Annotated in this window: 53 protein-coding genes, 1 tRNA gene and 4 pseudogenes (2 of these 58 running past the window's edge); 36 read left to right on the top strand and 22 right to left on the bottom strand. The window is 70.2% G+C overall.

Annotated features, from left to right (window positions below; translation table 11 throughout):
- The 3 genes from AC0VY3_RS34895 to AC0VY3_RS34885 form a co-directional block, all read left to right on the top strand.
- Nucleotides 1-892: the 3' portion of a ferredoxin reductase gene (locus AC0VY3_RS34895; RefSeq protein WP_475551514.1), read on the top strand. It extends 164 nt beyond the left edge of the window; only the last 892 of its 1,056 coding nucleotides appear in the window; its start codon lies beyond the left edge, outside the window; it ends in the stop codon at nt 890-892.
- A gap of 7 nt (nt 893-899) precedes the next feature.
- Nucleotides 900-2,018, top strand: a complete 1,119-nt coding sequence (locus AC0VY3_RS34890) for a fatty acid desaturase family protein (protein WP_475551513.1) — start codon at nt 900-902, stop codon at nt 2,016-2,018.
- Nucleotides 2,019-2,501: 483 nt separating this feature from the next.
- Nucleotides 2,502-2,681 (top strand): alpha/beta fold hydrolase, encoded by a 180-nt coding sequence (locus AC0VY3_RS34885; RefSeq protein ID WP_475551512.1) that lies wholly within the window; start codon nt 2,502-2,504, stop codon nt 2,679-2,681.
- Between the two features lie 220 nt (nt 2,682-2,901).
- On the opposite strand, the gene AC0VY3_RS34880 is transcribed toward AC0VY3_RS34885, so the two are convergent.
- Nucleotides 2,902-3,573 carry a nucleotidyl transferase AbiEii/AbiGii toxin family protein gene (locus AC0VY3_RS34880; RefSeq protein WP_475551511.1) on the bottom strand — a complete coding sequence of 224 codons (672 nt, stop codon included), beginning with the start codon at nt 3,571-3,573 and terminating at the stop codon, nt 2,902-2,904.
- Entirely contained in the window at nt 3,570-3,917 is a 348-nt protein-coding gene (locus AC0VY3_RS34875) for a transcriptional regulator (RefSeq protein ID WP_103510609.1), read from the bottom strand. Before AC0VY3_RS34875 ends, AC0VY3_RS34880 begins: the two co-directional genes overlap by 4 nt.
- 522 nt (nt 3,918-4,439) lie before the next feature.
- Between AC0VY3_RS34875 and AC0VY3_RS34870 the strand changes: the two genes are divergently transcribed.
- Both AC0VY3_RS34870 and AC0VY3_RS34865 read left to right on the top strand, forming a co-directional pair.
- The gene (locus AC0VY3_RS34870) at nt 4,440-4,703 is read left to right on the top strand and encodes a hypothetical protein (RefSeq protein ID WP_475551510.1); all 264 of its coding nucleotides are present in this window, start codon (nt 4,440-4,442) and stop codon (nt 4,701-4,703) included.
- A 27-nt stretch (nt 4,704-4,730) separates the two neighbouring features.
- Nucleotides 4,731-4,919, top strand: coding sequence for a hypothetical protein (locus AC0VY3_RS34865; protein ID WP_475551509.1), 189 nt, complete (start codon nt 4,731-4,733; stop codon nt 4,917-4,919).
- 71 nt (nt 4,920-4,990) lie between these two features.
- Here the strand turns inward: AC0VY3_RS34865 and AC0VY3_RS34860 are convergent.
- The 3 genes and pseudogenes from AC0VY3_RS34860 to AC0VY3_RS34850 all read right to left on the bottom strand — a co-directional run.
- Nucleotides 4,991-5,224, bottom strand: a pseudogene (locus AC0VY3_RS34860) (IS30 family transposase); the annotation flags it as partial.
- Nucleotides 5,225-5,315: 91 nt separating this feature from the next.
- Nucleotides 5,316-7,856, bottom strand: a complete 2,541-nt coding sequence (locus AC0VY3_RS34855; RefSeq protein WP_475551508.1) for an ABC transporter permease — start codon at nt 7,854-7,856, stop codon at nt 5,316-5,318.
- A gap of 104 nt (nt 7,857-7,960) precedes the next feature.
- Complete coding sequence (locus AC0VY3_RS34850) at nt 7,961-8,431, bottom strand: ATP-binding cassette domain-containing protein (protein WP_475551507.1); 471 nt, start codon at nt 8,429-8,431, stop codon at nt 7,961-7,963.
- Between the two features lie 542 nt (nt 8,432-8,973).
- Here AC0VY3_RS34850 and AC0VY3_RS34845 point away from each other — a divergent pair.
- Nucleotides 8,974-9,500 (top strand): annotated as a pseudogene (locus AC0VY3_RS34845) (hypothetical protein); the annotation flags it as partial.
- On the opposite strand, the gene AC0VY3_RS34840 reads toward AC0VY3_RS34845, so the two are convergent.
- Both AC0VY3_RS34840 and AC0VY3_RS34835 read right to left on the bottom strand, forming a co-directional pair.
- Nucleotides 9,490-10,383, bottom strand: coding sequence for a dihydrodipicolinate synthase family protein (locus tag AC0VY3_RS34840; protein WP_475551506.1), 894 nt, complete (start codon nt 10,381-10,383; stop codon nt 9,490-9,492). The pseudogene AC0VY3_RS34845 and the gene AC0VY3_RS34840 sit on opposite strands and share 11 nt — an antisense overlap.
- 36 nt (nt 10,384-10,419) lie before the next feature.
- Nucleotides 10,420-11,739: an aminotransferase class I/II-fold pyridoxal phosphate-dependent enzyme gene (locus AC0VY3_RS34835; RefSeq protein WP_475551505.1), complete on the bottom strand. Its 1,320-nt coding sequence runs from the start codon at nt 11,737-11,739 to the stop codon at nt 10,420-10,422.
- Nucleotides 11,740-12,034: 295 nt separating this feature from the next.
- On the opposite strand from AC0VY3_RS34835, the gene AC0VY3_RS34830 reads away from it, so the two are divergent.
- The 3 genes and pseudogenes from AC0VY3_RS34830 to AC0VY3_RS34820 all read left to right on the top strand — a co-directional run bounded on the left by AC0VY3_RS34830 (nt 12,035) and on the right by AC0VY3_RS34820 (nt 13,224).
- Nucleotides 12,035-12,577 (top strand): MOSC domain-containing protein, encoded by a 543-nt coding sequence (locus AC0VY3_RS34830; protein ID WP_475551504.1) that lies wholly within the window; start codon nt 12,035-12,037, stop codon nt 12,575-12,577.
- A 30-nt stretch (nt 12,578-12,607) separates the two neighbouring features.
- Nucleotides 12,608-12,792: pseudogene (locus AC0VY3_RS34825) on the top strand (excisionase family DNA-binding protein).
- A gap of 147 nt (nt 12,793-12,939) precedes the next feature.
- Nucleotides 12,940-13,224 carry a hypothetical protein gene (locus tag AC0VY3_RS34820; protein WP_181010970.1) on the top strand — a complete coding sequence of 95 codons (285 nt, stop codon included), beginning with the start codon at nt 12,940-12,942 and terminating at the stop codon, nt 13,222-13,224.
- A gap of 1,009 nt (nt 13,225-14,233) precedes the next feature.
- Here AC0VY3_RS34820 and AC0VY3_RS34815 read toward each other — a convergent pair.
- Both AC0VY3_RS34815 and AC0VY3_RS34810 read right to left on the bottom strand, forming a co-directional pair.
- Nucleotides 14,234-14,635, bottom strand: coding sequence for a DNA-binding protein (locus AC0VY3_RS34815; protein ID WP_103510605.1), 402 nt, complete (start codon nt 14,633-14,635; stop codon nt 14,234-14,236).
- Nucleotides 14,632-14,880, bottom strand: a complete 249-nt coding sequence (locus AC0VY3_RS34810) for a type II toxin-antitoxin system CcdA family antitoxin (RefSeq protein ID WP_103510604.1) — start codon at nt 14,878-14,880, stop codon at nt 14,632-14,634. Before AC0VY3_RS34810 ends, AC0VY3_RS34815 begins: the two co-directional genes overlap by 4 nt.
- 157 nt (nt 14,881-15,037) lie before the next feature.
- On the opposite strand from AC0VY3_RS34810, the gene AC0VY3_RS34805 reads away from it, so the two are divergent.
- A complete protein-coding gene (locus AC0VY3_RS34805; protein WP_475551503.1) occupies nt 15,038-15,706 on the top strand; it encodes a DUF998 domain-containing protein in 669 nt (222 codons plus the stop codon).
- Between the two features lie 141 nt (nt 15,707-15,847).
- On the opposite strand, the pseudogene AC0VY3_RS34800 reads toward AC0VY3_RS34805, so the two are convergent.
- Nucleotides 15,848-16,393, bottom strand: a pseudogene (locus tag AC0VY3_RS34800) (helix-turn-helix domain-containing protein); the annotation flags it as partial.
- A 196-nt stretch (nt 16,394-16,589) separates the two neighbouring features.
- Here AC0VY3_RS34800 and AC0VY3_RS34795 point away from each other — a divergent pair.
- Nucleotides 16,590-17,468, top strand: coding sequence for an NAD(P)-dependent oxidoreductase (locus AC0VY3_RS34795; protein WP_475551502.1), 879 nt, complete (start codon nt 16,590-16,592; stop codon nt 17,466-17,468).
- A 15-nt stretch (nt 17,469-17,483) separates the two neighbouring features.
- On the opposite strand, the gene AC0VY3_RS34790 is transcribed toward AC0VY3_RS34795, so the two are convergent.
- Nucleotides 17,484-17,557: transfer RNA gene (locus AC0VY3_RS34790), tRNA-Gly, on the bottom strand.
- Between the two features lie 523 nt (nt 17,558-18,080).
- On the opposite strand from AC0VY3_RS34790, the gene dcd reads away from it, so the two are divergent.
- Together dcd and AC0VY3_RS34780 are read left to right on the top strand one after the other, a co-directional pair.
- Nucleotides 18,081-18,656: a dCTP deaminase gene (gene dcd, locus AC0VY3_RS34785; RefSeq protein ID WP_003967584.1), complete on the top strand. Its 576-nt coding sequence runs from the start codon at nt 18,081-18,083 to the stop codon at nt 18,654-18,656.
- 6 nt (nt 18,657-18,662) lie between these two features.
- Nucleotides 18,663-19,163, top strand: coding sequence for a phosphoribosyltransferase (locus AC0VY3_RS34780; protein ID WP_006126277.1), 501 nt, complete (start codon nt 18,663-18,665; stop codon nt 19,161-19,163).
- Between the two features lie 90 nt (nt 19,164-19,253).
- Here the strand turns inward: AC0VY3_RS34780 and AC0VY3_RS34775 are convergent, their stop codons facing one another.
- The 4 genes from AC0VY3_RS34775 to AC0VY3_RS34760 form a co-directional block, all read right to left on the bottom strand.
- A complete protein-coding gene (locus tag AC0VY3_RS34775; RefSeq protein ID WP_475551501.1) occupies nt 19,254-20,240 on the bottom strand; it encodes a Yip1 family protein in 987 nt (328 codons plus the stop codon).
- A gap of 118 nt (nt 20,241-20,358) precedes the next feature.
- Nucleotides 20,359-21,528, bottom strand: a complete 1,170-nt coding sequence (locus tag AC0VY3_RS34770) for an FG-GAP repeat domain-containing protein (protein WP_475551500.1) — start codon at nt 21,526-21,528, stop codon at nt 20,359-20,361.
- A 259-nt stretch (nt 21,529-21,787) separates the two neighbouring features.
- A complete protein-coding gene (locus AC0VY3_RS34765; protein ID WP_475551499.1) occupies nt 21,788-24,055 on the bottom strand; it encodes a (Fe-S)-binding protein in 2,268 nt (755 codons plus the stop codon).
- A gap of 96 nt (nt 24,056-24,151) precedes the next feature.
- Nucleotides 24,152-24,805 (bottom strand): sugar transferase, encoded by a 654-nt coding sequence (locus AC0VY3_RS34760; RefSeq protein WP_103510598.1) that lies wholly within the window; start codon nt 24,803-24,805, stop codon nt 24,152-24,154.
- Nucleotides 24,806-25,280: 475 nt separating this feature from the next.
- On the opposite strand from AC0VY3_RS34760, the gene dnaK reads away from it, so the two are divergent.
- The 4 genes from dnaK (at nt 25,281) to AC0VY3_RS34740 (ending at nt 29,531) form a co-directional block, all read left to right on the top strand.
- Nucleotides 25,281-27,137 carry a molecular chaperone DnaK gene (gene dnaK, locus AC0VY3_RS34755; protein WP_103510597.1) on the top strand — a complete coding sequence of 619 codons (1,857 nt, stop codon included), beginning with the start codon at nt 25,281-25,283 and terminating at the stop codon, nt 27,135-27,137.
- Nucleotides 27,134-27,787 carry a nucleotide exchange factor GrpE gene (grpE, locus tag AC0VY3_RS34750; protein ID WP_103510596.1) on the top strand — a complete coding sequence of 218 codons (654 nt, stop codon included), beginning with the start codon at nt 27,134-27,136 and terminating at the stop codon, nt 27,785-27,787. The genes dnaK and grpE overlap by 4 nt, the downstream gene beginning before the upstream one ends.
- 96 nt (nt 27,788-27,883) lie before the next feature.
- Nucleotides 27,884-29,077, top strand: coding sequence for a molecular chaperone DnaJ (gene dnaJ / locus AC0VY3_RS34745; protein WP_103510595.1), 1,194 nt, complete (start codon nt 27,884-27,886; stop codon nt 29,075-29,077).
- Nucleotide 29,078: 1 nt separating this feature from the next.
- Nucleotides 29,079-29,531, top strand: coding sequence for a heat shock protein transcriptional repressor HspR (locus AC0VY3_RS34740; RefSeq protein ID WP_103510594.1), 453 nt, complete (start codon nt 29,079-29,081; stop codon nt 29,529-29,531).
- Between the two features lie 202 nt (nt 29,532-29,733).
- On the opposite strand, the gene AC0VY3_RS34735 is transcribed toward AC0VY3_RS34740, so the two are convergent.
- From AC0VY3_RS34735 to AC0VY3_RS34725, 3 genes are all read right to left on the bottom strand, one after another.
- Entirely contained in the window at nt 29,734-30,258 is a 525-nt protein-coding gene (locus AC0VY3_RS34735; protein WP_103510593.1) for a hypothetical protein, read from the bottom strand.
- A gap of 185 nt (nt 30,259-30,443) precedes the next feature.
- Nucleotides 30,444-30,641, bottom strand: a complete 198-nt coding sequence (locus AC0VY3_RS34730) for a hypothetical protein (protein WP_475551498.1) — start codon at nt 30,639-30,641, stop codon at nt 30,444-30,446.
- 297 nt (nt 30,642-30,938) lie between these two features.
- On the bottom strand, nt 30,939-31,943 hold the full coding sequence (locus AC0VY3_RS34725) for a helix-turn-helix transcriptional regulator (RefSeq protein ID WP_181010968.1): 1,005 nt from the start codon (nt 31,941-31,943) through the stop codon (nt 30,939-30,941).
- 354 nt (nt 31,944-32,297) lie between these two features.
- Between AC0VY3_RS34725 and AC0VY3_RS34720 the strand changes: the two genes are divergently transcribed.
- On the top strand, nt 32,298-32,618 hold the full coding sequence (locus AC0VY3_RS34720; protein WP_003967571.1) for a Rieske (2Fe-2S) protein: 321 nt from the start codon (nt 32,298-32,300) through the stop codon (nt 32,616-32,618).
- Nucleotides 32,619-32,788: 170 nt separating this feature from the next.
- On the opposite strand, the gene AC0VY3_RS34715 is transcribed toward AC0VY3_RS34720, so the two are convergent.
- Nucleotides 32,789-33,190 (bottom strand): pyridoxamine 5'-phosphate oxidase family protein, encoded by a 402-nt coding sequence (locus tag AC0VY3_RS34715; RefSeq protein ID WP_475551497.1) that lies wholly within the window; start codon nt 33,188-33,190, stop codon nt 32,789-32,791.
- Between the two features lie 158 nt (nt 33,191-33,348).
- Here AC0VY3_RS34715 and clpB point away from each other — a divergent pair, with 158 nt between their 5' ends.
- Both clpB and AC0VY3_RS34705 read left to right on the top strand, forming a co-directional pair.
- A complete protein-coding gene (gene clpB / locus AC0VY3_RS34710) occupies nt 33,349-35,943 on the top strand; it encodes an ATP-dependent chaperone ClpB (RefSeq protein ID WP_475551496.1) in 2,595 nt (864 codons plus the stop codon).
- A 159-nt stretch (nt 35,944-36,102) separates the two neighbouring features.
- Nucleotides 36,103-36,648, top strand: a complete 546-nt coding sequence (locus AC0VY3_RS34705) for a type III secretion system chaperone family protein (protein ID WP_103510587.1) — start codon at nt 36,103-36,105, stop codon at nt 36,646-36,648.
- Nucleotides 36,649-36,739: 91 nt separating this feature from the next.
- Here the strand turns inward: AC0VY3_RS34705 and AC0VY3_RS34700 are convergent, their stop codons facing one another.
- The gene (locus AC0VY3_RS34700; protein WP_475551495.1) at nt 36,740-37,945 is read right to left on the bottom strand and encodes a pyridoxal phosphate-dependent aminotransferase; all 1,206 of its coding nucleotides are present in this window, start codon (nt 37,943-37,945) and stop codon (nt 36,740-36,742) included.
- Between the two features lie 758 nt (nt 37,946-38,703).
- On the opposite strand from AC0VY3_RS34700, the gene AC0VY3_RS34695 reads away from it, so the two are divergent.
- The 16 genes from AC0VY3_RS34695 to AC0VY3_RS34620 all read left to right on the top strand — a co-directional run bounded on the left by AC0VY3_RS34695 (nt 38,704) and on the right by AC0VY3_RS34620 (nt 55,670).
- Nucleotides 38,704-39,225, top strand: coding sequence for a DUF2617 family protein (locus tag AC0VY3_RS34695; protein ID WP_030082045.1), 522 nt, complete (start codon nt 38,704-38,706; stop codon nt 39,223-39,225).
- A gap of 66 nt (nt 39,226-39,291) precedes the next feature.
- Entirely contained in the window at nt 39,292-40,893 is a 1,602-nt protein-coding gene (locus AC0VY3_RS34690; RefSeq protein ID WP_475551494.1) for a polyamine aminopropyltransferase, read from the top strand.
- A gap of 93 nt (nt 40,894-40,986) precedes the next feature.
- The gene (locus tag AC0VY3_RS34685; protein ID WP_475551493.1) at nt 40,987-41,925 is read left to right on the top strand and encodes an SRPBCC domain-containing protein; all 939 of its coding nucleotides are present in this window, start codon (nt 40,987-40,989) and stop codon (nt 41,923-41,925) included.
- Between the two features lie 55 nt (nt 41,926-41,980).
- Nucleotides 41,981-42,805: an aldose epimerase family protein gene (locus AC0VY3_RS34680; protein WP_475551492.1), complete on the top strand. Its 825-nt coding sequence runs from the start codon at nt 41,981-41,983 to the stop codon at nt 42,803-42,805.
- Nucleotides 42,806-42,848: 43 nt separating this feature from the next.
- On the top strand, nt 42,849-43,388 hold the full coding sequence (pyrE, locus tag AC0VY3_RS34675) for an orotate phosphoribosyltransferase (RefSeq protein ID WP_475551491.1): 540 nt from the start codon (nt 42,849-42,851) through the stop codon (nt 43,386-43,388).
- A 143-nt stretch (nt 43,389-43,531) separates the two neighbouring features.
- Complete coding sequence (gene fbaA, locus AC0VY3_RS34670) at nt 43,532-44,563, top strand: class II fructose-bisphosphate aldolase (RefSeq protein WP_103510580.1); 1,032 nt, start codon at nt 43,532-43,534, stop codon at nt 44,561-44,563.
- Between the two features lie 116 nt (nt 44,564-44,679).
- Nucleotides 44,680-45,843, top strand: a complete 1,164-nt coding sequence (locus AC0VY3_RS34665) for a MalY/PatB family protein (RefSeq protein WP_475551490.1) — start codon at nt 44,680-44,682, stop codon at nt 45,841-45,843.
- Nucleotides 45,844-46,009: 166 nt separating this feature from the next.
- Nucleotides 46,010-47,509 (top strand): DHA2 family efflux MFS transporter permease subunit, encoded by a 1,500-nt coding sequence (locus AC0VY3_RS34660; RefSeq protein WP_475551489.1) that lies wholly within the window; start codon nt 46,010-46,012, stop codon nt 47,507-47,509.
- Between the two features lie 115 nt (nt 47,510-47,624).
- Complete coding sequence (locus AC0VY3_RS34655) at nt 47,625-48,038, top strand: DUF3151 domain-containing protein (protein WP_103510577.1); 414 nt, start codon at nt 47,625-47,627, stop codon at nt 48,036-48,038.
- A 139-nt stretch (nt 48,039-48,177) separates the two neighbouring features.
- A complete protein-coding gene (locus tag AC0VY3_RS34650) occupies nt 48,178-49,026 on the top strand; it encodes a tryptophan 2,3-dioxygenase family protein (protein ID WP_103510576.1) in 849 nt (282 codons plus the stop codon).
- A complete protein-coding gene (gene kynU, locus AC0VY3_RS34645; protein WP_475551488.1) occupies nt 49,019-50,257 on the top strand; it encodes a kynureninase in 1,239 nt (412 codons plus the stop codon). The genes AC0VY3_RS34650 and kynU overlap by 8 nt, the downstream gene beginning before the upstream one ends.
- Nucleotides 50,258-50,393: 136 nt before the next feature.
- Nucleotides 50,394-51,335 carry an alpha/beta hydrolase family protein gene (locus AC0VY3_RS34640; protein ID WP_475551487.1) on the top strand — a complete coding sequence of 314 codons (942 nt, stop codon included), beginning with the start codon at nt 50,394-50,396 and terminating at the stop codon, nt 51,333-51,335.
- A gap of 105 nt (nt 51,336-51,440) precedes the next feature.
- Entirely contained in the window at nt 51,441-52,268 is an 828-nt protein-coding gene (locus tag AC0VY3_RS34635; protein WP_475551486.1) for an NmrA family NAD(P)-binding protein, read from the top strand.
- A 130-nt stretch (nt 52,269-52,398) separates the two neighbouring features.
- Nucleotides 52,399-53,745 (top strand): sensor histidine kinase, encoded by a 1,347-nt coding sequence (locus tag AC0VY3_RS34630; protein WP_475551485.1) that lies wholly within the window; start codon nt 52,399-52,401, stop codon nt 53,743-53,745.
- Complete coding sequence (locus tag AC0VY3_RS34625) at nt 53,742-54,410, top strand: response regulator (RefSeq protein WP_475551484.1); 669 nt, start codon at nt 53,742-53,744, stop codon at nt 54,408-54,410. Before AC0VY3_RS34630 ends, AC0VY3_RS34625 begins: the two co-directional genes overlap by 4 nt.
- 54 nt (nt 54,411-54,464) lie before the next feature.
- Nucleotides 54,465-55,670, top strand: coding sequence for a cytochrome P450 (locus AC0VY3_RS34620; protein ID WP_103510570.1), 1,206 nt, complete (start codon nt 54,465-54,467; stop codon nt 55,668-55,670).
- Nucleotides 55,671-55,695: 25 nt separating this feature from the next.
- Here the strand turns inward: AC0VY3_RS34620 and AC0VY3_RS34615 are convergent, their stop codons facing one another.
- On the bottom strand, nt 55,696-56,040 hold the full coding sequence (locus tag AC0VY3_RS34615) for a hypothetical protein (protein ID WP_475551785.1): 345 nt from the start codon (nt 56,038-56,040) through the stop codon (nt 55,696-55,698).
- Between the two features lie 81 nt (nt 56,041-56,121).
- On the bottom strand, nt 56,122-56,134 hold the 3' end of the coding sequence (locus AC0VY3_RS34610) for a DUF1876 domain-containing protein (RefSeq protein ID WP_006126332.1). 260 nt of this gene lie beyond the right edge of the window; 13 of the gene's 273 nt are visible here — the last part of the coding sequence; its start codon lies off the right edge, out of view; its stop codon occupies nt 56,122-56,124.

Below are 56,134 nucleotides of genomic sequence, written 5' to 3'. Positions count from 1 at the left end.
TGTCGTGATCAGGCCGGGGCGGGGCTGGCGCGGCCACACAGCAGGCCAGTACGTGAGGATCGGGGTCGACGTCGACGGAGTGCGCCTGTGGCGTGCCTACTCCATCACCTCGCCGACGAACCGCCGGGACGGCCGTGTCACGATCACCGTGAAGGCGATCCCGGACGGCAAGGTCAGCAACCACCTGGTCCGCAGGGCGAAACCGGGCACGCTGATCCAGCTCGACCAGCCGACAGGTGACTTCGTACTGCCGCGGGCCAAGCCCGCCAAGGTGCTCTACCTGACGGCCGGCAGCGGCATCACGCCCGTGATGGGCATGCTGCGCGACATCGAGCTCGACGACGTCGTCATGGTCCACTGCGCGCCACAGCCTCAGGACGTGATCTTCCGCAAGGAACTGCACGGCCTGGTCGCGGACAGGAAGCTGCGGCTCACCGAGGTGCACACCGACACGGACGGCAAGCTCGACATCGCCCGTCTCGACGAACTCGTGCCCGACTGGGCCGCGCGCGAGACCTGGGCCTGCGGGCCCGCAGGCCTGCTCGACGCCGCCGAAGAGCACTGGACCGAACAGGGCGTCCGAGAACGCCTGCACACCGAACGCTTCCGCCCCGGCATCGTCGTCGCCGGCGACGGCGGCGAGGTCACGTTCAGCGCCACCGGCAGGACCATCGTCGCGGACGGCGCCACGCCGTTGCTCGACATCGGCGAGGAGGGCGGTGTGCTCATGCCCTCCGGGTGCCGTATGGGCATCTGCTTCGGCTGCGTCACGCCGCTCAAGGCCGGCGCTGTCCGGGACCTGCGTACCGGCGAGATCACCGAGGCCGAGCCGGGCGTCCTCATTCAGACCTGTGTGTCCGCCGCGGCGGGCCCCTGCGACATCGAACGGTAGGAGCACCTTGACCGCCATCGACCCCACCGCCCACCTGACCGCGGAGCAGATCGAGGAACTGGGCCGCGAACTGGACGCGATCCGCGACGAGGTGATCGCCGACCGCGGCGAGAAGGACGCCGCCTACATCCGCCGGGTCATCTCGGCGCAGCGCAGGCTGGAGCTGGTCAGCAGGGGTGTGCTGCTGTTCTCGATCTTCCCGCCCGCGTGGCTGATCGGCACCGCCGGGCTGTCCGTGGCGAAGATCATGGACAACATGGAGATCGGCCACAACGTCCTGCACGGTCAGTGGGACTGGATGCGCGACCCGAAGATCCACTCCACCACCTGGGAGTGGGATCACGTCTCGCCGTCCGATCAGTGGAAGCACTCGCACAACGAGCTGCACCACACGTACACCAACGTGATCGGCAAGGACAACGACCTCGGCTACGGCATCATGCGCGTCGACGAAGACCAGAAGTGGCACCCCTTCCACCTCGGCCAGCCGCTGTGGAACTTCCTCAACGCCTGCTTCTTCGAGTACGGCATCGCAGCGTACGACCTGGAGCTCGGCAAGAACCTCGGCAAGCACCGCCGCAAGAACCCGGAGTTCCGCGCGCGGGCCAGGGCCGTGGGCCGCAAGATCCGCAAGCAGGTGCTCAAGGACTACGTGATCCACCCGCTGCTGTCGGGCCCCTCATTCCTCACCACACTCGCCGCCACGTTCACCGCGAACCTGGTCCGCAACGTCTGGACCCACTCGGTGATCATGTGCGGGCACTTCCCCGAGGGCGTACAGGTCTTCGAGCGCCGGTCGATCGAGGGCGAGACCCGCGGCCAGTGGTACCTGCGTCAGATGATGGGCTCGGCGAACATCAGCGGCAGCAAGGCCATGCACTTCATGACCGGCAACCTGTCGCACCAGATCGAGCACCACCTGTTCCCGGACCTGCCGAGCAACCGGTATGCCGAGGTCGCGGTGAAGGTGCGCGCGCTGTTCGAGAAGTACGAGCTGGAGTACGTCACCGGCCCGCTGCCCAAGCAGGTGTTCTCCGCGTGGCACAAGGTCTTCCGGCTCGCACTGCCGAACAGGCGGCCCGAGGTCAGAACGCCTGACCGTGAGCAGGACCTCATCGCCGCCTGACTCCCGGCACGGGTTCAGACTCTTCGACCGTACCGGGCTTCCTGGAAGGAGACCGCGCCCGGCGGCAAGGCTCGGCACCGTCTCACACACCGATCAGTGAGTCGTGGACACGCATCGAGAACTGACTGGCCGAGCACGCGCGGCAACCTGCGCAGGGCCGTCGCCACCCGCGGATCCGGCACACATCGCCGCGACCGAACGCGTCATCGGCCGGCTGCTCCCCAAGCCCTCGGTGACGTCACTGCTTCGCGTCTCCGTGGCCGCCGGGCGATGAGGTCGAGCCCGTTGCCTCCCGCGACTGCCGGCCCGCCGAGTGAGCGGAACGGGCACGCCGTGAGCTGGTCCCCGTTCGTATCGCGGAGCTGCTGGGGCCGGCCGGCCGGCGGGTAGCCCGTGTGCTGCTCATACACGTCCGGGGCGAGACCACGCCAGGGACGCCCGGCCGGGCGCTCTCGACGCCATGACGCGCGCTGAATCCGGCCTGTGAGAAGGAAGAAGCCGAATGCCGCACACGACGACGCCTGGCAGCTCCTGCCCGGGGTCAGAGCGCCCAATCTCGTCGTGCACGGCGGCGACGACCTGCTCAATCCCGCCGCCAACGCCCCCCTGCTCGCGAACCGCGTCCCGGGCGGCTGGCCTGGGCCTCAGTCGTGGAGCGGGTGACGAGTATCGAACTCGCGCTCTGATCTTGGGAATCAGCGGTGCTTGGGCTACCGAAGGTGCTCTGACCTGTGCTTTCCCGTTGGACGGGATGGTTGGCTACGGTTCCTGGAGCCGTACCTGACCGCTGTTGTCCGCCCAGCTGGGCACGGATGGGGCATGGCCGCTGAGGTCTGAACGGCCCGATGCGCATCCCGCCGAGCGTCCGGCCTTCATGCGGCCATCAGTCTTCGTGCGGAGCTTCCAGCTCCTGGAGTCGTTCGCCGATGTCGTCGCCCCATGCCTGTGCCCACTGCCGCAACCCGGTGATTGCCTGCTCGTCGAGCCCGTAGGCGGCGAATTCTGTGTCGTCGATCCAGTCGGCTCCGCCCAGTCGGGCTTGTAGCTCGCTCAGGTCGAAGGAGTCGCGCGCATGGCGCCTTCCGAGCTCTTCGAGTTCGACATGGCTCCAGCGGTTCGCAGCAGCCTGCACGTCGATCAGGTCCCTGGCGAGTCCGCGGTCGGCCAGTGCGCGGACCTTGGTCCCGACGACATCTTCGAGGGACAGCACCAAGCCGTGCTCGGTGCGTACGGGCGGACGCCAGAGTGCTTCCTTGAGGATGTCGACCTCGCACTCTTCACGGCTGGCAGGGTCGGTGACGATCAGGCGGGAGGAGAGAGGGTCCGTTTCCAGAGCGCTGACCTGCCACCCCCGTTGTTCCAGGCCCGTTCGCACGGAGGTGGCGATGTCCTCCATACGATCGGGGTTCTCGGTCGCGACGTCGAGGTCCTGGCTGAGCCGGTCGACCAGGCCGTGTGCCTGGACCGCGTAGCCGCCGGTTAGCGCCAGAGGGTAGGAGCTGCCTACGGCGAGCACGTCTGCAAGCAGGCGACGGTGCAGGTCGGTGAGGTTCACGCAGCGGCCCGGGCGCTGTGGGCGAGTTCGTCGAAGGAGCGTTCCCAGACTTCACGGGCATCACGGCTGATCAGTGTGCGCAGTGTGGGCCACAAGGTGACGAGGAGGCCGCGATTGAGATACCGGGCCAGATCATCGTGCTGGCCCTCGGCCAGCACGATGCGGTAGTAGCTCATTCGCAGTCGGGGCTGGTCGAGGTCGAACGTGGTCAGTCCCGACCATGCCAGGTGAAGTGGCAGGCTCACTACGCCGTGCTCGGGGCCGGCAAGCTCGGAGAGTGCTGCGGGCAGGCGCCGGGCGAACTTGGCGCGGCGGAGATCGGAAAGGCTGGGCTGTGATGCCATACGTCGATTATCCAGAGAGAGGCCACCGAAGCCGACCCGGACGGCGGCCAGGCGCCGCATACGAAGAAGCCCCGGGCGGCTGGCCTGGGCCTCTTTCGTGGAGCGGGTGACGGGTATCGAACTCGCGCTCTGATCTTGGGAATCGGCGGTGCTTGAGCCGTTGTAGAGCTCTGAACTGCACTTTCGTGCTGGACGAGGTGTATGGCCACGGTCTGGCGGAGCCGTACCTGACCGCTGTTGTCCGCTCTGCTGGGCACGGATGGGGCACGGCCGACGTGGGCCGAGTGGCCAGGCGTGCATCGTGCAGGGGCGTCCGGCCTTCGTGCGGCCATCAGCCTTCGTGCGGAGTCTCCAGCTTCTGGGGCCGTTCGCCGATGTCGGTGGCCCATACCTGTGCCCACTGGCGCAGCCCGGTGATCGCTTGTTCGGTCGTCTCGACCCCGCACCGCGCACACGGGCCCGGGTCACCCTCGATCGCCCGGCCGTCCGGAGCACGGGCGTGCCTGAGGCGTCTGCGCCGAGGTGGAAGGGCTGTTCGGGGAATCCCAGCGGGGGACCTACGAGCTGTTCGGCTGGGTTGCAGAGGCAGAAGCGCGCGGTTGGATCGGCAACCGAGTGTGGTTGGTGCCGGACGACGAGACGCTCGATCCCTGGCTGCTGGAGGACGCGGAGAGCGTAGGCCGGCCCCTGAAGGCAGACAGTCTCGTCATCACCGGCTTGGACGACTACGAAGGCCCACCCGAGGGACGCAGGTGCCGAGTGCGCATGCACGACGGGCACCGCTGACTGGGCTCCTGTTCAGAATTCGCCCGCGTGCTACCGCCCGAACAGTCGCGGCACCCGCTTGTCCTGCGAGGGCTCGCCCAGGGTGATCAACTGCGAGCAAGGCTGATCAAGGGCACCCGGCGGGCGCTGGACCTGGAGCTGGCAGCCCTGGAGATACAGGACGACCGGGGCGAGCCGGTGACCGAATGCCGGCTCTGGGCCAGAGTCAGCGCCTGACGTCTCTTTCCTTCGGGACGGACGGATCTACCTGAAGCTCGACGGAGAGCTCTTTACGCCCGTTCCCGAATACGCGACGTGCCGGAAGGCGGCACCACCGTGTAAATCGGGTGGTGCCGCCTTCTGCCGGCGGTCGGCACCGCGGCCGTTACGCCACTTGTGCCGGTTCGCCGGTCGATACCAACGATCCGGAAGGCTTCCGTGCCGCTGTATCCCTGTTGCACGAGCCGGGAGTATGCCTCCCGCTCCCGCCGCAGCTTCACTGGCCCCTGCGCGGTCCGGACTTCGCGGATCTCGAAGTCCATCGCACCCCTTGATCTGGAGTGTTGCAACGACCCCTAGCTAGAACCCAAGGGGGATGCGGGGCCCTTCGCCATCCTGCGTAGGGATCCGGTGTCACTCGGTCTTGATGGCCGTCAGCATGTTGAGCTTCGCCGCGCTCCGGGCCGGCCAGAGCGCCGCCAGCACACCCACCAGTCCCGCGAGCACCAGGAAGATCCCGATCCGCTCCCACGGCAGGACCAGTACGTAGCCTGGGATCGAGCCGCGGACCGTCTCGCCGATCGCCCAGGCCAGGAACGTACCGAGCCCGACACCGACCAGCGCGCCGAAGACCGAGATCACGACGGCTTCGAGCCGGATCATGCGCTTGACCCTGCGGCGGTCCAGACCGATCGCCCGCAGCATGCCGATCTCCTGCTGGCGCTCGAAGACGGACATCGCGAGGGTGTTGACGACGCCGAGCACCGCGATGATCAGGGCAATGCCCAGCAACCCGTACATGATCTGCAGCGCGGTGTTGAGCATGCCGCCGTACTGGTTTCTGATGTCCTGCTGGTCGGCGATGCTGATTGCGGGGTTGTCGCCCAGCGCGTCCACCAGAGCCAGTTCGTTGGCCTCGGTCGCGCCGCCGTCCATCGACACGTAGACCTTGGGCGTGTACGGGCGCTCCTCGTGGGGCCCCACCAGGTCCGTGGAGATGAGGGTCGGTGACGCGAACTCGTTGGGCTCGTACGTGGCGCCGATCTTCAGCCGCGTCGTCTTGTCGTCCTCGTACTTCACCGTAACCGTGTCGCCGGTCTTCCAGCCCCGGGACTTCGCGGTGTCCGAGGCCACCGCGATGGCGTCACCGCTCAGTGAGTCCAGCGAACCGGTCTCCGTCTTCAGGGTGAGCAGCTGCTGGATATCGCCCGGAGTCACACCCGAAGCGGAGCTGTCCTTGCCGTCGATCACCAGGTTCGACGCCCGCTGCGGCGAGACCGCGCTCACGCCCGGCGCCTTCTCCAGCGCCTTGACCACCGACTCGTCGAGACCGGCGGCACGGACGGCCATCGTGATCTTGTAGTCGGCCTTGATGTTGTCCGTGGTGCTCTTGTCGACGGCCGCGCCCAGCGTGACGCCGAGGATTGTGAGGCCGGTGACCAGGGTGAGGCCGATGGCGAGCGCGGACGCGGTGGCTCCCGTACGGCGCGGGTTGCGCACCGCGTTCTGCCCGGCCAGCTTGCCCGCGACTCCGTACAGCCGGTTCAGCAGCGGCTGGACGAGCGCGACGATCGGGCGCGACAACAGCGGGATGAGCACGATGACGCCGACGAGCGAGAAGAAGGCACCGGCGCCGATGAGCGACCTGCCGTCCTTCCCGACCCCGGCGCCCGCGATGATGCCCGCGGCGCCGATGAGCGTCAGTACGACGCCGATGGAGTTGCGCAGGACGAGCGACTTCATGGTGGCGACGGCGTGCACGCTGCTCATCGCGGCGACCGGCGGGATCTTCGCGGCCCGGCGGGCGGGCAGCCAGGCGGCGATCAGGGTGGTCACCACGCCGACACCGAAGGCGGCGGCGGCGGCGGTGGGCGTGATCATCAGCGGTCCTGCGGGCAACGCGCCGAACTGGCCCATGGCCGACCGCAGTCCGACGGCGAGACCGACACCGAGGACGAAGCCGATGGTGGACGCGACGAGGCCCACGATCAGCGCCTCAGCCATCACCGAGCGCTTGACCTGGCTGCGCGAGGCGCCGACGGCGCGCAGCAGCGCCAGCTCCTTGGTGCGCTGGGCGACCAGCATGGTGAAGGTGTTGGAGATCAGGAAGGTTCCGACGAAGAGCGCGATGGCGGCGAAGGCGAGCAGCATCTGGTTGATATCGCTCAGCTCGCGCTTGATGTCCGCGGCCTGCTGGTCGGCGAGCTGCTTGCCGGTCTGGACCGTGGCGTCCTCGGGTACCAGCGACTCGATCTCGCCACGGATCTTCGTGTCGGAGGCGCCGGGCGTCGCCGTGACGTTCGCCATCTGGAAGTAGCCCGGCTTCAGGAAGAGCTTCTGGGCGACCGACAGGTCGAAGAGCACCAGGCTCCCGCCCGCGTTCACGGCACCGTCCTCGGTGGTGAAGATGCCGGAGAGGGTGTACTCCTTCACCGGCTCGTTGGTGGCGACCCGGACCAGCTGGCCGACCTTGTACTCACCTCTCGACGCGGTGTCTTTGTCGAGCGCGACCTGGCCGCCCTCGGTGGGGCCGGTGCCCTCGCCGAAGTCGTACGCCGGGTCCTTGCCGTTCTCGCCGGGGGCGAAGTTGGTACCGGTGTTGGACCAGCCGTTGCCGATGAGCTTGCCGTCGGGGTCGGCCACACCGGCGAAGCCGTTGACCCGGGGCGTGACGGAGGCGACGCCGTCGATGGCGCCGATCTCGTCGAGGACCTTGGGGCTGAGTCCGGGCTCCGGCTTCTTCCCGTCGACCTCCTTGTCGTCGGAGAAGTAGGTGGTGACGGAGACGTCGACGTCCTTGTAGCTCTTGGCCGACTGCTTGTTGAAGGCGCTGCCGAGGGTGTCGGTGAAGACCAGCGTGCCGGAGACGAACGCCACGCCGAGCATCACGGCGAGCACGGTCATCAACAGCCGGGCCTTGTGCGCGAGCACGGTGCGCAGGGCGGTACGGAACATGGTGGGAGTCCAGGTGAGGTGGGCAGGGCGGAATGACCGCGCGGCCGGAGGGAGGTCGGCCGCGCGGCCGGGTCTCGGCGTTCCGGGGGAGCCGGGCCCCGGCGTCAGCTCGTACGGCCCTTGGAGTCGAATGCCTTCATCCGGTCGAGCACGCCGTCGGCGGAGGGGGCCAGCATCTCGTCGACGATCCGGCCGTCGGCGAGGAAGATGACCCGGTCGGCGTAGGAGGCGGCCACCGGGTCGTGCGTCACCATCACCACCGTCTGGCCCAGCTCGCGCACCGAGTTGCGCAGGAAGCCCAGCACCTCGGCGCCGGCCCGTGAGTCGAGGTTTCCGGTCGGCTCGTCACCGAAGATGATCTCAGGGCGGGAGGCCAGCGCACGGGCGATGGCCGTCAGGGTCGACTTGCCGGACCCGGACGGGCCCATGATCGCGGTGAACTCACCCTGCCGGAAGTCGACGTTGACCTGGTCGAGGGCGACCACCTGCGTCTCGCCCTGCTCGTAGACCTTGGACAAGCCGGAGGCATGGGCGACCACGGCGCTGGCGCGGTAAAGGAGAGGCATGGTCGTCACGGGTGGGACTCCTCAGGGGGTCTGGCGGATTGACTTCATCGTCTCCGCCGCCCGGCCCCAGGTCGTCACCCCCTCGTGCCCGTTCCTGTGGCCCTCTCAGGTCGGAAGAGGGCCCCTCCGTCCTTCTCGGGTATGACGTTCACCCGGCCCCTCCGGTATGACACCGACCCTGATTCCGTCACCCGTCACCGTTTTGTCATGGCGACGCCTGTTGCAATCCATGTGCGAGGAGTGGTGAACAGTAGACAGAGAGCGATGGGTTTCCGTCATGTCCAGAGGTCCGTATCAAGACCTTCGCCCTGCTTCCGGCATGTGCCGATGGCGCGTACCACGGCTGACACACCCCGGATCACCGACCCCGGCCTGCCGTTCGGCCATCCGATCCGCCAGCGCTGCCCCGTCACCCACTGGAAGCCCTCCCCACCCGCGAGCTGTGATCCTTCACTGAGCCCCCGTCAACTTAAAGTCGCAGGTCAAAGGGCTGGTGTGACCGGTCCTCGGGGCACCCATGCTGTTCGTGGACGGAAGTCCACGCAGAGGGGGCGGGCCGACGAGAGATCGCACTGCCGTCATTCCTCCACGAGGACGTCCGTCGGCACCTGGAGTGGTTCGCCCGGCCGGGTCCGGACGGGCTCGTCTTCGTCGGCGAGAGGGGGCGGCACTGCGCGGCACCACGTTCGGCCGCAAGTGGCGCAGGGCCCGGGACAAGGTGGGGCTGCCCGAGGGCTTCCGCTTCTACGACCTACGGCACACGGGCAACACGCTGGCGGCCGACACCGGTGCCAAGCTCAAGGACCTCATGGTCCGAGCTTGCCAGTCATCCGAGCGCGCGCAACTGATCTATCCACACTCCACCAAAGAACATCAGCGCAGGCTCGCCGCCAACATCGATCTCGACGTGCGCCGCCAACAGTCGGCCGGCGCCGCCGTCGGCGGTACGGGCGAGGGCCGCGGCGATGGCGTAGCGCGCCAGGCCGCCCCTGCCCTTTCCGGGCGGGGCGGGGCTTTCGCTCTTCTCGGCGTGGCTGCTGTGTGCTGTTGGCTCATGGTGTTCGTGTTCAGAAGGTGAGCTGGAGGGCGTCCAGCGCGGCGGCGACCTCGCGGCGTGCGGTCTCGTCCAGTGCGCGCAGGGGACGCGGCAGGTTCGGTTCCTCCGTCAGGCCGAGGTGGGAGGCGGCGGCGGACATGACGCGCAGGCTGCCGTGATGCCGGAAGAGGACCCACAGCGGTTCGAGGCCTTCGGACAGTTCCGTGGCCGTGTCTGCGTGTCCGGCCTGTGCGGCGCGGGTGAGGGCGAGGGCGGTCTGGGGGAAGGTGCCGCCGATGACCGAGTACCAGACGTCGCACCCGGCGGTCAGGCCGCGGGCGGCCATCCAGTCGCCGCTTATCCCGATGGTGACGGTGTCGGGTATCAGCGCGCGCAGCGCGTCGACGCGGAGCTCGGCCGCGGACGGGTCGTCGGGCACGCTGGGGATCTTGATCGAGGCGACGTTCGGCAACTGCGCGATGCGACCGTGCAGTTCGTCCGTGAAGTGAACGTGCGTGGTGGCGGGGTTGTCGTACACGCACAACGGTACGGAAAGTTCGCGCGTGACGTCCTCGTACAGCCCGAACACCTCGTCCTCGGTGAGCGGCTGATACGTCATCGGGGCGAGCAGCACCGCGGAGGCGCCGGCCTTCTGCGCGTCCTCGGCCAGCTGAAGCACGCGCGAGGTACGCAGCGCGCCGATGCCGACGATGACGGGTACCCCGTCGGCGGCCTCGACCGCGATCTGCGCTGCGTGAGCGCGCTGCTCTCGGGTGAGGTAGGCGTAGCTGCCGGTGGAGCCGAGCGCGCCGATGGAGTCCACCCCCGTGGCGGCGAGACGGGTGACGAGCGCGGTGTACGCCGCGGTGTCGATGCGCTGCTCGCTGGTGGGTGTGAGGGGGAAGGCGCTCAGGCCGTGGAACACGATGACTCCTCGTGGCGGGTGGGAAGGGAGTGTTGGTCAGTCGGTCGTCGCGCGCAGTTCCGCGACGACCGCGGCGAGTTCGGCGGCGAACGCCCCGGCCTGCGACTCGGTGAGGGTGGCGGTGGTGACCCGGATGGCGCCCCGGTGGGCGGCCGGGTCCGGTGCGAAGAGGTGACCCGGGCGAACCGCCCAGCCTCGATGTGCCAGAGCCTTGACCGCTGCCCTGCCGTCGACGTCGAGTTCGACCCAGACGTTCAGCCCGTCGGGCCGGTGCGGGACCTCGATGCCATGGGCGTGCAGCCGCTCGACGAGCAGGCCGCTGCGCCGGGCATAGACCTCACGGGCCCGTTCATGGAGTTCGTGGACGCTCGGATCGAGGAGCATTTGACGTGCGGCGTGTTGCAGCAGGCGGCTGACCCAGGTGGTGCCGGCACTCAACCGCGCCTCCAGGCGCGCGGTGCTCTCGGCGTCGGCGGCAACGAGCGCGAGACGGAGATCCGGTCCGAGGAACTTGGACACGGACCGCACCAGTGCCCAGCGTGAGCTGCCCGGTGGTGTGATCCGGTGGTAGGGCCGGGCGGAGACCGCTGAGAAGTGGTCGTCCTCGATCACGAGGACCTGGGGATGCTCCGACAGGATTGCCCGCAGGCCGGCTGCCCGTTCCTCGGTGAGACTCGCGCCGGTCGGGTTGTGGGCGCGGGGTGTGCAGATGACCGCGCGGGCACCGGCCTTCAGGGCGGCCCGAAGAGCGTCGGGGCGCATGCCGGCGCCGTCTACCCCCACTGGTGCCGAGCGGTAGCCGTTCAGTCGCATGGTGCCGATGCTCGCCAGGAAGCAGGGGTCCTCGATCGCCACCAGGTCCCCACGGGTGAGGTGAGCATTCAGGAGCCGCTCGGTGGCATCCACGGCTCCAGAGGTCACCAGCGTGCGGAACGAATGATCTATGTCCTCGGCGAAGTCGGCACGGGCCCAGGCGTCCAGCCCGACGTCGATGGCCGGCACACCGTACAGCGGCTGGCTGTAGTCTCCGCGCCGGGCGGCGGCCAGGATGTCGGGCAACAAGCTCGGGTCGGGGTTGCCGCCGGCCAGGTCGATGCAGTCGTCACAGGTGCCGATGCCTTCGCGCGCGAGCTGCGGTACCGCCGCGACCACCGTGCCGCCGCGGCCCCGCGTCTCGGCCACTCCCGCCTCGACGAGCCGCCGGTAGGCGAGGGCAACCGTGTTCCGGTTGACTCCCAGCTCAGCTGCGAGCACGCGCACCGGGGGCAGACTCGTCTGCGGCTCCAGAACACCCGAAGCGACCTGGTCGCGCACGCTCCCCGCGATCTCAGCCGCAGTGGTCCCCTCGATGCCCACGTGATCACCTCTGCCTGAACTCGATCGGGATACGTCCTATGCCAAATATTGTCCTATGCCAATATAGAGCCAAGGGTCGGAGGTGCCTCCATCGCCCACAAGGGCTCTGCCGCCGGTCGCCCGACCGGCGCGGGCCGGGCGAGCTCCTGCAGGGCCGCAGCCAGGGCGGCAGCGGCCAGGTCAAGGGAGCACCGACGGCCGCTGCCTCACCCGAGATCGACCATGGACGCCACGCCCTGAGGACCGAGGGTCAAGGTCGCGGCCGATCACCGACATCGAGGAAGGAATCCCGAGGATGAACGGAATAGTCACGGCCGTCAGCAGCAACGGCGAGTACACCTTCACCAAGCCGAACCGGGACAGCATCAAGCTGCTCGCCGGGCTTGGCGTGGAGGGCGACGTACATGCCGGCGTGACGGTCAAGCACCGCTCTCGAGTCGCACAGGACCCCACCCGGCCGAACCTGCGCCAAGTGCACCTGATTCATGAAGAGCTCTTCACCGAGGTCGGCTCCGCGGGGTTCAACGTGGTGCCCGGTGACCTCGGCGAGAACATCACCACCAGAAGTATCGATCTGCTCGGCCTGCCGGTCGGCACACTGCTGCGAATCGGCGGCGATGCAGTGCTGGAAGTGACCGGCCTGCGCAATCCCTGCCTGCAGATCGACACCTTCCGGGACGGGTTGCTCAAGCAGGTCGTCGGCCGTGACGAGGCCGGGAATGTCGTACGCAAGGCAGGAATCATGAGCATCGTGATAGAGGGCGGCGTGGTGCGCCCGGGCGACACGATAGAAGCGGAGCTTCCCAGCGGGCCGCACCGGCCTCTGGAACGAGTGTGACGTTTCTGCCAGGCAGGGGGCTGTCAATCGATTGACAGCCCCCTGCCTCGGACCGGCGTGCGCTCCATCCGACGCCTCGTCGCCGGGCGACGCATCCGGTACGTCCAGCTCGGCAAGCACGTCCGTATCGGCGAGAGCGCCCTGTCCGCGTACGTCGAGGAGCGGACAGGGGCCCTGTCCGTGGCCGATGTGCCGGCTTTGGGCCGGTGGCGTGATGGCGCGGGCCCGCAAAAAGGTGCCGCGCCGCAACTTCGGTGCGATCCGCAAGCTGCCCTCGGGGCGCTACCACAGGCCCGCTGTCCCGGCGCGGGAAGCGTGTCCTGTGCGTCGCTCCAGAAACGTACGAGACCAAGCGCGACGACGTGGTGTTCCTCGCCCAGGTCCAGGCCGACCAGGCCCGAGGTGGCTGGATCGCCCCGACCGTCGGCGAGATGCTGTTCTCCGAGGACGCCACGCACTGGACCGACGAGCGCGACGCCGCCGCTACCAACGAGGAGCGGCACTGGCGACTGCCTCCCCGCCACCTGGAGCCGGCCTTCGGCGAACAGCACGTCAACGCCATCAGCCCGGCCAAGGTGAGGACGTGGCGCGCGGAACGCGCAAGGCGACGGGTGCCACCACGACGGCGAAGTCCTGTCGGCTGCTGAAGGCCATCATGCAGACGTCTGTCGAGGACGGGCTGATCCGCCGGAACCCCTGCGCCGCCCGCGGTGCGGGGTGCGAGGATGCGGACGAGCGGCCGGCGGCCACCGTCGAGGAGGTCTTCGCTTTCGCCGGGGGCATCGGGATCCGATGGCGGCTGATGGTCCTCCTCGGTGCTGCCGCCTCCATGAGGCAGAGGAGCTCGCCGAGCTACGCCGAGCCGACATCGACCTCGACACCGGCTCGGTACGGGTACGGCAGGCCGCTCCGGAACTGCACACAGGCCGAAGCGTGATCGGTGATCCCAAGCCCCGCGCGGGCAAACGGGAGATGGTGCTCCCCGCTTCGTCCACGGTCCGTGCGGGCCAGTCCTCGGAGCGGGCCCAGCTGACCTGCCAGAACCCCACCAAGGCGCATCAGCGCGAGCTCGCCGACGACATCGACGCCGACGCCCGCAGCCGGCGCACGTCGGCGGACCGGGAGGGGGCACCAGCGCAACCCCCCACCGCCCACCGGATCGCTCCTCCGCTTCCGGCTCTCGCAGAAGCTGCCCGGGGGAGGCGATGCGCAGGGGCGCGGTCCAGGCAGCCAGCCGGGGCGGCAACCCTCGATGTGTGGCGCGGGTCACCCGACATGCATCTCGGGATCCGAGCCGCCCTCGCGCGGGGCTGCTCCGAGTGGCGACTTGGCAGCAAATCTGATGCCCCGTGAGGGTGCTTATGGCGCGCGAGCCTCGATAGGTCCAGAACGACAAACAAGCCCCAGGTCTCTGACCTGAGGCTTTGTCATGGAGCGGGTGACGAGAATCGAACTCGCGCTCTGAGCTTGGGAATCAGCGGTGCTTGAGTCTCTGGAAGGGCTCTGACCTGCGCTTTCCTGCGAGGATGCTGGGGTCGCCATGGTCTTTGGAAGCTGTACCTGACCGTTGTTGTCCGCTCTGCTGGGCGCGGATGGGGCACGGTAGGGCCATACAGCGGACCCTGCCAGGGGGCGTGCTCGGGGTGGGCCGGTGCGTCAGAGGGGGATGATGCGGACTTGGTTGCCGCAGAGTTTGGTCATGTCGTCGCTGTCGGATGCCAGGAGGGCGACGGGTTTCGGCTGACGCAAGGCGACCTCGGCGACTGTGGCGTCGATGGCGTACTTGTGCCCGTGCAGTCCGGCACCTTTGAGGAGTTCCGCTGCTGCTTTCGCCGCCTGCTCGGTGACGGGCTCCACCTTGACGCGGGACAGGGCCCAGTTCAGGCGAGGCATGTTGGTACGGGAATGGGTGACTTCCACGATGGTGTTGGCCCCGATGACCAGGTCGGCCCCCATGTCGTGGAAGACCTGCAGCATCGTGAGGAGCTTGCGGTCCTGCGCGATCCAGGCGGAGAGCCCCTCCGAGTCCAGGACGACGGTTTCGATGCGTTCGCTCACGCGGCATCCGCGCTCGTGGAGGTGCCGGCGGAGCCGAAGATCTTCGCGCGAGCCTCGGCGAGCTCCTCGTCGCTGAAGGGTCCGTGTTCCTCCTCGTGACGGCGGAGGTCGTCGCCCAGGAGTTGGTGCCGGATCTGGCGGGCTACGGCTTCCGCCACGTAGCCGGAGACGTTGTCCGTGAGCTTGCGGAGCTCCGCCACCTGATCGCTGGGGAGCGTGACGGTGATGCGAGTCGTCGAGGACATACGGCAAGCATACTGGAGTATGCGTGGAAGGGGTGGGCTTGACTCCTGGGGTCAACCCACCCTCCCGCATGTGTCCTGGGTTACATGCGGGAGGGCGATCACTTTGCTCCTTGACTTCGGTCATATGGGTGACACATCGCAACGAGGAAGGCACGCCATGACCGACACGTTCATCGCACCTGGGCCCACCCACTCCGTAGCCACGGTTCAGCGAGCCGCGGCCCGGTGGCTCACGACCGGTGGTGTGGTGGCAGGTCCACTGTTCCTCGCGGCCGGACTCGCCCAGGGACTCACGCGCGACGGCTTTGACTTCACCCGAAACGCGATCAGCCAACTCGCTCTGGGTGGGGCCGGCTGGGTTCAGATGCTGAGTTTCGTGTTCACCGGAGCGCTGCTGGTCGCCGGCGCGACCGGGCTACGGCGGACTCTGCGCAGAGGCCCCGCCGGGAGGTGGGCACCGGCCCTGGTCGGCGTGTTCGGCCTCTCTTTCTGGGCAGCAGCCGCCTTCCCGGCCGACGCCGGTGCTGGTTTCCCTGCAGGCTCCCCGGACGCGGCGGTGATGAGCGGGCACGGTGCGGTCCATATGGTCGCCGGAATGATCGGCTACCTCGCTCTGTGTGCGGCGTTCGTCGTTCTGGCTCGCCCGCTTGCCGCCCGGGGTCTTCGGGGCTGGGCCGTGGCGTCGCAGGTCGTACCCGTGGCTGTCCTCGCCGGGTTCATTGCCTCGGCCGCGTCGGTTCTTGCGTTCACCGCCGGGGCCGGCCTCGGTCTGTTGTGGCTGAGCGCGGTGATGGCGCGGCTGGCTGACGCTCCGGGCGACCGCTAGCTGATCGCCGCTTCCACCGGAATCATCGGCACCACCACAACATCGCGACGTGAAACGGGAGCATTCATGACTGACGCCGTGAAGGGGCCCCGAAGTTAGGAACAGGACGGGCCTCGAATATGAGCCGGAGGAATACGACCCCTATCCGTCCAGGTGAAAGCGGTCGGACATGTGCCGAAGCTTCTCCCTCGTGGCTGCCCGTTCCGCGTAGACGATGCTGCGAAGCGTCGAACGGGCGATGGGGTGGTTCCGTACGAGCTGCGGCGCGATCCGCTCAGCCGTCTCCAGCTCGGTGAGGGCCTTCGCCCGGTTCCCGTCCCACAGCCAGGCCCGCGCCACGTCCATGTGGTGGTGGCCCTGACGTGAGTTGGGCAGTGCCCCGACCAGGCTCGGGCTGGTGCGGCGGTTTATCTCCAGAGCTTTGCCCTGCTTGCCCATTTCCAGGGCCACGCTGATCGCGTGGATCTGCACGTTCCCGGCGGAGAACGTCAGCGAATGCCGGTCGTACACCGGTGCGCCGACGTACGCGTCCATGCGCTCCGCCGCGTCCTTCGCGTGTCCGATCCGGTCCTCCGCTTCCGATGGGCGGTTGGCTCGAGCGGCGGAGATGGCCACCCGAAGCTGAAGCGTGCCCCAAGCCCGCACGGCCAGCGGATCACCGTGCTCGTACGGCTGTTGAACCGAGGAGCTGCAAGGACAGTCGGGGCCGCGGCCCGTGTACCGCTGCCCCGTCCTGAACGGCGAGTCCGAGACCTGAGGCACTTTTGTTCGCCATCAGCGCCCGGACTGCCACCAGGCATTGATCCCGAAGCCGCCGGTGCCGAGCGACAGCGGATCATGGGGATGAGGAACACCCCACGTCGCGCACCGCCGGAGGTAGCCAGTGATCACCGTGACCGTCCTCCACCCTGGAACCATGGGCGCGGCGATCACCGCCGAGCTCGTCGCCGGCGGCCATGAGGCACTGTCGGTGACCAAGGGCCGCAGTGAGAACACCTGGCTCCGCGCGAGGGAAGCCGGTGCCACGGCGTACGACTCGCTCGCGGAAGCGCTGTCCCGGAGCGCGGTCGTTCTCTCGGTGTGCCCACCACAGGCGGCGGAGGACGTCGCGGCGGCGGTGGCCGCGCACGGCTTCGCGGGGGTGTACGCCGACGTCAACGCCATCAGCCCTCAACGCGTACGGCACATCGCTGACGAGATCCGCCCCGGCTCCGCAGTAGTCGACGGTGCCGTTTTCGGTCAGCCGCCAGGCGAGGGGCGTGCCACACGGCTCTATCTCGCAGGGGCCGACTCTGCCGTCGAGCTGGTGGCGTCGCTGTTCACGGACTCTGCGCTGCACGTGTGCCGCGTCGGGGACACACTCGGTTCCGCTTCCGCTCTGAAGATGGCCTTTGCCAGTTACCAGAAGGCCGCTCGCACCCTCGCCGGCGTCGCTCACGCGCTCGCCGACGCCCATGGAGTCGGCGACCACCTCACGGCCGAAGCCGAGATCATGATCTCCGCGATCCTCTCCGATCCGGAGTACTTGCCGAGTGTTGCAGCCCGAGCCTGGCGCTGGGCGCCCGAGATGGAAGAGGTCGCCGACACTCTCCGCGCGGCTGACCTGCCCACGGACATGGCCGAAGCCACGGCTCGGGTGCTCGCTTACTGGGAAGAGGACAAGGACCAGTACGACTTGCCGCTCACGCATGCCCTCTCTCAGCTTCGGTCAGGGAGGAGCACCGTGACAGGTCCAGACAACAAACAAGGCCCGGGTCGATGACCTGGGCCTCAGTCGTGGAGCGGGTGACGAGAATCGAACTCGCGCTCTGAGCTTGGGAAGCTCATGTTCTACCATTAAACTACACCCGCGAAGCATGCCGATCACCGGCGCTGCATCGTTCCACACTCTACCCCATGTCAGGCCCCCGGCAGATGAGCCGTGGGGCCTTCGTGTCGTGTGCGTGGTGGTGGGAGGGGTGTGGACGGGGGTGTGATGGGCGGGAGTTGGGGGCGTAGCGTGGGTGGTCGGAGTGCCGCGTGGAGTGGCGTCCTGTTCATCCCCTAATGTGGCGTTCTCGTCCATATGTGGTTGGGGAAGGGACTTGATGGAGTCGATGGAGCGCACCGTCGTCCGCTGTGCCGAAGGGCACGTTTTCGCTACCTCGTCGTTTCCGATGCAGCAGCTCGGGGCCGGCCGGATCGGGCCCGGGCGGTTGATCCGGTGTCCTCGGTGTGCCCGGTTGCGGCAGGCCGTGCCGGTGGCGTTCGAGAAGCGGTAGTCGTGGCGGAGCGGTCGCCGGCGGTAGCGAAGCGGTAGTCGCAGAGACGTGGAGCAGAGGCGCGCGGGTGGTCCGGTTGGGGCGGGCTCGCGCGTTCTGCGTATCCTCGGGGCGTGCTTCTCTCAGACAAGGACATCCGGGCCGAGATCGACGCCGGGCGAGTCCGTATCGATCCGTACGACCCTTCGATGGTGCAGCCGTCGAGCATCGACGTGCGGCTGGACCGCTACTTCCGGGTGTTCGAGAACCACCGGTACCCGCACATCGACCCGGCCGTCGAACAGCCCGATCTGACGCGGACCGTCGAGCCGGAGGGGGATGAGGCCTTCATCCTGCACCCGGGCGAGTTCGTGCTGGCGTCCACGTACGAGGTGATCTCGCTCCCCGACGATCTGGCCTCGCGGCTGGAGGGCAAGAGTTCGCTCGGGCGGCTCGGTCTGGTGACGCACTCGACGGCCGGGTTCATCGACCCCGGGTTCTCCGGGCACGTGACCCTGGAGCTGTCGAATCTCGCGACCCTGCCCATAAAGCTCTGGCCGGGCATGAAGATCGGGCAGCTGTGCCTGTTCAAGCTGACCTCGTCCGCCGAGTTCCCGTACGGCTCCGAGCGCTACGAGTCGCGGTACCAGGGGCAGCGGGGGCCGACCGCCTCGCGGTCCTTCCAGAACTTCCATCGGACCCAGGTGTGATCGACCATGGCTGCTGACGTGCGGGAAAACCTGACCTACGAGGGCTTCGGGCGCGCCGTGCGCGAGCTCGCCCAGGCCGTCGCCGATGACGGGTACGAGCCCGATGTCGTGCTGAGCATCGCGCGGGGTGGGGTCTTCGTCGCGGGCGGGCTCGCTTACGCCCTTGACTGCAAGAACATCCATCTGGTCAATGTGGAGTTCTACACCGGGGTCGGGACCACCCTGGAGATGCCCGTCATGCTGGCGCCCGTGCCCAACGCGATCGACTTCTCCGACAAGAAGGTTCTGATCGCCGACGATGTCGCTGATACGGGCAAGACCCTCAAGCTCGTCCACGACTTCTGCGTCGACCATGTCGCCGAGGTCCGCAGCGCCGTCATCTACGAGAAGTCCCACTCCCTCGTGAAGTGCGAGTACGTGTGGAAGAAGACCGATCAGTGGATCAACTTCCCGTGGAGCGTGGAGAAGCCCGTCGTGCGGCGCGATGGGCAGGTTCTGGACGCGTAACCGACCCATGACGCCTCACCCGTAGGCTCCATGACATACGGAAGGCCCCCGGAACGATTCCGCGTTCCGGGGGCCTTCCTCGTCCGTCGCTCAGATCGTGCCCAGCTTGATGATCGACAGCAGCGCGATCAGCTGGATCGCCGATGCGCCCAGTGCCTTCGGCCACGGCAGGTCGTGCGACTTGCTGACCATCGACGTGAACAGCGCCCCCGCCGCCAGCCAGGTCAGCCAGCCCACGATCTGGACCAGCGAGTTCTCGCCGCCCAGGAAGAGGGCGAAGAGCAGCCGCGGGGCATCCGTCATCGACATGATCAGCATCGACAGGCCCACCGTCGGCTGCCACGAGCCCGTGCCGCCGAGCTGGCGGGCCAGGGTGTGGGTCACCGCGCCGAGGACCAGGCCGCCGATGACGAAGCCGATGCCGGTGAACAGGACGTACGGGATGGCCGTCGAGATCGTCGCGTTGATCGCTTCATCGCGGGCCTGGTCGAAGCCGAACAGCGCGAGCAGGCCGTAGACGAAGGTGACGACCAGCGCCGGGCCCCAGACCGGGTAGTCCCGCATCTGCCAGAACGTCGGACCCGGGCGGGTCACGATGCCGGTCAGCAGGTCCTTCCAGCGCAGCCGCGGGCCCGCCGGCTGGGCGGGGGCGGAGCCGGCCCGGTAGGTGTTGCCGTCGCCGTACGGGTCCTCGTCGACGCGGAACGCCTGCGTGTGACCCGGGTTGTTCGCGTACGGGTCGTGGGGCGCGGGGTCGGCGTAGGGGTCGCCGAAGTACTCCGGTTCGCCGTGGCCGCCGTGGCCGCCGTGACCGTGCTGGCCGCCGTGGCCGTGCCCGCCGTAGCCGCCCTGTCCGCCCTGGCCGTGTCCCGCGTAGCCGCCGTCGTTGTACGAGGGGGCCTGCGGGTTTCCGTACGGCGGTGGCGCGGCGCCGTTGGCCGGGCCTCCTGCCGTCGGCCACGGCTGAGCACCGTACGGCGGCTGTGGTGCCTGCCCTCCGTACGGCTGCTGCCGCTGCTGCTGCGGTTGTTGCGGGGTGCGGTTGTCCCGGCCGCGTCCGATCCTGAATCCAGCCACCCGTCGAACGTACCTGGTCCCCGGGGGTGGGGAGTGGGGGCCGGGGGAACCCGTCCGCCATTGCGGCCGAGCTGTGACATCCCCTAGGGGCCGCACCCCGGGGCCGGGGAGGGGGAGTTCAGGGGAGGAACAGCTTCGTGGAGAAGGTGACGGCGGGCTCGGCCGTGTTACCCGCGGTGTAGAGGGCGATGAGGTCCCGCCGCTCGCCGAGGTACGTCCGCACCACCGTGTCCGGCTTCTTGTCGCCGTCGTAGTCGCCGTGGTTCAGGAGCGTGGTGCGGGTGGCGCCCGTCGTCTTCAGCGGTGCGGTGGGGAAGTCCTCCGCGGCGAACGCGTACGCGCGGCCGGGACCCGCCGGGCCCTTCGCGGAGCCGAGGAGGAGGGTGCCCTTGCCCGCCTGTCCGGGGGCGTGCGGGCGGGCGGCGGCGACGAGGTCGTCGTAACCGTCCTTGTTGGTGTCGGTCCTGGGCTCGGGGGCGTAGAGGTACGGGCCGCCGTCGGGCAGCAGTTCCGCGCTGCGCGGGGCCCCGGTGCGAGTGAAGGGGCCGTGCAGGAAGGTGACCTGGCCGGCGCTGGCGGTGACCGCGAGGTCGGCCCTGCCGTCGCCGTCGAAGTCGCCGCACACCGGCTGCTCGGGCCACTCGTTGCCGAACCGGGCCTTCTGCGGGATGCGTACGGTGACCGCCTTGCCCGTCAGGCCCTGCGGGGAGCCGAAGAGGATCTGGAGGGGGACGGGCGGGGCGCCGATGCCGTTGTACGGGGGGTCGGTGGAGACGATCAGGTCGGTGAAGCCGTCCCGGTCCAGGTCGCAGGCGGCCTCGGAGTCGAACGCGGCGGGCAGGGTGTCGCCGGACTTCGCCGCGTTCGCCCGGGCGCTCAGGAGTTGCCGGGCGGCCGGGTCCAGGGGGCGGTCGCGGTCGCCGGAGCCGTACACGATGCCGATGCCCGCGTCGTCGCCGTGGCTGTCCTCGGGGGCCTTCACCAGGTCGTCGATGACCAGGTCGCGGTGGCCGTCGCCGTTGAAGTCGTACGGGACACGGCTGCCGGTGCCGCGCGGGACGGGGGTGCGTGCCGTGCCCGCCCGGGCCTGTGCCTCCGGCGGGGTGTCGCCGTTCTTGCCGTCGGACGCGGAGGAGGCGGCGGAGGTCGACGGGGCGTCGGCGGCCGAAGGGCTCCCGCAGCCCGCGAGTGCGAGCAGCAGGGCGGCGCAGCCCGCGGCGAGGAGAGCCGTCGCTCTGGTGGTGACGGCTGCCTTCGGGGGCGTGAGGTGCGTGATGCGTGGGCGCACGGGGCCTCGTTCGTCGCTCGTTCGTCGTGTGTCCGCGCGTGGCTTGCGCGCGTGACGTCCGCGCGTGGTTCCTGACCCGTCGCGGGTTTCTCCGGGGCACATGATGCTCCAAGTACGTCGTCGCGTACATGTCCGAGTTCACAGTTCGCCTGCGGCGGTCGTCACGTCCGGCAGGCGGAGACCCGGGGTCCCGGCACGGAAAAGCGGCCGGTCCTGCCCCCGAGGCAGGTCCGGCCGCTCATCGCGTCGATGCGCTACATCACTTTGCCGGTTCGGGCTCCGGCGCGTCCACCTGCTCCTGCTCGCCCGTGGGGTCGGTCGGCGTCTTCACGGACTCCAGGAGGAGCTGCGAGACGTCCACGACCTGGATCGACTCCTTGGCCTGGCCGTCGTTCTTCTTGCCGTTGACCGAGTCGGTCAGCATGACGAGACAGAACGGGCAGGCGGTGGAGACGATGTCCGGGTTGAGGGCGAGGGCTTCGTCGACGCGCTCGTTGTTGACGCGCTTGCCGATCCGCTCCTCCATCCACATCCGGGCACCACCGGCGCCGCAGCAGAAGCCGCGTTCCTTGTGGCGGTGCATCTCCTCGTTCCGCAGTCCCGGGACCTTCGCGATGATCTCGCGCGGCGGGGTGTAGATCTTGTTGTGCCGGCCCAGGTAGCAGGGGTCGTGGTACGTGATCAGGCCCTCGACCGGGGTCACCGGGATCAGCTTGCCCTCGTCGATGAGGTGCTGGAGCAGCTGCGTGTGGTGGATGACCTCGTACTCGCCGCCGAGCTGCGGGTACTCGTTCGCGATCGTGTTGAAGCAGTGCGGGCAGGTCGCGACGATCTTCTTCGACGACTTGGGCTTCTTCGTCGTCTCGTCTTCATCGTCCTCGCCGTACGCCATGTTCAGCATGGCCACGTTCTCCTGGCCGAGCTGCTGGAACAGCGGCTCGTTGCCCAGGCGGCGGGCGGAGTCACCCGTGCACTTCTCGTCGCCGCCCATGATCGCGAACTTGACGCCCGCCATGTGCAGCAGTTCCGCGAAGGCCTTGGTGGTCTTCTTGGCCCGGTCCTCCAGGGCGCCCGCGCAGCCGACCCAGTACAGGTAGTCGACCTCGGTGAGGTCCTCGACGTCCTTGCCGACGATCGGGACCTCGAAGTCGACCTCCTTGGTCCACTCGACGCGCGCCTTCTTGGCCAGCCCCCAGGGGTTGCCCTTCTTCTCCAGGTTCTTGAGCATCGTGCCCGCCTCGGACGGGAACGAGGACTCGATCATCACCTGGTAGCGGCGCATGTCGACGATGTGGTCGATGTGCTCGATGTCCACCGGGCACTGCTCGACGCAGGCGCCGCAGGTGGTGCAGGACCACAGCACGTCCGGGTCGATGACGCCGTTCTCCTCGGCGGTCCCGATCAGCGGGCGCTCGGCCTCGGCGAGGGCGGCCGCGGGAACGTCCTTGAGCTGCTCCTCGGTGGCCTTCTCGTTGCCCTCCATGTCCTTGCCGCCGCCGGCCAGGAGGTACGGGGCCTTGGCGTGCGCGTGGTCGCGCAGCGACATGATCAGGAGCTTCGGCGAGAGGGGCTTGCCGGTGTTCCACGCGGGGCACTGCGACTGGCAGCGGCCGCACTCGGTGCAGGTGGAGAAGTCGAGGATGCCCTTCCAGGAGAACTGCTCGACCTGGGAGACGCCGAAGGTGTCGTCCTCGCCCGGGTCCTCGAAGTCGATCTCCTTGCCGCCCGACGTCATCGGCAGCAGCGCGCCCAGGGCGACATCGCCCTTGGCGTTCCGCTTGAACCAGATGTTCGGGAAGCCGAGGAAGCGGTGCCAGGCGACGCCCATGTCCGTCTTGAGCGAGACCGTGATCATCCAGATGAAGGAGGTCGCGATCTTGATCATGGCGACCAGGTAGGTCAGGTTCTGGATGGTGCTGAGGTCGAGGCCCTTCAGCGCGGCGATCAGCGGGTACGAGGCGAAGAAGCCGATCTGCCAGCTGTCGACGCCGTGCTGCACCCCCTCCAGCGCGCGGAGCGTCATGATGCAGAGGCCGACGATGAGGATGACGGTCTCGACGAAGTACGCCTGGCCGGTGTTGGAGCCGGCGAAGCGGGACTTGCGGCCCGCGCCGCCGGGACGGTTCAGCTGCCGGATGACGATCAGGGTCAGGATGCCGACCGTCGTCATCAGACCGAGGAACTCGGTGAAGATCTCGTACGGCAGCCAGTCGCCGATGATCGGGATCAGCCAGTCGGCCTGGAAGAGCTGGCCGATGGCGTTGACGATCGTCAGCAGCAGCGAGAAGAAGCCGACGGCGACGAACCAGTGCGCCACTCCGACGATGCCCCAGCGGTTCATCCTCGTGTGACCGAGGAACTCCCTCACCACCGTCACCGTGCGCTGCACGGGTTCGTCGGTACGGGTGCCGGCGGGTACGTTCTGGCCGAGCCGCACGAAGCGGTAGATCTGCACGATGGCTCGGACGAACAGTGCTGCGCCGACCACCATCAGAACCAGCGACACGATGATCGCGGCGAGTTGCATTTTGGGGGCTCCTCGGGCCTGCGAGAGCGGGGTCCAGTTGCTACTGCCCGCTACTACTAAGCAGTAACTTAATTAGTCTGTGCTGACACTATCCACTTAGTCCACCCCGCTGCAGCCGGGCGGGCGGTGATCTGTGTCGCTCAGGTGTGCCTTGGTTCGGCGGACCCTCCGGAGCCCGGATCGCAATGGACCGCGTACGGCTTCGGCGAGGACCGCCAGATCGAGTACGACTCCATGGTGCTCTGCGTAGTGCTGGTCCAGCAGGGCGGGGTCGTCCCACGGCATGCCGGAGCGGGCGCGCACCTGGGCCAGTCCGGTCAGGCCCGGCCGCAGTTCCTGCCGCCACCGCCTGGCCCCCGGCCCTGTGGCGCGTGGGTCGCCCGGGGCCAGCGGGGCGGGTCCGACCAGGGAAAGTTCGCCGCGCACGACGTGCGGAAGCCGGGAGAACAGGTCCAGCCGGAGCCTGCGGGTGCGCAGGGTGCGCAGTTCGAAGACCCGGCCGCCCAGACCGGTCCGGGGTCTGCGGTCCCAGGCGCCGCCCGGGGTCTGCCGCGCGGTCAGGGCGAGGGCCGCCACGGCGACGGCGGGGGCGGTCAGGATCAGCAGGGCGGTGCCGAGGGTCAGGTCCAGCACGCGTTCGGCCGTCGTGCGTGGCAGGAAGCGGTCAGCCAGCCGCCCGGCCCGGTCGGTGAGGCCGGCCAGGCGGGCGGCGGGGCGCGAGGGGAAGTGGCTCCTGGCCGTTCCGGTCACTGTCGGGAGGGGGTGGGGCTTCTCCTCGTACGGATGGGGACCGCGCTCGTGCGGGTGGGGGTCGCGCGGCTCCGTGACGTACGGGGCCGAGCGGGGTCGGGGTGGTCGGCCCTGGTTCCTCCGGCTCTTCCGGTTCTTCTGCCGTACGCGCGGCTTCCTCGCGTTCTGCATCGCGCCCGCCCGGGGTTCGAGGTTCGATGGTGTGACGATCCACGGTGAAACCTGCCGGTCGGTGACGGTTGTGACCGTCTCACGGCAATTTGTGACAGAACGATCCCATGGCGAGACGGTGGGGTGGGTGGTGCGCGAGGGGTGTGGCGTGCGCGGATGGGGTGGTGGGGCGCCGCTGTCGGCGCAGATGTGCTCGGGATAAGCACTTAAGTTGAGTGTGGGTGACTCAGGTCTGTTGACTCCTGGGTCGGCGTCATGCATTCTTGAGTCAGATCCACTCAAGTAGTCAGTTGGAGGAATTGAAATGGCACGTGCGGTCGGCATCGACCTGGGCACGACTAACTCCGTCGTCAGCGTTCTCGAAGGCGGCGAGCCCACCGTCATCACCAACGCCGAAGGCGCCAGGACCACGCCGTCCGTCGTCGCCTTCGCCAAGAACGGCGAGGTGCTCGTCGGCGAGGTCGCGAAGCGCCAGGCGGTCACCAACGTCGACAGGACCATCCGCTCCGTCAAGCGCCACATGGGCACTGACTGGAAGATCGACCTGGACGGCAAGAGCTTCAACCCGCAGCAGATGAGCGCCTTCATCCTGCAGAAGCTGAAGCGCGACGCCGAGTCCTACCTGGGCGAGAAGGTGACCGACGCGGTCATCACCGTTCCGGCGTACTTCAACGACTCCGAGCGTCAGGCGACCAAGGAGGCCGGTGAGATCGCGGGCCTCAACGTCCTGCGCATCGTCAACGAGCCGACCGCCGCCGCCCTGGCGTACGGCCTCGACAAGGACGACCAGACGATCCTCGTCTTCGACCTCGGTGGCGGCACCTTCGACGTGTCCCTCCTGGAGATCGGCGACGGCGTCGTCGAGGTGAAGGCCACCAACGGTGACAACCACCTCGGTGGTGACGACTGGGACCAGCGCGTCGTCGACTACCTGGTGAAGCAGTTCGCCAACGGGCACGGCGTGGACCTGTCCAAGGACAAGATGGCTCTCCAGCGTCTCCGCGAGGCCGCGGAGAAGGCGAAGATCGAGCTCTCGTCCTCGACCGAGACCACGATCAACCTGCCCTACATCACGGCGTCCGCCGAGGGCCCGCTGCACCTGGACGAGAAGCTCACGCGCTCGCAGTTCCAGCAGCTGACCGCGGACCTCCTGGACCGCTGCAAGACCCCGTTCCACAACGTCATCAAGGACGCGGGCATCCAGCTCTCCGAGATCGACCACGTCGTTCTCGTCGGTGGCTCCACCCGTATGCCCGCCGTCGCCGAGCTCGTCAAGGAGCTGACCGGCGGCCAGGAGGCCAACAAGGGTGTGAACCCGGACGAGGTCGTCGCCATCGGCGCCTCGCTCCAGGCCGGTGTCCTCAAGGGTGAGGTCAAGGACGTCCTGCTCCTCGACGTCACCCCGCTGTCCCTCGGTATCGAGACCAAGGGAGGGATCATGACCAAGCTCATCGAGCGCAACACCACGATCCCGACCAAGCGTTCCGAGATCTTCACGACGGCCGAGGACAACCAGCCGTCCGTGCAGATCCAGGTCTACCAGGGCGAGCGCGAGATCGCGGCGTACAACAAGAAGCTCGGGATGTTCGAGCTGACCGGTCTGCCGCCGGCCCCGCGCGGTGTGCCGCAGATCGAGGTCGCCTTCGACATCGACGCCAACGGCATCATGCACGTCGCCGCCAAGGACCTCGGCACCGGCAAGGAGCAGAAGATGACCGTCACCGGCGGCTCCTCGCTGCCGAAGGACGAGGTCAACCGGATGCGCGAAGAGGCCGAGAAGTACGCGGAGGAGGACCACGCCCGCCGCGAGGCCGCCGAGTCGCGCAACCAGGGCGAGCAGCTCGTCTACCAGACGGAGAAGTTCCTCAAGGACAACGAGGACAAGGTCCCCGCGGACGTCAAGACGGAGGTGGAGACCGCTGTCGGCGAGCTGAAGGAGAAGCTCAAGGGCGAGGACTCCGCCGAGATCCGTACGGCCACCGAGAAGGTCGCGGCCGTCTCCCAGAAGCTGGGCCAGGCGATGTACGCCAACGCCCAGGCCGAGGGTGCGACCCCGGGCGCCGAGGCCCCGGGCGACGGCCAGGCCAAGGCCGCCGACGACGACGTCGTCGACGCCGAGATCGTGGACGACGAGAAGGACACCAAGGGCGGTGCGGCGTGACCGAGGAGACTCCGGGCTTCGAGGAGAAGCCCGACGTCCCCTCCGGCGCCACCCCTGATGACGCCGAGCCGAAGGCTGCCGCACCCTCCGAGGAGGAGGCGGCGGCCCCGGCCGGGGACACCGATCCGACCGTCGGTCTGACCGCACAGCTGGACCAGGTACGCACCGCGCTCGGCGAGCGCACCGCGGACCTCCAGCGGCTGCAGGCCGAGTACCAGAACTACCGCCGCCGCGTCGAGCGGGACCGGGTGACGGTCAAGGAGATCGCTGTCGCGAACCTCCTGTCCGAGCTCCTGCCCGTGCTCGACGACGTCGGCCGCGCGCGGGAACACGGCGAGCTGGTCGGCGGCTTCAAGTCGGTCGCCGAATCGCTGGAGACCACCGTCGCGAAGCTGGGCCTCCAGCAGTTCGGCAAGGAGGGCGAGCCCTTCGACCCGACGATCCACGAGGCCCTGATGCACAGCTACGCGCCGGACGTCACCGAGACGACCTGCGTGGCGATCCTGCAGCCGGGGTATCGCATCGGCGAGCGCACCATCCGCCCCGCGCGGGTGGCCGTCGCCGAGCCGCAGCCGGGCGCCACGCCCGCCGCGGCGAAGGAAGAGAAGAAGGCAGATGACGAGGAGAGCGGTGGCACCGAGGAGGTCTGACGGCAACGCGTCTGATCACCACGGTGCACACCGACCGGCCCGGCGGCCGGCCCACGGGCCGGCCGCTCGGCCGATCGTCCGGAAGGAGGGACGTCGATGAGCACGAAGGACTTCGTCGAGAAGGACTACTACAAGGTCCTCGGCGTCCCCAAGGACGCCACCGACGCCGAGGTCAAGAAGGCGTACCGGAAGCTCGCCCGCGAGTTCCACCCGGACGCCAACAAGGGTGACGCCAAGGCGGAGGAGCGTTTCAAGGAGATCTCCGAGGCGAACGACGTCCTCGGTGACCCCAAGAAGCGCAAGGAGTACGACGAGGCGCGCGCACTCTTCGGCAACGGCGGCTTCCGGGCCGGCCCCGGTGGTGCGGGCGGCAACTTCAACTTCGACCTGGGCGACCTCTTCGGCGGAGGCGCCCCGGGCGGCGGACAGGGCGGTGCGGGCGGCGGCTTCGGCGGCGGCGGAGGGGGTCTCGGCGACGTCTTCGGCGGGCTGTTCAACCGCGGCGGCACCGGCACCCGGGTTCAGCCGAAGCGCGGCCAGGACATCGAGTCCGAGGTGACGCTCAGCTTCACCGAGGCGGTCGACGGGGCCACGGTCCCGCTGCGGATGTCCAGCCAGGCGCCCTGCAAGGCGTGTTCCGGCACCGGCGACAAGAACGGCACCCCCAGGGTCTGCCCGACCTGTGTCGGCACCGGCCAGGTCTCGCGCGGCAGCGGCGGCGGCTTCTCGCTCACCGACCCCTGCGTCGACTGCAAGGGCCGGGGCCTCATCGCCCAGGACCCCTGCGACGTCTGCAAGGGCAGCGGCCGGGCGAAGTCGGCGCGCACCATGCAGGTGCGGATTCCGGCGGGCGTCTCCGACGGCCAGCGGATCCGGCTGCGCGGCAAGGGCGGTGCGGGCGAACGCGGCGGTCCGGCCGGCGATCTGTACGTCGTCGTCCACGTCGACGCCCACCCGGTCTTCGGCCGCAAGGGCGACAACCTCACGGTCACCGTGCCCGTCACGTACCCGGAGGCGACGCTCGGCGGCGAGGTCAAGGTCCCCACCCTCGGCGGTCCGCCGGTCACCCTGAAACTTCCCGCCGGCACCCCCAACGGGCGTACGATGCGCGCCCGGGGCAAGGGTGCGGTGCGCAAGGACGGCACCCGCGGCGACCTGCTGGTCACTGTGGAGGTCGCGGTCCCCAGGGACCTGGGCCAGGAGGCCAGGGACGCCCTGGAGGCCTACCGGAAGGCGACCGCGGACGAGGACCCGCGGGCGGAACTGTTCCAGGCTGCGAAGGGAGCTTGAGATGGACGGCCGTCGACGCAATCCGTACCAGCTGACCGATGAGACCCCGGTGTACGTGATCTCGATCGCGGCCCAGCTCTCGGGGCTCCACCCGCAGACGCTGCGCCAGTACGACCGTCTCGGCCTGGTCTCTCCCGACCGTACGGCCGGGCGCGGCCGGCGCTACTCGGCGCGCGACATCGAGCTGCTGCGCACCGTGCAGCAGCTGTCGCAGGACGAGGGCATCAACCTCGCGGGCATCAAGCGGATCATCGAGCTGGAGAACCAGGTGGCCGCGCTCCAGCAGCGCGTCGTCGAGCTCTCGGCGGCGGTGGACGGTGCGGCGGTCGCCATGCAGCAGCGCGAGGCCCAGGTGCACGCCTCGTACCGCCGGGACTTGGTGCCCTACCAGGACGTGCAGCAGACCAGCGCGCTGGTGGTCTGGCGGCCGAAGCCGAAGCGGCCGACGGACTAGGACCTGTCGTCGAACTGCCGTCTGCCGGGCGACGACGGCAGGCTGACGGCAGGCCCTGAGGCGTGTCCGGCGGATCTTCACCGGGGCCGCGATCCGCCCGACACGCCCTGGCGGGACCCTTCAGGAGTACGCCTACGGGGCCGGGAGAGCGTTCAATCGCTCTCCCGGCCCCGTCGCGTGTCCAGGGGCGTGGGCCGGGTTCCTACGGCAGGAACTCGCTGATCGCTTCGACCGCCATCATCCACATCGGCTGGCCGCCGGTGCCGAACGCGGCGGCCAGGGCGTAACCGATCGCCGCGTCGAGCGGCTCGACGGCGGCCCCGTCACGCCACTCGGCGATCACCCGCCGGTCGCCGTTCGAGGAGAAGTCCCCGATGTGCTTGCCGTCGCGGGTCAGCCGGCTGCTCGGGATCGAGTCGGGCACGAGGCGGTAGGACGTACCCGCGCAGCGGACGTCGACCCGGTAGGAGCGGCGGCGGAGCTTGCCCTTGCCGGGCTTGATCGTCGCGCCGAGGCCGTCGACGGTGAGGGTGAGCCGGCGGGGGTCGCGGGTGCCGATGACGATGTGGTCGTCGGCCTCGGCTCCGGGGGCGCGGGTGAGGACGACGCGGGGGATTCCGTCGCCGCTCACGATGAGTATCTCGGCCTGCTCGCCGGTGAGTTCGACCAGGATGTCCCCGTGGTGGTCGTCCTCGACGGCGGCGGGCAGGGGGGTGGTGTCGGTCATCCGGTCTTCGTGGTCCTTCTGTCGCGCGGGAGGTGTTCGCCAGGTCGGTCAGGACTGGCGTACGGAATTCTCGCAGGACGCGACGGCGGGGACTCGGGCTGACCCGGCCACGAGAGCGACGGTACGCATGAGGGGGCGACCGTCGGCGCCGGCCACCTCGCCGGTCGCCCTCCGGTCCCTTCGCGTCAGCACTCGCGCCGGTCGGCTTCCGCGATGCCGGACCGGGCGAGGGGGGCGCCGCGGTGGGTGCGGCTGGTGGCGCCGAGGGTCCGGGAGACGGGCTGCAGCAGGTGGGCCAGGGCGACGGACGGTGGCTCGGGGCGGATCCATGTGTCGTCCCACGGGTCGGGATGGAGCAGCGCCGGATCGACGAGGCAGGGCACGGCGCCGAGCTCGGCCCGCGGGACGCGTCCTGTCCGAAGGGCTTACCGGTACACCGGCAGAGCCGGCTCGCACACTTCGGTGTTCGGATGAGGGTGGGCAGGTCTGCTTTCGCCTGTACCCATTCGGGATCCCCCTGCTTTGTGCTGTGCGACAAGTGGACGGTGTCACAAGGGTAGTTGTGCGGTGAATCTGGATGTGTCGCAGCGAGCCGGGAACTCCTCCGGCACGATCTGGGTGTGGCTGCGCTCTCCCTCTTGTGCGGTCACGCCCGAGCCCGGGGAGGGGTGATCGCGCGGTCAGGAATCCGCTTCCAGGATTCCCGACCGCGCGATCAGATAGCCGAGTTGTGCCCGGCTGTTGCTGCCGAGCGCGGCGCTGAGTTTGGCTATGTGGGCGCGGCAGGTGCGGACGTTCATCCCGAGGCGGCGGGCGATGGCCTCGTCGACGTGCCCTTCGACCAGCAGTTTGGCGATGGAGTGACGTACGCCGGAGATGCCTTCCGGGCCCGGGTCGTAAGGAATCTGATCCTGCAGAGGGACCGCGCGCTGCCAGAACTGTTCGAAGACCCTGACGAGATATTTCACGATGCCGGGATGGCGCAGTTCGAGGGCCACGCTCCGGTCGTCCGTGGCCGGGATGAACGCAACGGTGTGGTCGAAGATCATGAGGCGCTCTATGAGTTCTTCGAGAGTCCGGATCTCCATCTTGCTCTCCGCCATGCGGGCGACGTAGTTGAGAGTCCCCTGACTGTGGCGAACGGTGTGCTGATAGAGGGTGCGCATGGAGACGCCGCGCTGCATGAGCGTGTTTCCGCGCTCCATGGCGATGTTCAGCGCGTCTTCGCTGCGCCCGCCCCCGGGCTGGATGGTGAGCACCTCCGACTGGCACTCGGAAAGGGCGAGCGCTATGGAGGCGTTGATGCGGTTGACGCCTTCGACGACCGTGATGGCGTGAGTGATCGGTGGAGCCTGGGTGCTGACGGCCATGAAGGGCTCGAACGCCTCGGTGAGTTCCACCGAGAGTCGCCTTCGCTCCTGGATCTCCCGCTCGATGGGGTGAAGTCGTTGCGTGAGAGCCGCATACGCCGGTACCGGACGCAACCATGTGGGATCGTCGGGGTCGGGATGCAGTAGGGCGAGCTCCAGCAGGCACGGCGCTGCTTCCGCTTCGGCGCGGGCTATCTTTCCCACGCTCAGCGCGCTCGTGTAGAGCCGCGCCCCCTCGTCGCACAAAGTGGTGACAGAGTGGGGATGTGTCGCTTTTGTTCTATTCGTGGTCAATTCTCCACCCCCCAGGAACATGCATCAGCAGGAACATGATGCATCGATTCTGTGGTTTGACGTGCCTTGATGAGCCATCGTCTTGTGATGCGGGGGAGAGGAAACCTTGGAAGTGAGGACGAAGCCCACTATGAGTAAGAAAATGCTTCGCTCGGTGCTTGCCGTGGCCTTCTCCGCCGGGCTGGTGTCCGTGGCTCTCGGGGCCCTGAGCCTGGAAGGAGGTGGCGACCGTGTGATCGGAGTCTCGTCGCATGCCGCACCGCCTCCTGACCTGGCCTGGGATACGGCGCCTGCGAAGCAGGCGGGAGCCGCTGAGGGCGTCGGCCTGCCGCCCGACATGGGCTGGGACTTCGCCCCGGTCGAAACGGACCGCGCATGAGCACCCCGCCGGACGACCGCACCTTCCGGCGCGAGATGGCTACCGCCTATCGCTCAGGGTGGCATTTCATCGATCTGCTCACGGCCCTCCCCCGCCGTGGCGACTCGTTGATGGTCACCCTGTTCGGAGAGCCGATCGTCGTGGTGATGGAAGAGGACGAGGACGTCCGCGCCTATCGCTGTCTCCGTCGGCCCCGTGGGGCGCCGCAGCCGGTCCGCTGCGCCGTCAGGTACGGCATGATCTTCGTCAATCTCGATCAGCGGGACCACGAGCTGTTCGACGCAGAACCCCTTTCCGCCACCCCCCGCAGCGCCTGAGCGATTCCCCCGTCGTCACCTGTCGCTCCAGGCGCTTCCCCCACACAGCGGCGCCACCGTGACCTGAACACGGTGGCGCCGTTGTGCTGTTCCGGAGCCGGAGCCGGAGCCGGAGCCGGAGCCGGAGCCAGAGCCAGAGCAAGAGCCCGGCCGTTCGCGGCCGGACGGTCTCAGGTCCTGCCGAGCGCCCGGTCGAGGGTGATCTCGATGACGACCCGGGTCGGGTTGATCCGCGGCGGACGGCCGTAGCGCTCCTCGTGGCGGGCCTCCGCGTCCTTGACGGTCTCCGGCTCGGTGCGGATGACCGCGCGGCCCTCCAGGGTCGCCCAGCGGGCCCGGTCGATCTGGCAGACCGCCACGCGTGCCCCGTCGGGGCCGGCCGCGCAGATGTGGGCGACCTTGCGGCTGCCACCGTCGGTGATCACGCGCGCCAACCCGGCCTCCGGGTCGTACGTCACGCACACCGGCACCACGTGCGGCGTGCCGTCCGGGCGGGGGGTCGTCAGGGTGGACAGGTGGCTCTCGCGCCAGAACGCGACGTATTCGGGGGAGGGATTGCGTACGTCTGCCATGGAGGCAGCGTACGAGGGCCGCCGCCGAGGGGCGCCGCCGGAGGCTCGCAGCGCGTGCGATCACTGCCTTGAGTGGAATAGACTCAACTTTGTGTACGTTGATTAAATCAATGCGGGATGCATCCCTGACCCCCAGCTGCGAGGAGGAGTAACCACACGTGGATGCCGAGCTGACCAACAAGAGCCGGGACGCCATCAACGCGGCCACCAACCGGGCCGTGAAGGACGGGCACCCCGATCTCACCCCCGGACACCTGCTGCTCGCGCTGCTGGAGGGGGAGGGCCGACAAGCGAGCGCGAACATCGTCGATCTGCTCGCCGCCGTCGACGCCGACCAGGCGCTCGTGCGCGGCGAGACCGAGCGGCTGCTCGGCGGGCTGCCCAGCGTCACCGGTTCCACCGTGGCCCCGCCGCAGCCCAACCGCGAGCTGCTCGCCGTCATCCAGGACGCCGCCCAACGGGCGAAGGATCTGGGCGACGACTACATCTCCACCGAGCACCTGCTCATCGGGATCGCCGCGAAGGGCGGCCGTGCCGGTGAGATCCTCGAAGGACAGGGGGCCGGCGCCAAGAAGCTGCTGGCCGCGTTCGAGACGAGCAGGGGAGGGCGCCGGGTGACCACACCCGACCCGGAGGGCCAGTACAAGGCCCTGGAGAAGTTCGGCACCGACTTCACGGCCGCCGCGCGCGAGGGCAAGCTGGATCCGGTCATCGGCCGTGACCAGGAGATCCGCCGGGTCGTGCAGGTGCTGTCGCGCCGGACGAAGAACAACCCCGTGCTCATCGGTGAACCCGGCGTCGGGAAGACCGCCGTCGTCGAGGGGCTCGCCCAGCGCATCGTCAAGGGCGATGTGCCGGAGAGCCTGAAGAACAAGCGGCTCGTCTCGCTCGACCTCGGGGCGATGGTCGCCGGCGCGAAGTACCGCGGCGAGTTCGAGGAGCGGCTGAAGACCGTCCTCTCCGAGATCAAGGAGAGCGACGGCCGGATCATCACCTTCATCGACGAGCTGCACACCGTCGTCGGCGCCGGCGCGGGCGGTGACTCCGCCATGGACGCGGGCAACATGCTCAAGCCGATGCTGGCCCGCGGCGAGCTGCGGATGGTCGGTGCGACGACGCTCGACGAGTACCGCGAGCGCATCGAGAAGGACCCCGCCCTGGAGCGCCGCTTCCAGCAGGTGCTGGTCGCCGAGCCGTCCGTCGAGGACACCATCGCGATCCTGCGCGGGCTCAAGGGCCGTTACGAGGCCCACCACAAGGTGCAGATCGCGGACTCGGCGCTGGTGGCCGCCGCCACCCTCTCCGACCGCTACATCACCTCCCGCTTCCTCCCCGACAAGGCCATCGACCTCGTCGACGAGGCCGCGTCCCGGCTCCGTATGGAGATCGACTCCTCGCCACTGGAGATCGACGAACTCCAGCGCTCCGTCGACCGGTTGCGCATGGAGGAGCTGGCGCTCAAGAACGAGTCCGACCCCGCCTCCAAGCAGCGTCTGGAGAAGCTGCGCCGCGACCTCGCCGACAAGGAGGAGGAGCTGCGCGGCCTCAACGCCCGCTGGGAGAAGGAGAAGCAGGGCCTCAACCGGGTCGGTGAGCTCAAGGAGCGTCTCGACGAGCTGCGCGGCCAGGCCGAACGTGCCCAGCGCGACGGCGACTTCGACGCCGCGTCCAAGCTGCTGTACGGGGAGATCCCGGGCCTGGAGCGGGAGTTGGAGGAGGCCGCCGAGGCGGAGCAGGAGGCGTCCAAGGACACCATGGTCAAGGAGGAGGTCGGTCCCGACGACATCGCGGACGTCGTCGGCGCCTGGACCGGCATTCCGGCCGGCCGCCTGCTGGAGGGCGAGACCCAGAAGCTGCTGCGGATGGAGAGCGAACTCGGCAAGCGGCTGATCGGGCAGAGCGAGGCGGTGCAGGCCGTCTCCGATGCCGTACGGCGGACCAGGGCGGGCATCGCGGACCCCGACCGGCCCACCGGGTCGTTCCTCTTCCTCGGGCCCACCGGCGTCGGCAAGACCGAGCTGGCCAAGGCGCTCGCGGACTTCCTGTTCGACGACGAGCGGGCCATGATCCGCATCGACATGAGCGAGTACGGCGAGAAGCACAGCGTCGCCCGTCTCGTCGGCGCCCCGCCCGGTTACGTCGGGTACGAGGAGGGCGGCCAGCTCACCGAGGCCGTCCGCCGCCGCCCGTACAGCGTCGTGCTCCTGGACGAGGTCGAGAAGGCCCACCCCGAGGTCTTCGACATCCTGCTCCAGGTCCTCGACGACGGCCGGCTCACCGACGGCCAGGGCCGCACGGTCGACTTCCGCAACACCATCCTCGTCCTCACCTCCAACCTCGGCAGCCAGTTCCTCATGGACCCCCTGGTCAAGCCCGAGGTGAAGAAGCAGCAGGTGCTGGAGGTGGTGCGGGCCTCCTTCAAACCGGAGTTCATCAACCGGCTCGACGACCTGGTGGTCTTCTCGGCGCTCTCCGGCGACGAGTTGGCCCACATCGCCGGGCTCCAGATCGACCGGCTGGCTGCCCGGCTGGCCGACCGGCGGCTCACCCTCGACGTCACCCCCGAGGCGCTGGCCTGGCTCGCCCAGGAGGGCAACGACCCGGCGTACGGGGCGCGGCCGCTGCGCCGGCTCATCCAGACGGCGATCGGCGACCGGCTCGCCAAGGAGATCCTGTCCGGTGAGGTCCGCGACGGTGACACCGTACGGGTGGACCGGGCCGAGGACGGGTTGATCGTCGGCCCCGCCTCGTAACCGCCGGTCACCGGCCGTCGCAGGCTGTGGGCGAACGCCCGGCGGGTCCCGTTCCCACGCGCTGTCTGTCAGCTTGTGGCGGATCGGGGCCGCCGGGGCTTGCCATGCCCCGCCCGCCATGGGAGAGGATGGCCGTACTCGTCACGAAGGGAAATAACGGTGAGCATCGATCCGTCCTCGATTCCTAATTTCGGGGGCCAGCCCGAACCGCAGGCGGCAGGACCGGAGGGCCCCGTCGTCCCTGACCAGGACCTCGTCAAGCAGCTCCTGGACCAGATGGAGCTGAAGTACGTCGTCGACGACGAGGGCGACCTCGCGGCGCCGTGGGAGGAGTTCCGGACCTACTTCATGTTCCGGGGCGAGGACGAGCAGCAGGTCTTCTCGGTCCGTACGTTCTACGACCGCCCCCACGACCTCGACCAGCGTCCCGTCCTGCTGGACGCGATCGACGACTGGAACCGCCGCACCCTGTGGCCCAAGGTCTACACCCACGCCCACGAGGGCGAGGAGGGCGAGGCGGGTTCCGTCCGGCTGATCGGTGAGGCGCAGATGCTCATCGGCACCGGTGTCAGCCTGGAGCACTTCGTCTCCTCGACGGTGAGCTGGGTGCGCGCCTCGATCGAGTTCGACAAGTGGCTCGTCGAGCGCCTCGGCCTCCAGCCCGCCGAGGGCAAGAAGGACGGCGAGGAGCCCGCGGGCGCCTGACGCCACGGTTCGTCACGGCAACGGCCCGGGCAGCGGTCATCGCGACCGCCGCCCGGGCCGTTCCCGTACCCCCGTTTCCGTACTCCGGGGTTCACCCCAGCCGGGCCAGCCGTTCGACCGCGTCCTCCAGCACCTCGTCCTTCTTGCAGAACGTGAACCGGACCTGACTGCGCCCCGCCTCCGGATCGTCGTAGAAGACCGAGTTCGGCACCGCCGCCACCCCGCAGCGCTCCGGCAGCGCGCGGCAGAAGGCGTAGGCGTCCTCGTCGCCGAACGGGGCGATGTCGGTCGTGATGAAGTACGTCCCCTCCGGCTCGTACACCCGGAAGCCCGCGGCGCGCAGGCCCTTCGCCAGCAGGTCGCGCTTGCGGCGCATGTCCTCGCGGAAGCCGGTGAAGAAGGAGTCGGGCAGGGCGAGCGCCTCGGCGATCGCGTACTGGAACGGGCCGCCGCTGACGAAGGTCAGATACTGCTTCGCCGCGCGCACGGCCGCCACCAGGGACGCGTCCCCGGTGACCCAGCCGATCTTCCACCCGGTGTACGAGAACGTCTTGCCCGAGGAGGAGATGGAGACCGTGCGCCCGCGCATCCCGGGGAGCGCGGCGATCGGGTGGTGCGCCCCCGTGAAGACCAGGTGTTCGTAGACCTCGTCGGTGACCACCAGCAGATCGTGCTCCACCGCGAGGTCCGCGATGCCCGCCAGTTCGTCGGCGGTGAGGACCGTGCCGGTCGGGTTGTGCGGGGTGTTCAGGAGCAGCAGGCGGGTGCGCGGCGTGATCAGGGTGCGCAGTTCGCCGAGGTCCGGGCGGAAGTCCGGGGCGCGCAGGGTGAGCGGTACGCGCTGCGCGCCCGCCATCGCGATGCAGGCGGCGTACGAGTCGTAGTACGGCTCGAACGCGATGACCTCGTCGCCCGGTTCGAGGAGGGCGAGCAGCGAGGCGGCGATCGCCTCGGTGGCCCCGGTCGTCACCAGGACCTCGGTCTCCGGGGACCAGCTCAGGCCGTAGAAGCGCTCCTGGTGGGCGGCGACGGCGTTGCGCAGCTCCGGGACGCCGGGGCCCGGCGGGTACTGGTTGCCGTGGCCGGCGCGCAGCGCCCGTACCGCCGCCTCCCGGATCTCCTCGGGGCCGTCGGTGTCGGGAAAGCCCTGGCCGAGGTTGATGGAGCCGGTTCGCACGGCCAGCGCGGACATCTCGGCGAAGATCGTCGTACCGAACGCGGCGAGGCGGCGGTTGAGCAGCGGTCGTTCCTGCGCCGGGTTTCCCCGGGTCGCTCGTCCCTGTGTCATGCGCGCCATCCTGTGCCGAAGCTCTGGAGTTGCTCAAGTCCGCTTTGGCGCCCGGACGGGGAGGGCATCCCCCTGTCGGACAACAACGGGGAAGCGACGGGGGACCTCGCTTCGGGGGAAGGAAAGGCGGGTGGGGGCCATGGGCGTCTTCATCGCGATAGTGATCGCCGCGGTCGTCGTCGGAGGGCTGGTGGCCGTCCTGAGGAACGCCGGTGGCGGGAGCGGCTCGGCGTCGAGGTCCGGACGTCGGCGTTCCGCGAGCAGTTCTTCGGCCGGTGGCGCCGGCGCCGGCTGGTGGGCGGGCGGCACCGACTCGGGCTCGTCCTGCGGAAGCGGCAGCTCCGGCGGACATTCGGGCGGGCATTCGGGCAGCCACTCCTGCGGTGGCGGCTCCTCGTGCGGCGGTGGCGGTGGCGGCTGCGGCGGGGGCGGCAGCTGACGGGGCCATCCCAGCCGTCGAAGGTCACCCACAGTGACCCGGCACCGGGCGTCCGGAGGGTGAACTCCCTCCGGGCGCCTTTTCGTTGAGCGACGCGGACGTTTTCGGTTGAACAAGTGAACCCGTGGGCCCCCGAGGGGATGGAAACCACGGCAAGTTGGGCGAAAGCGCTGTGAGTGCGGCGTACTTCGTGATTCCCTCGTCGAAGAGAACATTCAGCCCTCGGACCCCAGTTGGACCGGATCGGGCGCTCCCCACCTCCCACGCGCAGTCACCCGGGGGCGTCCTGCTGTTCCTGTGCGTCCATGTGTGTTTGCGGAGCCCACCCATGCTCACCACCCTCCAGACGGCCTATTCCGATACCCGCGCCGCCGACCTGGCCTGGACGCTGGGCCGGGAGCCGCTGCCCGCCCTGGCGGTCCTCGATCTCCGGCTCGACGGCGCCGAACTCCAGCTGAGGCTGCTCGGCGCCTCCCACCAGGTCCTCCTCCAGGAGGACCGCGGAGTCTGCTCCGAGACCGTGGCCTGTATGCCCGGCAGCAGCACCCCCCTGCCCCTCGGCGTCGCGAAGCGGCTCGGGGACTGGGAGTACGAATTCGCCGCGCGCGTCGAGACCCTGACCCAGGGGCAGTTCGCCGGACGTGCGCAGGAACTGCTCGCCCTGGTGAGCGACCACCCGCACGGACTGGCCGGCACCTTCCCCGGCAGTCCGTACGCCTTCACCGCGATGCTCGCCCAGCGCACCGAGGGCCAGGTGCGGTGGCGCACCTGGCACGCGTATCCGCAGGAAGGGCAGCTGGTGGTGACCCGGACCCGGGTGGGGGTGCGGATCCCCGCGCCCGCGGCCTGAGCGGCAGGGCACTTGCACCCGTGTGGGTGACAAGGTGCGACGGTGTCGTGACGTAGCGTTCGTGCCATGATCGACCAGCAGATGCCGCTGCGAGGGGGCGCGGCGCGGCTTCCCGTACGGCCGAGGACCGGCCGGTTCCTCGTGCTGGCCGCGGTCTTCATCTGCGCCGCCTGCGGTCTCGTCTACGAACTCGAACTGGTCGCGCTCGCCTCCTATCTGATCGGCGACTCGGTCACCCAGGCCTCCGTCGTGCTCTCCGTGATGGTGTTCGCGATGGGCATCGGCTCGCTCCTCGCGAAACGTTTGTGCTGCCATGCCGCCGTCGGTTTCGGCATGGTCGAGGCGGCTCTCGCGCTGATCGGCGGCTCCTCGGCGCTGGTGCTCTACGCCTCGTTCGCCTGGCTCGGCGAATCGCAGTTCGCCCTGGTCGGGTTCTCGCTGGCGATCGGGGTGCTGATCGGCGCGGAGATCCCGCTGCTGATGACGCTGATCCAGCGTGTCGACCGGCAGGACGCGGGCGGGGCCGTCGCCGATCTCTTCGCCGCCGACTACGTGGGCGCGCTGGTCGGCGGGCTCGCGTTCCCCTTTCTGCTGCTGCCGATGCTGGGGCAGTTGACCGGTGCGCTGTTCACCGGCGCGATCAACGCGGCGGCCGGCGGTGCGCTGGTCCTGTGGGTGTTCCGGCGCGACCTCAGCTCCCGTTCCCGGTGGCTCCTGATCCTGGTCAACGTCTCGGTGATCGCGATCCTGGCCACCGCCACGGTGCTGGTCGACGACTTCGAGCGGGCGGCGCGCCGGGCGGTGTACGGGGACCAGGTGCGGGTCGCCGTGCAGACCGGGGTGCAGGAGGTCGTCGTGACCGGAGACGACCGCGATTCCCTCGGCCTCTATCTGGACGGCCGGCTGCGGGTCAGCGCCCGTGACGAGTACCGGTACCACGAGGCGCTGGTGCACCCCGCGATGAACGGGCCCCGCGCCCGCGTGCTCATCCTGGGCGGCGGCGACGGACTCGCCGCCCGTGAGGTGCTGCGTTACGACGACGTCCGCGCGGTCACCGTCGTCGAGCTGGACCCGGCCGTCACCCGACTGGCCCGCACCGACCCCGCCCTCTCCGAGCTGAACGACCACGCCTTCCGCGACCCGCGGCTCACCGTGGTCGGCGCGGACGCGTTCTCCTGGCTCCGGACCGACCGGGGGCGCTACGACGTGGTGATCTCCGACCTCCCGGACCCGGGCATCACCGCCAGTACGAAGCTGTACTCCGCCGAGTTCTACGGGCTGGTCGCCGTGGCCCTGGCCCCGGACGCGCGGCTCGTGGTGCACGCCGGGCCGCTGGGTTCCCGGCCGCAGACCTTCTGGACGGTGGAGGCCTCGATGCGCGCGGGCGGCCTCGCGACCCGCCCGTACCGCGTCACCGGCCGGTACGCGGGTCTCGCCGCGAGCCCGGACCGGGGCGGCGGCGACGCACGGGAGCAGGAGGACTGGGGCTTCCTCCTCGCCGGGCCGGGCGGCCCGGTGCCGGGGCCCTCGCTGGCCCTCTCGGGGCCCGTACCGCGGTCGCTGGCGGGCCGGGAGCTGCGCGAGGGGGCGCGGGCCGCGGACGAGGCCCGGCTGCCGGGCCTCGCCCCGTCCACGCTGATCCACCCGCGGTACCGGGAGAACGCGTGAGGGGTGCGGGGCGGTGCGTGCGATGCGCGCGGCGACCTTTTGGTGGGTGGAAGCGCTGACGTCCGGGGCCGGGGCCGATTAGGCTCGGTTGCCATGGAGCATGAGGTGTTCGTTCCGGTTCCCGTCCCGACTCTGCTGCGCGCGCTGGGCGATCCCGCCCGTGTCGCCCGTTGCGTCCCCGGTCTCCAGCAGGACGCCGACGCGTCGTCGCCGCTGGCGGGCCGGCTGAAGCTCCGGGCCGGCGGCCACACCATCACCTACCGGGGCGAGCTGCGGCTCACCGGCCCGGAGGGCGGCGGCGGTCCGGACGGGCAGCGCATCTCGGTGACCGGTAAGGGCGTGGAGGCCCGGGGCACCGGTGCGGTCGAGGTGGCCCTGACCATCGGCCTCACGGCGGCGGACGGCGGGACGACCCTCACGTACAGCGGTACGGCGGGCGGGGACGGGCGGCTGGTCGAGCTGGAGGAGGGCGCGGCGCTCGCGGCCGCCCACCGGCTCCTGGACCGCTTCACCCAGCAGCTGGTGACGGAGTCACTGGCGGAGCGGGACGAGGGCGAGGAGCCCGGCGCGGAGGACCGCACGGTGGTCGCCGAAGGGCTTGAGGGCGACGAGGTCCGCGAGGGCGGTGCCGACGGTGCGCCTTCGCCCGATGCCGATGCCGATGCCGATGCCGATGCCGAGGAGCTTGCTCTTGAGGCCGAGGACGAGGCTGAAGACGGGGCGGGCGGCGACGACGCCGAGGCCGGGACCGTGTTCGACTCGCCGGTTCCGCCGCCCTCGCTCGATCCGGTCGCCGGGGTGGAGTTCACCGTTCCGGACGAACCGCCCGCCGAGGCCGCGCACGCCCGTCGCACCATGATCGGGCGCAGTGCCGAGGAGGTCGACCACGCGCCCCCGCGCGGCCGCTACGCCCCCGTGCCCTCGCCGGACGCGGGCGGTGCGAGCACGACCCTGCGGTGGGTCGCCCCGGCCGCCGCCCTCGCGCTCGCCTCCGCCGTGGTGCTGGGCCGGGCCCTGCGGCGCCGGAGGTAGGAACAGCCGGAGGGAGCGGCAGCCGGAGGCGGTGGCGGGCCAGTAGGGTCGTCGTGTGAGCAGGAGCGAAGAGAACGTCAGGCTGACCGTCGGCGCAGCCGAGTTGACCGTCGACCCCGGGAACGGCTGCCGGATCAGCAGCCTGCGGATCGGGGGTGCCGAACTGCTCCGCCAGGGCGATCGGTACGGCTGCTTCCCGATAGTGCCCTGGTGCGGGCGTACCGCGAACGGGGAGTTCCGCAACGGCGACGAGTTTCACCGGCTGCCGCTGAACTCACCGCCGCACGCCATCCACGGCACCGGCCGGGACACCTCCTGGCACACCGCCCACACGGATGCCGACGTGGCCGAGGGCCGGGCGGCCTTCTACTACGACCTCGCCGAGCCCTGGCCGTACCCGGGCCGGGTCACGCAGACCTTCGAGCTGGCCGAGGACACCCTGACGCTCGGCCTCTCCGTCGAGACGTACGGCAACTCCTTCCCGGCCCAGGCCGGCTGGCACCCGTGGTTCCTGCGCACCATCGACGGCCGGAACGCCGAGCTGTCCTTCGACGCCGCCTGGCAGGAGGAGCGCGGCGCGGACCATCTGCCCACCGGTCGCCGCATCGACCCGCTGCCCGGCCCGTGGGACGACTGCTTCGGCATGCCCGACGGCGTGGACGTGAAGCTCACCTGGCCGGAGCGGCTGGAGCTGACGGTGAAGAGCCGCAGCGAGTGGGTGGTGATCTACGACGAGCAGGAGGAGGCCGTCTGTGTGGAGACGCAGTCCGGGCCGCCCAACGGACTGAACACCCTGCCCCGGCTGGTGACCCCGATCGACCCGCTGGAGATCGCGACGACCTGGAGCTGGACCCCGCTCCGGTCCGGGGCCCGGCCGTAGGGCCTGGCCCGGGCCCCGGCCCGCACCGCTTACCCTCGTGGACATGACTGACGTACGCGCTGACCTGCTCCAGCAGATCAAGGACAAGGCCGTGGTGCACGGCAAGGTGACCCTCTCCTCGGGTCTGGAAGCCGACTGGTACATCGACCTGCGCCGCATCACGCTGGACGGCAGGGCCGCGCCGCTGGTCGGCCAGGTCATGCTCGACGCCACCGCCGAGCTGGACTACGACTGCGTCGGCGGGCTGACGCTGGGCGCCGACCCGGTCGCCACCTCGATGCTGCACGCCTCCGCCGCCCGCGGTACGAGCCTGGACGCGTTCGTCGTCCGCAAGGCGCAGAAGTCGCACGGGATGCAGCGCCGGATCGAGGGCACGGACGTCAAGGGCCGCCGCTGCCTGGTCGTCGAGGACACCTCGACCACGGGTGGTTCGCCGCTGACCGCCGTCGAGGCGGTGCGCGAGGCGGGCGGCGAGGTCGTCGCCGTCGCCGTGATCGTCGAGCGCGGGGCCGCCCCGGCGCTCGCCGAGGCCGGGCTGCCGTACGTGCACGTCTACTCGGTGGCCGATCTCGACCTGGGCTGAGCCCGGGGCGGACGGTTTCACGTGAAACCGGGTCCGCCGGGTGGAGCCGGATGGCGAGTCTGGGAAGATGGGGGCGACGATGACGTCGCCCCCAGGTCAGGGACTCACAGCCTGCACACCCGCACATCCCAAGGAGCGGTCAGATGCCCATCGCAACCCCCGAGGCTTACGCCGAGATGCTCGACCGGGCAAAGGCGGGCAAGTTCGCCTACCCGGCCATCAACGTGACCTCGTCCCAGACCCTGCACGCCGCGCTGCGCGGTTTCGCGGAGGCCGAGAGCGACGGCATCGTCCAGATCTCCACCGGTGGTGCGGAGTTCCTGGGCGGCCAGCACAACAAGGACATGGTCACGGGTGCGGTCGCCCTGGCCGAGTTCGCGCACATCGTCGCCGCGAAGTACGACGTCACCATCGCGCTGCACACCGACCACTGCCCCAAGGACAAGCTGGACGGCTACGTACGTCCGCTGCTCGCCGTCTCCGCGGAGCGCGTCGCCAAGGGCCTGAACCCGCTGTTCCAGTCCCACATGTGGGACGGCTCGGCCGAGACCCTCGCGGACAACCTGGCCATCGGCCAGGAGCTGCTGGCCCAGGCCGCCGCCGCCAAGATCATCCTTGAGGTCGAGATCACCCCGACCGGCGGTGAGGAGGACGGCGTCACGCACGAGATCAACGACGAGCTGTACACCACCGTCGACGACGCGCTGCGCACCGCCGAGGCGCTCGGTCTGGGCGAGAAGGGCCGCTACCTGCTGGCCGCCTCCTTCGGCAACGTCCACGGCGTCTACAAGCCGGGCAACGTCGTGCTCCGTCCCGAGCTGCTGAAGGACCTGCAGGCGGGCGTCTCCGAGAAGTACGGCAAGCCGGCCGGCAGCCAGCCGTTCGACTTCGTCTTCCACGGCGGCTCGGGCTCCACCGCCGAGGAGATCGCCACCGCGCTGGAGAACGGCGTCGTGAAGATGAACCTCGACACCGACACCCAGTACGCCTTCACCCGTCCGGTCGTGGACCACATGTTCCGGAACTACGACGGTGTCCTGAAGGTCGACGGCGAGGTCGGCAACAAGAAGACCTACGACCCCCGCACCTGGGGCAAGGCCGCCGAGGCCGGCATGGCCGTGCGTGTCACCGAGGCGTGCGCGAACCTGCGCTCCACCGGTACGAAGCTGAAGTAAGCACGACGCCGAAGTAAGTACGACGAGTACGGACGTACGGTCGCGGGCCCGGTCCTCCTTCAGGGGGCCGGGCCCGTTGCCGTGCCGAGAACCGTGAGTGAGCAAGGAGGGCTGTTGTGGGCGCGACCTACGATTTCGACGCCGTCGTCGACCGCCGGGGCACCTGGTGCGTCCAGTGGGACGGGGTCGCGGACCGGTTCGGGGTGGACGGGCTGCTGCCGTTCACCATCTCCGACATGGACTTCGCCACCGCCCCCGAGGTGCTGGCCGCGCTCCGGGCCCGGCTGGAGCACGGGGTGTTCGGCTACACCAGCTGGCAGCACGACGACTTCCGCTCGGCGGTCGCCCACTGGTACGCCACCCGCTACGGCACCACGATCGACACCGGGCAGCTGGTCTACGGCCCGTCCGTGCTCAGTCAGCTCTCCCAGCTGCTCCAGATGTGGACGGGGGAGGGGGACGGCGTCGTCGTCCACACCCCTGTGTACGACGGCTTCCGCAAGGCGATCACGGGGCTCGGGCGCGAGCTGCGGGGGGCGCCGGTGGGGGACTGGGCGGCGCTGGAGCGTGAGCTGGCGCGGCCCGATGCGAAGGTTCTGGTGCTGTGCTCGCCCCACAACCCGACGGGGTACGTGTGGACGGCCGAGGAGCTGGCGCGGACGGCCGCGCTGGCCGAGCGGTACGGGGTCGCGGTGATCAGCGACGAGATCCACGCGGATTTCGTGCACGAGGAGCAGGCGGGGCGGGTCCATGTGCCGTGGACGCGGGTGGCGGGGGACGGGCGCTGGGCGCTCATCACCTCCGGGTCCAAGGCGTTCAACTTTCCCGCGCTGACCGGGTCGTACGGGCTGATCGGTGATCCGGGCGACCGGGCGGAGTTCCTGCGGCGGATGGAGACGGCGGAGGGGCTGGCGTCGCCGGCCGTGCTGTCGCTGACCGCGCACATCGCGGCGTACCGGGAGGGGGCGGCGTGGCTGGACGCGGTGCGGGCGTATGTGGCGGGGAACCTGGCGTATGTCGCGGAGCGGCTGGCGGCGGAGCTTCCTGAGGTGGGGTGGGCGCCGCCGCAGGCCGGGTACCTGGCGTGGATCGACCTGCGGGCGGTGGGGGTGGACGACGCGGCGTTGCAGCGGGTGCTGGTGGAGCGGGAGGGGGTGGCGATCATGGGGGGTGCGGTCTACGGGGCGCCGGGGTTCGTTCGGCTGAACGTGGGGTGTCCTCGGGGGAAGGCTGTCCGGGGGGTCGAGGCGTTGGTGCGGGCCGTGGGGGCCGTGCGGTAGGCGGGTGGTTTCGGGGGCGCCGCCCCCGTGCCCCCGCTCCTCGATCGCCGGAGGGGCTTGGGACGCGGGCCCTGCCCGGTGCGGGCTTCCTCCATCGCCGGAGGAGCTTGGTTGCCGGCCTGGTCCGTCGAGTGCGGGGCGGGGTCGGGCGGGGCAGGCTGGGGGCATGGTTGCTGCTCCCGCGCCCGGCGAGATTCGGGTTGCCTCTTCCGTCGGGCGCTGGGTCGTGTTGACCACGGTGCTCGGGTCCGCCATGGCGATGCTGGACTCCACGGTCATCAACGTGGCCCTGCCCCGCATCGGTGAGGATCTCGGCACCGACATGGCCGCGCTCCAGTGGACCGTCAACGCCTACATGCTCACGCTCGCCGGGCTGATCCTCCTCGGTGGGGCGCTCGGGGACCGGTACGGGCGGCGGCGGGTGTTCGTGGTGGGGGTGGTGTGGTTCGCGGCCGCCTCGCTGCTCTGCGGGATCGCGCCGAACGCGGGGGTTCTCATCGCCGCCCGGGCCCTGCAAGGGGTCGGTGGCGCGCTGCTCACGCCCGGGTCCCTCGCGCTCATCCAGGCCAGCTTTCATCCGGACGACCGGGCGCGTGCGGTGGGGCTCTGGTCCGGGTTCGGCGGGGTCGGGGCGGCCGTGGGGCCCTTCGTGGGCGGGTGGCTCGTCGACGGGCCCGGGTGGCGGTGGGTGTTCCTGCTGAACCTGCCGCTCGCCGCCATCTGCGTACCCGTCGCGCTCCGGCACGTACCGGAGTCGCGGGATCCGGCGGCGCACGGCCGGTTCGACGTGCTCGGGGCCGTGCTCGGGGCGCTGGCGCTGGCCGGGGTGACGTACGCGCTGATCGAGGCCCCGGGGCGGGGCGCGTCGCCGGTGGTGATCGGGGCGGCGCTCGGCGGGGTGGTCCTGGGGGCCGCGTTCGTGGCGGTGGAGCGGCGGCGGGCGGATCCCATGCTGCCGCCGTCGATCTTCCGCTCCCGGCTGTTCACCTCGGTCAACCTGGTGACCTTCTGCGTCTACGCGGCCCTCGGCGGCTTCTTCTTCCTCTCCGCGATCCAGCTCCAGGTCGTCGCCGGGTACTCGGCGCTGGGGGCCGGTACCGCGCTGTTGCCCACCACCGTGCTGATGCTGCTCTTCTCCGCCTGGTCCGGCGAGCTCGGGCGGCGCATCGGGCCCCGTGTCCCGCTCACCGTCGGGCCGCTGCTGGCCGCCGCCGGGATGCTCCTGATGCTGCGGGTGGGGGCGGACAGCGCCTCCGTCGGCGGGTACGTGACCGAGGTGCTGCCCGCCGTCCTGGTGCTCGGCGCCGGGCTCGTCGTGGTCGTCGCCCCGCTCACCGCGACCGTCCTGGCCGCCGTGGACACCGGACGGGCCGGGCTGGCCAGCGGCATCAACAACGCCGCCGCGCGGGCCGCCGGGCTCATAGCGGTGGCCGCCCTGCCGCTGCTCGCCGGGATGGGGCCCGAGGCGTACCGGGACGCGGGGGAGTTCGCCTCGACCTTCCGGCGGGCGATGCCGATGTGCGCCGGGCTGCTGGTGGCGGGCGCGGTCATCGCCTGGTGGACGGTGCGCACCCCGGCCGCCGCCGTCCGGAGCGAGCGGCCCGAGTGCGCGGTGCACTGCGGGGTCGTCGCCCCGCCGCTGGAGCCGGAGCACCGCGACGGGTGATCGGCCCCCCGAACCGCCCACGGCGGGCCCGGGCCCCGGAAGGCCGTGTGGACGCGCTGTGCCACCGGCCCGGGCCCCGGTGCGGCCGGTGCGTGACGGCAGGCACACTTGGGGCATGTCCATCCACGAGAACCTTCTCGGGGGCCCCGCCCCGACCCACCTCCCCGACGACCCCGAGCCGCGCGAGCTGCTCGCCGCCGGCACCCCGCCCGCCGACGTCGCCGCGAAGTACCCCACCTCCTCGCTCGCCTGGGCGCAGCTCGCCGACGAGGCGTTCGAGGGCGGCCGGGTCGTCGAGTCGTACGCGTACGCCCGCACCGGCTACCACCGCGGCCTCGACTCCCTGCGCCGGGCCGGCTGGAAGGGCCACGGCCCGGTCCCGTTCGAGCACGAGCCGAACCGCGGCTTCCTGCGCGCCCTGCACGCCCTGGCGCGGGCCGCCGGGTCGATCGGGGAGACCGAGGAGCACGAGCGCTGCACGGCGTTCCTGCGCGACTCCTCGCCGACCGCCGCCGACATTCTGGGCTGAGCCCGGGCACGTACTCCCGAGCCGGGCCCGCCGCCCATGTCGCGCGGGTCCGGCTTAGTATGCGAGCAGGGGACCGGAGCTCCATCACCTCACGGAAGGGGCGGACCGCTACCCGGAAGCTCGTGTCGAGGAGACAGAAATGTCGACGAATCACCCCGACCCCGAAGCCACCGGTGCGGACACCCCGCACCTGGACTTCGCGGGAACGACTCCGTACGAGGACTATGTCCAGGCGGATGTCCTGACCCATCTCCAGCACCTGCGCTCGGACGATCCCGGCGAGATGGTCTTCCTGGTCACGACCCAGGTCATGGAGCTGTGGTTCACGGTCATCGTCCATGAGTGGGAGACCGCCACCCGCGCCCTGCGCGAGGACCGCATACCCGTGGCGCGCGACGCCCTGAAGCGTTCGCTGCGCGAGCTGGAGGCGCTCAACGAGTCCTGGCGGCCGCTGGCCGGACTCACCCCCGCCCAGTTCAACTCCTACCGGGGCTCCCTCGGCGAGGGCTCCGGGTTCCAGTCCGCGATGTACCGGCGGATGGAGTTCCTGCTCGGCGACAAGTCCGCCTCGATGCTGGTGCCGCACCGGGGCGCGCCCCGCGTGTACGCGGAGCTGGAGAAGGCCCTCGGCGAGCCCAGCCTGTACGACGAGACCCTCGCCCTGCTGGCCCGGCGCGGGTATGCCGTTCCCGAGACCGTCACCACCCGTGACCTGACCCAGCGGTACGAGCCGTCGCCCGAGGTCGAGGCGGTGTGGGCGGAGATCTACGCCTCCGACGACCAGAACGACGAGCTGGTGCGGCTCGGTGAGCTGCTCACCGACGTCGGCGAGCTGGTGTGGCGATGGCGCAACGACCACCTCGTCGCCACCCGGCGCGCGATGGGCTCCAAGACCGGCACCGGCGGTTCCGCCGGAGTGGCCTGGCTGGAGAAGCGCGCCACGAAGAACGTGTTCCCCGAGCTGTGGACGGCGCGCAGCCATGTCTGAGACCACGACCACGACCACGACGGAAAACCTCCGTGAGCGGGCGCTGAAGCTCGATGCCGCCGACCCGCTGGCCGGCCGCCGCGCGCTCTTCGCGCTCGACGACGGCGTCTACCTCGACGGCAACAGCCTCGGCGCGCTGCCCGTCCACGTCCCCGCCCGGGTCCAGGACGTCCTCACCCGCCAGTGGGGCGAGCTGCGCATCCGGTCCTGGGACGAGAGCGGCTGGTGGACCGCGCCGGAGCGGATCGGCGACCGGATCGCCCCGCTCGTCGGGGCCGCCGCAGGGCAGATCGTCGTCTCCGACTCGACCAGCGTGAACGTCTTCAAGGCCGTCGTCGCGGCCGTCCGGATCGCGGGGGAGGGACGCGACGAGATCCTGGTTGACGCGACGACCTTTCCCACGGACGGGTACATCGCCTCCGCCGCCGCCCGGCTGACCGGACACCGGATCGTGCCCGTCGCGCCCGCCGATGTGCTCGCCGCGCTCGGCCCGCGTACCGCCGCCGTGCTGCTCAACCACGTCGACTACCGCTCCGGCCGGCTGCACGATCTGCCCGGACTGACCGCCGCCGTCCACGCGGCGGGCGCGGTCGCGGTGTGGGACCTCTGCCACAGCGCGGGCGCGCTGCCCGTCGGGCTCGACGAGCACGGGGTGGACCTGGCCGTCGGCTGCACCTACAAGTACCTGAACGGCGGCCCCGGTTCGCCCGCGTACGTGTACGTCGCCGAGCGCCATCAGGCCGCCTTCGACTCGCCGCTGCCGGGCTGGAACTCGCACGCCGACCCGTTCGGCATGACCGCCGACTACGCTCCGGCGGACGGTTCCGTACGGGGCCGGGTCGGCACGCCCGACATCGTCTCCATGCTGACGCTGGAAGCGGCGCTGGACGTGTGGGACGGGGTGTCGGTGGACGCCGTGCGGGCCAAGTCGCTGGCCCTGACGGACTTCTTCCTGGAGTGCGTCGAGGCGTACGTACCGGCGGGCCGGGTCGCCTCCGTCACCCCGGCCGCGCACGCCGAACGCGGCAGCCAGGTCGCCCTGCGCTGCGAGGAGGCGGAGCCCGTGATGCGTCGCCTCATCGAGCGGGGCGTCGTCGGCGATCTGCGGCGGCCGGACGTGCTGCGGTTCGGCTTCACCCCGCTGTACGTGGGGTTCGCCGACGCGGAACGGGCGGCGCGGATCCTCGCCGAGGTGCTGACCGAGGTGCCCGCCGGGAACACCGTCGGCTGACGGGCCGTCACCGTGTGTTCGACCGGGCGGGGACGGTGCCGAGTGCTGGTACCGTCCCCGCAGGTCAACCCAGTTGGGCACCTGACACAGGTACAGAACACAGGCGCAGGCCATGGGCATAGGACGGTTGAGCAGCATGTCGGATTCCCCGGGTTTCCCGGACTCTGCGGCGCGTGATCGGGACGAGGCGGAGAGCGCGTCGGCGTTCGCCCATCCGCCCGTCGCCCCCGACGCCAACGCCGCCTACGGTGACCACCCCGACCAGGTCGTCGACTTCTACGCCCCGCGCGACGGCCGCACCGCCGCCCCGCTCGTCGTCCTCCTGCACGGCGGCGCCTGGCGGGCCCCGTACGACCGGGCCCATGCCTCCCCGCTCGCGGACTTCCTGGCCCGCCGGGGCTTCGCCGTGGCGAACGTGGAGTACCGGCGCGGCGGCGACGACATCCCCCAGCAGCGCGACGGCGCGGAGAACGCCCGGCCGGGCGGCGCCGATCCCGTCGCCGGGCGCTGGCCGGAGACCTTCGACGACGTGGCCGCGGCCCTGGACGCGATGCCCGTGCTGGCCGCCCGTGAGCTGCCGGGCGCCGATGTGCGGCGGATCGTGGTCGCCGGGCACTCGGCGGGCGGACACCTCGCGCTGTGGGCGGCGGCGCGGCACGTCCTGCCCGAGGGGTCGCCGTGGCGGCTGCCCGTCCCGCCGCCGCTGCCCGTCCCGCCGCCGCTGCGCGGAGTCGTCGCGCTGGCCCCGATCGCGGACTTCGCCACGGCGGTCGGGCTCGGGGTGTGCGGTGATGCGGTCGGCCAACTCCTGGGCACGAAAGCCGACTTCGAGGAGCGGGCGGCGCACGCCGATCCCGGGGTGCTGCTGCCGACCGGGATCGCCACCGCGATCGTCCAGGGCGTCGACGACATCGTCGTGCCCAAAGCCGTCGCCGAGGCGTACGTCGACGCGGCGGCCAGGTCCGGCGAGACGGTCGGGCTGACGCTGCTCGGCGGCGTCGGGCACTTCCCGCTGATCGACCCGGCCGCCGACGCCTGCGCCGTGGTGGCCGAGGAGATCACCCAGCTCGCCTGGTGAGTTCCCCGCCGGACCGTCCCGATTGCGGACCGAAGGTGTCCGCAAGGCTCTCTACGTTGGTTCTGTGCCGCTCGGGCGGAGTCGCAAGCGACGAAGGAGAACCTCATGACGATCCTGGTGACCGGAGCAACGGGAACGGTCGGCCGCCGTGTGGTCGAGCAGCTGCTGGAGCGCGGCGAGCACGTCCGGGCGCTGACCCGCGACCCGGCGCGCGCGGAGCTTCCGGCCGGCGTCGACGTCGTACGCGGAGACCTCACCGATCCCGCGTCGCTGGAGCCGGCGCTGGACGGGGTGACCGGACTGCACCTCATCACCTTCGGCGGCGGCCTCTTCGCCCCGCTGGAGAACGGTGAGAAGATCCTCGGCCTGGCCCGCAGGGCGGGTGTGCGCCGGGTGACCGTGCTGCACGGCGGCGGGGCCACCCCGATGGAGAGCGCGGTGCGGGCGAGCGGGTTCGACTGGACCGTCGTGATGCCGGTGGAGTTCATGGCGAACGCCCTGGAGTGGGCGCCCGGCATCAGGAGCGAGGGGGTGGTGCGCGAGCCCTTCGTCGACCGGCTGAGCGCGATGGTCCACGAGTCGGACATCGGGGCGGTGGCGGCGGCGGCCCTCACCGAGGACGGCCACGGCGGCCAGGAGTACCTGGTCACCGGACCGCAGGTGCTGACCGTCCGCGACAAGGCGGCGGCCGTCGGCGCGGCCCGGGGCGCGGACGTCGAGCTGGTCGAGCTCACCGAGGAACAGGCGCTGGAGAGCTGGCGGGGCCAGGGCATGCCGGAGGACGTGATCGCGTTCCTGATCGACGTCTACCGGGACACGCCGCCGGAGGGCCGGACCGTGATCGACACGGTGGAGAAGGTCACCGGGCGGCCGGCGCGGACCTTCGCGCAGTGGGCCGAGGAGCACGCGAAGCACTTTCGCGCGCAGCCCTGAAAGCGCTGCTGACCAGGGGATTTCCGGTCCCTGACACGGTACGGCGGAGGCGGGTAGTCCTTGAGACGGACGCCCCGGAATCCGCACCGATGGTGACGACCCGCCGTCCGCCGCCGCCTACCGTGGAAGCGTGACCGAGACCCAGACGAAGAACAGTGGCCCGGAGTTCCGGGCAGCCGCAGGGGCGATAGACGGCCTGCGGGAGGACCTCTTCCGCCAGGCGTTCGCCTACCGGCCCCTGCCGCCGCTGAACCCCGACGGACGGCTGATGCGGCGGCTGCCCGAGGGGCTGCGCAAGGGCGCCGTCTGGACCCCGCACGCGCTGGTGCTGTTCGCCGCCTTCCTCGTGATGATGGCCGGGTTCGCGGAGTGGCGGTTCCGCCTCCTGATGGGTCTGGTCCCCGCGATCGCGGTGGCGATGACCCTCATCAGGCCGGTCGCCGCGTTCTGGGCGTCGATGCTGGCGACCGTCTTCTGCGCGGTCCTGGGCAGCGAGGGGCTGTGGGGGCCGAGCGCCTTCGGGGCGCAGCTGGTGGTCCTGGTGGTCGTGGCCGCCCGGACCCGGCCCCGCACCGCCGCCTGGATGTGGCTGCTGACCCTGCTGTTCGGGATGCTGGTGGAGGGCGGCGACCCGTCGATCACCGCGCCCCTGGCGACGCTCTCCGCCTTCGCGCTGCTGGTCGTCGCCGTGGTCCAGATCCGGCGCGACGCCGAGCGCGAGGTCACCGTGCAGCGCACCGTCACCGCCGTCGAGCGCGACCGGCGCACCCTGCTGGAGGAGCGCACCACCATCGCCCGGGAGCTGCACGACGTGGTGGCCCACCACATGTCCGTCGTCGCGATCCAGGCCGAGGCCGCCCCCTACCGGGTCGAGAACCCGCCGCCGGAGCTGGAGCAGGCCTTCGTCACCATCCGGGAGAACGCCGTCGCCGCCCTCACCGAGCTGCGCCGCGTCCTCGGCGTCGTACGGGCGGAGGACTACGAGGCCCCGGACGCCCCGCAGCCCACCCTCGCCGCGCTCGACGGGCTCCTGGACAACGTCCGCGAGACCGGCCTGGAGACGGAGAAGGTGATCACCGGGGCCGTCCGCGAGCTGCCGCAGGGCGTCGAGCTGTCGGCGTACCGGATCGTCCAGGAGGCCCTGAGCAACACCCTGAGGCACGCGCCGGGCTCCTCCGCCAGGGTCGAGCTCGGCTATGTCCTCGGCGGGCTCGGGCTGCGCGTGGTCAACAGGCCCCCGCGCGGCCTGGTGAAGCCCTCGCCGGGGGCCGGGCACGGGATCACCGGGATGCGGGAGCGGGTCGCGATGCTGAACGGCGAGATGACGGCCGGGACGACGGCGGACGGCGGATACGAGGTCGCCGTGTTCCTCCCCGTACCGCTGTCCCAGGAGCCGGAGCAGCCGGAGTCCCGGGAGACGGCCGACGGCAACGGCGAAACGGTCGTCATCGAACGCGTACAGGACGGCCGGGCATGAGCGACACCGACATCCGGGTCCTGATCGTCGACGACCAGATGATGGTCCGCGAGGGCTTCTCGGTCCTGCTCAACGCGATGCCGGGGATCACCGTCGTGGGCGAGGCGGTGGACGGGCAGCAGGCCCTCGCCCAGGTCGCCGCCCTGGGCCCGGACGTCGTCCTGATGGACATCCGCATGCCGGAGATGAACGGCATCGAGGCGACCCGCGAGATCGTCGCACGGGACGCCGACGCGAAGGTCCTGGTGCTGACGACCTTCGACCTCGACGAGTACGTCTACCAGGCGCTGCGGGCCGGAGCCTCGGGCTTCCTCCTCAAGGACGCCTCCGCCCGGCAGCTCGCCGACGGGGTGCGGGTGGTGGCCTCGGGCGAGGCGCTGCTCGCCCCGACGGTCACCAGGCGGCTGATCACCGAGTTCTCCAAGCTCGCGGAGACCCCGCGGCCGCCCGCCCTGGCCCGGATCGGCGATCTCACCGAGCGCGAGACGGAGGTGCTCGTCCTGATCGCGCAGGGCCTCTCCAACGCGGAGATCGCCTCGCACCTGATCGTCGCCGAGTCCACGATCAAGACCCACGTCAGCCGCATCCTGGTGAAGCTGGGGCTGCGCGACCGGACCCAGGCGGCGGTGTTCGCGTACGAGGCACGGCTGGTCACCCCGGGATAGCCGGGCCTGTGCCGGGGGCCTTGCGGTGAGCGCGGGCGCGGGTAGCGTCGGATCATGCACGTGTCCTTCGACCCCTGGTCGCCCGCGTTCGTCGCCGATCCCTACCCCGCCTACACCGCGCTGCGCGCCGCCGGCCGGGCGCACTGGTTCGAGCCGACGGGGCAGTGGCTGATCCCGCACCACTCCGACGTATCGGCCCTGCTGCGCGACCGGCGGCTCGGCCGGACCTATCTGCACCGCTTCAGCCACGAGGAGTTCGGCCGCACCCCGCCGCCCGCCGCGCACGAGCCGTTCACCACGCTGAACGGGCAGGGCATCCTCGATCTGGAGGCCCCCGACCATCCCCGGATCCGGCGGCTGATCTCCAAGGCGTTCACCCCGCGTACGGTCGAGAACCTGGCCCCGACCGTACGGCGGCTGGCGGCCGAGCTGGTCGACGCGTTCGTGGCGAAGGGCGGCGGGGACCTGCTGGCCGAGGTCGCGGAGCCGCTGCCGGTCGCGGTGATCGCGGAGATGCTGGGCGTCCCGGAGGCGGACCGGGGCCTGCTGCGGCCCTGGTCGGCGGCGATCTGTGGAATGTTCGAGCTGAACCCGTCGGAGGAGACGGCGGCCGCCGCCGTCCGCGCCTCCGTCGACTTCTCCGCGTATCTGCGCGGGCTGATCGCCGAGCGGCGCGCCGACCCCGGCGAGGACCTGATCTCGGCGCTCATCGCCGCCCACGACGAGGGCGAGCGGCTGACCGAGCAGGAGATGATCTCCACCTGCGTGCTGCTGCTGAACGCGGGCCACGAGGCCACGGTGAACACCACCGTCAACGGCTGGCGCACCCTCTTCCACCACCCGGAACAGCTGGCCGCCCTGCGCGCCGACCCCGGACTGCTGCCCACCGCGATCGAGGAACTCCTCCGCTACGACACCCCGTTGCAGATGTTCGAGCGCTGGGTGCTGGACGACATCGAGATCGACGGCCAGGTGATCGGGCGGGGCGCGGAGGTGGCGCTGCTGTTCGGCTCGGCCAACCGGGACCCGGAGCGGTTCGCGCGCCCGGACACGCTGGACCTGTCCCGGACGGACAACCCGCACATCACCTTCGGCGCCGGCATCCACTTCTGCCTGGGCGCCCCACTGGCCCGGCTGGAGCTGGCCGCGTCCTTCGGGGAGCTGCTGCGGAAGGCGCCCGCGCTGCGGATGACGGCGGAGCCCGAGTGGCACCCGGGGTATGTGATCCGGGGGGTGAAGGAGCTGCGGGCGGAGGTGTAGGTCCGTCGGCCGGGCGCGCGCGGGCTCAGCAGGGCGGGCCGCAGTCCTCCGTAGCCTGCGGCCTGGCCAGGACGTCGAAGCCGTAACCGAAGGCGGCGATCCCCGCGACGGCCGCCGCCAGCCCGAGCGCGGGCCGCCACCGGCCGCGTACGAGCGCGAAGACGGCCAGGGCGGCGGCGGCCCCGCCCAGGGCCATGACGGGCAGACCCAGCCAGAAGACGGCCGGGTTGGTCTCGCTCTCGAAGCTGCCGAAGAGGCCCCTCCTGCCGTACGGGAGCCAGATCGCGATGCCCGCGAGGGTGCCGAGCACGGCGGTCACGCAGCCGGCGGTGCCGACGACGGCTTCACGCCGCGGGTTCTCGGTTTCCATGATCCGGGGGACGCGACGGGGCACGGGAGCGGTTCCAGGGCGCGTTCGAGCCCCTCCGGCGTCCGGGGCGGAGCCCCGGTGTCACGTCAGCGGG

Source organism: Streptomyces sp. iso_384, assembly GCF_056172905.1.
Note: the sequence above shows the minus strand (reverse complement) of the source record. Positions and strands in the feature narration are given on the sequence as shown.

Excerpts from the sequence above, each read along its gene's own strand:
- AC0VY3_RS34875 (WP_103510609.1), bottom strand. The coding sequence starts at position 3,917 with ATGGCATCACAGCCCAGCCTTTCCGATCTCCGCCGCGCCAAGTTCGCC.
- AC0VY3_RS34855 (WP_475551508.1), bottom strand. The coding sequence starts at position 7,856 with ATGTTCCGTACCGCCCTGCGCACCGTGCTCGCGCACAAGGCCCGGCTG.
- AC0VY3_RS34830 (WP_475551504.1), top strand. The coding sequence starts at position 12,035 with ATGAACGGAATAGTCACGGCCGTCAGCAGCAACGGCGAGTACACCTTC.
- AC0VY3_RS34810 (WP_103510604.1), bottom strand. The coding sequence starts at position 14,880 with ATGTCCTCGACGACTCGCATCACCGTCACGCTCCCCAGCGATCAGGTG.
- AC0VY3_RS34805 (WP_475551503.1), top strand. The coding sequence starts at position 15,038 with ATGACCGACACGTTCATCGCACCTGGGCCCACCCACTCCGTAGCCACG.
- AC0VY3_RS34780 (WP_006126277.1), top strand. The coding sequence starts at position 18,663 with ATGGCTGCTGACGTGCGGGAAAACCTGACCTACGAGGGCTTCGGGCGC.
- AC0VY3_RS34765 (WP_475551499.1), bottom strand. The coding sequence starts at position 24,055 with ATGCAACTCGCCGCGATCATCGTGTCGCTGGTTCTGATGGTGGTCGGC.
- dnaK (WP_103510597.1), top strand. The coding sequence starts at position 25,281 with ATGGCACGTGCGGTCGGCATCGACCTGGGCACGACTAACTCCGTCGTC.
- dnaJ (WP_103510595.1), top strand. The coding sequence starts at position 27,884 with ATGAGCACGAAGGACTTCGTCGAGAAGGACTACTACAAGGTCCTCGGC.
- AC0VY3_RS34740 (WP_103510594.1), top strand. The coding sequence starts at position 29,079 with ATGGACGGCCGTCGACGCAATCCGTACCAGCTGACCGATGAGACCCCG.
- AC0VY3_RS34735 (WP_103510593.1), bottom strand. The coding sequence starts at position 30,258 with ATGACCGACACCACCCCCCTGCCCGCCGCCGTCGAGGACGACCACCAC.
- AC0VY3_RS34725 (WP_181010968.1), bottom strand. The coding sequence starts at position 31,943 with ATGTTCCTGGGGGGTGGAGAATTGACCACGAATAGAACAAAAGCGACA.
- AC0VY3_RS34720 (WP_003967571.1), top strand. The coding sequence starts at position 32,298 with ATGAGCACCCCGCCGGACGACCGCACCTTCCGGCGCGAGATGGCTACC.
- AC0VY3_RS34715 (WP_475551497.1), bottom strand. The coding sequence starts at position 33,190 with ATGGCAGACGTACGCAATCCCTCCCCCGAATACGTCGCGTTCTGGCGC.
- AC0VY3_RS34700 (WP_475551495.1), bottom strand. The coding sequence starts at position 37,945 with ATGGCGCGCATGACACAGGGACGAGCGACCCGGGGAAACCCGGCGCAG.
- AC0VY3_RS34695 (WP_030082045.1), top strand. The coding sequence starts at position 38,704 with ATGCTCACCACCCTCCAGACGGCCTATTCCGATACCCGCGCCGCCGAC.
- AC0VY3_RS34690 (WP_475551494.1), top strand. The coding sequence starts at position 39,292 with ATGATCGACCAGCAGATGCCGCTGCGAGGGGGCGCGGCGCGGCTTCCC.
- AC0VY3_RS34685 (WP_475551493.1), top strand. The coding sequence starts at position 40,987 with ATGGAGCATGAGGTGTTCGTTCCGGTTCCCGTCCCGACTCTGCTGCGC.
- pyrE (WP_475551491.1), top strand. The coding sequence starts at position 42,849 with ATGACTGACGTACGCGCTGACCTGCTCCAGCAGATCAAGGACAAGGCC.
- fbaA (WP_103510580.1), top strand. The coding sequence starts at position 43,532 with ATGCCCATCGCAACCCCCGAGGCTTACGCCGAGATGCTCGACCGGGCA.
- AC0VY3_RS34660 (WP_475551489.1), top strand. The coding sequence starts at position 46,010 with ATGGTTGCTGCTCCCGCGCCCGGCGAGATTCGGGTTGCCTCTTCCGTC.
- AC0VY3_RS34655 (WP_103510577.1), top strand. The coding sequence starts at position 47,625 with ATGTCCATCCACGAGAACCTTCTCGGGGGCCCCGCCCCGACCCACCTC.
- AC0VY3_RS34650 (WP_103510576.1), top strand. The coding sequence starts at position 48,178 with ATGTCGACGAATCACCCCGACCCCGAAGCCACCGGTGCGGACACCCCG.
- kynU (WP_475551488.1), top strand. The coding sequence starts at position 49,019 with ATGTCTGAGACCACGACCACGACCACGACGGAAAACCTCCGTGAGCGG.
- AC0VY3_RS34640 (WP_475551487.1), top strand. The coding sequence starts at position 50,394 with ATGTCGGATTCCCCGGGTTTCCCGGACTCTGCGGCGCGTGATCGGGAC.
- AC0VY3_RS34635 (WP_475551486.1), top strand. The coding sequence starts at position 51,441 with ATGACGATCCTGGTGACCGGAGCAACGGGAACGGTCGGCCGCCGTGTG.
- AC0VY3_RS34625 (WP_475551484.1), top strand. The coding sequence starts at position 53,742 with ATGAGCGACACCGACATCCGGGTCCTGATCGTCGACGACCAGATGATG.
- AC0VY3_RS34620 (WP_103510570.1), top strand. The coding sequence starts at position 54,465 with ATGCACGTGTCCTTCGACCCCTGGTCGCCCGCGTTCGTCGCCGATCCC.
- AC0VY3_RS34615 (WP_475551785.1), bottom strand. The coding sequence starts at position 56,040 with ATGGAAACCGAGAACCCGCGGCGTGAAGCCGTCGTCGGCACCGCCGGC.